The organism is Sinomonas atrocyanea (genome assembly GCF_030812675.1).
In the GTDB taxonomy this organism is placed as follows: Bacteria; Actinomycetota; Actinomycetes; order Actinomycetales; family Micrococcaceae; genus Sinomonas; species Sinomonas atrocyanea_B.
The window spans coordinates 114,538-170,306 of the sequence record NZ_JAUSTE010000001.1 but is presented as its reverse complement, the minus strand read 5'-3'; the positions used below and the strand labels follow the sequence as shown (position 1 = coordinate 170,306).

Annotated in this window: 52 protein-coding genes (2 of these 52 only partly in view); 30 read left to right on the top strand and 22 right to left on the bottom strand. The window is 72.4% G+C overall.

From position 1 onward, the window contains the following. Positions 1–160, top strand: the end of a protein-coding gene (gene murI / locus J2W20_RS00785; RefSeq protein WP_307003736.1) for a glutamate racemase. It extends 827 nt beyond the left edge of the window; the window shows 160 of its 987 coding nt (coding positions 828–987); the start codon falls outside the window, past its left edge; the stop codon is at positions 158–160. Continuing rightward, positions 157–954, top strand: a complete 798-nt coding sequence (locus J2W20_RS00780; RefSeq protein ID WP_307003734.1) for an MBL fold metallo-hydrolase — start codon at positions 157–159, stop codon at positions 952–954. The genes murI and J2W20_RS00780 overlap by 4 nt, the downstream gene beginning before the upstream one ends. Before the next feature lie 26 nt (positions 955–980). Here the strand turns inward: J2W20_RS00780 and J2W20_RS00775 are convergent, their stop codons facing one another. Further along, positions 981–1,835 carry an aldo/keto reductase gene (locus tag J2W20_RS00775; RefSeq protein ID WP_307003733.1) on the bottom strand — a complete coding sequence of 285 codons (855 nt, stop codon included), beginning with the start codon at positions 1,833–1,835 and terminating at the stop codon, positions 981–983. A gap of 24 nt (positions 1,836–1,859) precedes the next feature. Between J2W20_RS00775 and rph the strand changes: the two genes are divergently transcribed. After that, complete coding sequence (gene rph / locus J2W20_RS00770) at positions 1,860–2,624, top strand: ribonuclease PH (protein ID WP_307003730.1); 765 nt, start codon at positions 1,860–1,862, stop codon at positions 2,622–2,624. A gap of 50 nt (positions 2,625–2,674) precedes the next feature. Continuing rightward, positions 2,675–3,346 (top strand): RdgB/HAM1 family non-canonical purine NTP pyrophosphatase, encoded by a 672-nt coding sequence (gene rdgB / locus J2W20_RS00765; RefSeq protein WP_307004689.1) that lies wholly within the window; start codon positions 2,675–2,677, stop codon positions 3,344–3,346. 21 nt (positions 3,347–3,367) lie between these two features. Here the strand turns inward: rdgB and J2W20_RS00760 are convergent, their stop codons facing one another. Further along, a complete protein-coding gene (locus J2W20_RS00760; RefSeq protein WP_373457952.1) occupies positions 3,368–4,147 on the bottom strand; it encodes a VTT domain-containing protein in 780 nt (259 codons plus the stop codon). 124 nt (positions 4,148–4,271) lie between these two features. Between J2W20_RS00760 and J2W20_RS00755 the strand changes: the two genes are divergently transcribed. After that, on the top strand, positions 4,272–5,300 hold the full coding sequence (locus J2W20_RS00755; RefSeq protein WP_307003728.1) for an exonuclease domain-containing protein: 1,029 nt from the start codon (positions 4,272–4,274) through the stop codon (positions 5,298–5,300). 70 nt (positions 5,301–5,370) lie between these two features. Then, positions 5,371–5,961 (top strand): DUF4395 domain-containing protein, encoded by a 591-nt coding sequence (locus tag J2W20_RS00750; RefSeq protein ID WP_307003726.1) that lies wholly within the window; start codon positions 5,371–5,373, stop codon positions 5,959–5,961. Between the two features lie 81 nt (positions 5,962–6,042). Here J2W20_RS00750 and J2W20_RS00745 read toward each other — a convergent pair whose 3' ends face one another. Then, the gene (locus J2W20_RS00745; RefSeq protein ID WP_307003724.1) at positions 6,043–7,023 is read right to left on the bottom strand and encodes an ADP-ribosylglycohydrolase family protein; all 981 of its coding nucleotides are present in this window, start codon (positions 7,021–7,023) and stop codon (positions 6,043–6,045) included. Between the two features lie 127 nt (positions 7,024–7,150). Between J2W20_RS00745 and J2W20_RS00740 the strand changes: the two genes are divergently transcribed. Next, positions 7,151–8,404 (top strand): chloride channel protein, encoded by a 1,254-nt coding sequence (locus J2W20_RS00740; RefSeq protein ID WP_307003722.1) that lies wholly within the window; start codon positions 7,151–7,153, stop codon positions 8,402–8,404. A gap of 119 nt (positions 8,405–8,523) precedes the next feature. On the opposite strand, the gene J2W20_RS00735 is transcribed toward J2W20_RS00740, so the two are convergent. Further along, positions 8,524–8,994 (bottom strand): MarR family winged helix-turn-helix transcriptional regulator, encoded by a 471-nt coding sequence (locus J2W20_RS00735; RefSeq protein WP_307003720.1) that lies wholly within the window; start codon positions 8,992–8,994, stop codon positions 8,524–8,526. A gap of 171 nt (positions 8,995–9,165) precedes the next feature. On the opposite strand from J2W20_RS00735, the gene J2W20_RS00730 reads away from it, so the two are divergent. The 4 genes from J2W20_RS00730 to J2W20_RS00715 all read left to right on the top strand — a co-directional run bounded on the left by J2W20_RS00730 (position 9,166) and on the right by J2W20_RS00715 (position 16,018). Continuing rightward, positions 9,166–10,194 (top strand): aquaporin, encoded by a 1,029-nt coding sequence (locus J2W20_RS00730; RefSeq protein WP_307003718.1) that lies wholly within the window; start codon positions 9,166–9,168, stop codon positions 10,192–10,194. Positions 10,195–10,249: 55 nt separating this feature from the next. Beyond that, positions 10,250–11,413, top strand: coding sequence for an exonuclease SbcCD subunit D (locus J2W20_RS00725; RefSeq protein WP_307003717.1), 1,164 nt, complete (start codon positions 10,250–10,252; stop codon positions 11,411–11,413). Next, positions 11,410–14,667: an AAA family ATPase gene (locus tag J2W20_RS00720; RefSeq protein ID WP_307003716.1), complete on the top strand. Its 3,258-nt coding sequence runs from the start codon at positions 11,410–11,412 to the stop codon at positions 14,665–14,667. Before J2W20_RS00725 ends, J2W20_RS00720 begins: the two co-directional genes overlap by 4 nt. A gap of 67 nt (positions 14,668–14,734) precedes the next feature. Further along, on the top strand, positions 14,735–16,018 hold the full coding sequence (locus tag J2W20_RS00715; protein ID WP_307003714.1) for an MFS transporter: 1,284 nt from the start codon (positions 14,735–14,737) through the stop codon (positions 16,016–16,018). A 10-nt stretch (positions 16,019–16,028) separates the two neighbouring features. Here the strand turns inward: J2W20_RS00715 and J2W20_RS00710 are convergent, their stop codons facing one another. Continuing rightward, positions 16,029–16,739, bottom strand: a complete 711-nt coding sequence (locus J2W20_RS00710; RefSeq protein ID WP_307003713.1) for an IclR family transcriptional regulator — start codon at positions 16,737–16,739, stop codon at positions 16,029–16,031. Positions 16,740–17,075: 336 nt separating this feature from the next. Here J2W20_RS00710 and J2W20_RS00705 point away from each other — a divergent pair, with 336 nt between their 5' ends. From J2W20_RS00705 to J2W20_RS00695, 3 genes are all read left to right on the top strand, one after another. Next, positions 17,076–18,440 (top strand): MFS transporter, encoded by a 1,365-nt coding sequence (locus tag J2W20_RS00705; protein ID WP_307003711.1) that lies wholly within the window; start codon positions 17,076–17,078, stop codon positions 18,438–18,440. 190 nt (positions 18,441–18,630) lie between these two features. Continuing rightward, complete coding sequence (locus J2W20_RS00700) at positions 18,631–19,050, top strand: hypothetical protein (protein WP_307003709.1); 420 nt, start codon at positions 18,631–18,633, stop codon at positions 19,048–19,050. 53 nt (positions 19,051–19,103) lie between these two features. Continuing rightward, a complete protein-coding gene (locus tag J2W20_RS00695) occupies positions 19,104–19,892 on the top strand; it encodes an alpha/beta fold hydrolase (protein ID WP_307003708.1) in 789 nt (262 codons plus the stop codon). Between the two features lie 4 nt (positions 19,893–19,896). Here J2W20_RS00695 and J2W20_RS00690 read toward each other — a convergent pair whose 3' ends face one another. Beyond that, on the bottom strand, positions 19,897–20,544 hold the full coding sequence (locus J2W20_RS00690; RefSeq protein ID WP_307003707.1) for a TetR/AcrR family transcriptional regulator: 648 nt from the start codon (positions 20,542–20,544) through the stop codon (positions 19,897–19,899). A gap of 181 nt (positions 20,545–20,725) precedes the next feature. On the opposite strand from J2W20_RS00690, the gene J2W20_RS00685 reads away from it, so the two are divergent. The 7 genes from J2W20_RS00685 to J2W20_RS00655 all read left to right on the top strand — a co-directional run bounded on the left by J2W20_RS00685 (position 20,726) and on the right by J2W20_RS00655 (position 28,627). Beyond that, on the top strand, positions 20,726–22,444 hold the full coding sequence (locus J2W20_RS00685; RefSeq protein ID WP_307003705.1) for an amidohydrolase: 1,719 nt from the start codon (positions 20,726–20,728) through the stop codon (positions 22,442–22,444). Positions 22,445–22,527: 83 nt separating this feature from the next. Beyond that, positions 22,528–23,523, top strand: a complete 996-nt coding sequence (locus J2W20_RS00680) for an ABC transporter substrate-binding protein (protein WP_307003703.1) — start codon at positions 22,528–22,530, stop codon at positions 23,521–23,523. Positions 23,524–23,529: 6 nt separating this feature from the next. After that, positions 23,530–24,303, top strand: a complete 774-nt coding sequence (locus J2W20_RS00675; protein ID WP_307003702.1) for an ABC transporter permease — start codon at positions 23,530–23,532, stop codon at positions 24,301–24,303. Continuing rightward, positions 24,303–25,076 (top strand): ABC transporter permease, encoded by a 774-nt coding sequence (locus tag J2W20_RS00670; protein ID WP_307003700.1) that lies wholly within the window; start codon positions 24,303–24,305, stop codon positions 25,074–25,076. Before J2W20_RS00675 ends, J2W20_RS00670 begins: the two co-directional genes overlap by 1 nt. 47 nt (positions 25,077–25,123) lie before the next feature. Continuing rightward, the gene (locus J2W20_RS00665; RefSeq protein WP_307004685.1) at positions 25,124–25,939 is read left to right on the top strand and encodes an ABC transporter ATP-binding protein; all 816 of its coding nucleotides are present in this window, start codon (positions 25,124–25,126) and stop codon (positions 25,937–25,939) included. Further along, positions 25,936–27,540: a sulfatase family protein gene (locus J2W20_RS00660; RefSeq protein ID WP_307003698.1), complete on the top strand. Its 1,605-nt coding sequence runs from the start codon at positions 25,936–25,938 to the stop codon at positions 27,538–27,540. Before J2W20_RS00665 ends, J2W20_RS00660 begins: the two co-directional genes overlap by 4 nt. A 43-nt stretch (positions 27,541–27,583) precedes the next feature. After that, complete coding sequence (locus tag J2W20_RS00655; RefSeq protein WP_444965527.1) at positions 27,584–28,627, top strand: formylglycine-generating enzyme family protein; 1,044 nt, start codon at positions 27,584–27,586, stop codon at positions 28,625–28,627. A 282-nt stretch (positions 28,628–28,909) separates the two neighbouring features. On the opposite strand, the gene J2W20_RS00650 is transcribed toward J2W20_RS00655, so the two are convergent. Next, a complete protein-coding gene (locus J2W20_RS00650; RefSeq protein ID WP_307003696.1) occupies positions 28,910–29,905 on the bottom strand; it encodes an AraC-like ligand-binding domain-containing protein in 996 nt (331 codons plus the stop codon). Further along, on the bottom strand, positions 29,902–30,495 hold the full coding sequence (locus J2W20_RS00645) for a TetR/AcrR family transcriptional regulator (RefSeq protein ID WP_307003694.1): 594 nt from the start codon (positions 30,493–30,495) through the stop codon (positions 29,902–29,904). Before J2W20_RS00645 ends, J2W20_RS00650 begins: the two co-directional genes overlap by 4 nt. A 133-nt stretch (positions 30,496–30,628) precedes the next feature. Between J2W20_RS00645 and J2W20_RS00640 the strand changes: the two genes are divergently transcribed. The 3 genes from J2W20_RS00640 to J2W20_RS00630 all read left to right on the top strand — a co-directional run bounded on the left by J2W20_RS00640 (position 30,629) and on the right by J2W20_RS00630 (position 35,089). Continuing rightward, positions 30,629–32,641, top strand: a complete 2,013-nt coding sequence (locus J2W20_RS00640) for a primary-amine oxidase (RefSeq protein ID WP_307003691.1) — start codon at positions 30,629–30,631, stop codon at positions 32,639–32,641. Between the two features lie 140 nt (positions 32,642–32,781). Continuing rightward, the gene (locus J2W20_RS00635) at positions 32,782–34,308 is read left to right on the top strand and encodes an APC family permease (protein WP_307003689.1); all 1,527 of its coding nucleotides are present in this window, start codon (positions 32,782–32,784) and stop codon (positions 34,306–34,308) included. A gap of 169 nt (positions 34,309–34,477) precedes the next feature. Next, positions 34,478–35,089: a DnaJ family domain-containing protein gene (locus J2W20_RS00630; RefSeq protein WP_307003687.1), complete on the top strand. Its 612-nt coding sequence runs from the start codon at positions 34,478–34,480 to the stop codon at positions 35,087–35,089. A gap of 162 nt (positions 35,090–35,251) precedes the next feature. Here J2W20_RS00630 and J2W20_RS00625 read toward each other — a convergent pair whose 3' ends face one another. The 11 genes from J2W20_RS00625 to J2W20_RS00575 form a co-directional block, all read right to left on the bottom strand. Continuing rightward, entirely contained in the window at positions 35,252–36,085 is an 834-nt protein-coding gene (locus J2W20_RS00625; RefSeq protein WP_307003685.1) for an HpcH/HpaI aldolase family protein, read from the bottom strand. Beyond that, complete coding sequence (gene hpaH, locus J2W20_RS00620; RefSeq protein ID WP_307003683.1) at positions 36,070–36,855, bottom strand: 2-oxo-hept-4-ene-1,7-dioate hydratase; 786 nt, start codon at positions 36,853–36,855, stop codon at positions 36,070–36,072. The genes J2W20_RS00625 and hpaH overlap by 16 nt, the downstream gene beginning before the upstream one ends. A gap of 3 nt (positions 36,856–36,858) precedes the next feature. Beyond that, positions 36,859–38,025: a 3,4-dihydroxyphenylacetate 2,3-dioxygenase gene (gene hpaD, locus J2W20_RS00615; protein ID WP_307003681.1), complete on the bottom strand. Its 1,167-nt coding sequence runs from the start codon at positions 38,023–38,025 to the stop codon at positions 36,859–36,861. A 51-nt stretch (positions 38,026–38,076) separates the two neighbouring features. Beyond that, positions 38,077–39,627: a 5-carboxymethyl-2-hydroxymuconate semialdehyde dehydrogenase gene (gene hpaE / locus J2W20_RS00610; RefSeq protein WP_307003679.1), complete on the bottom strand. Its 1,551-nt coding sequence runs from the start codon at positions 39,625–39,627 to the stop codon at positions 38,077–38,079. 53 nt (positions 39,628–39,680) lie between these two features. Continuing rightward, positions 39,681–40,400 (bottom strand): GntR family transcriptional regulator, encoded by a 720-nt coding sequence (locus tag J2W20_RS00605; protein WP_307003677.1) that lies wholly within the window; start codon positions 40,398–40,400, stop codon positions 39,681–39,683. Beyond that, a complete protein-coding gene (locus J2W20_RS00600; RefSeq protein ID WP_373457938.1) occupies positions 40,397–42,040 on the bottom strand; it encodes a fumarylacetoacetate hydrolase family protein in 1,644 nt (547 codons plus the stop codon). Before J2W20_RS00600 ends, J2W20_RS00605 begins: the two co-directional genes overlap by 4 nt. A gap of 81 nt (positions 42,041–42,121) precedes the next feature. Beyond that, positions 42,122–42,940 (bottom strand): alpha/beta fold hydrolase, encoded by an 819-nt coding sequence (locus J2W20_RS00595; RefSeq protein WP_307004684.1) that lies wholly within the window; start codon positions 42,938–42,940, stop codon positions 42,122–42,124. Between the two features lie 74 nt (positions 42,941–43,014). Then, the gene (locus tag J2W20_RS00590; protein ID WP_307003673.1) at positions 43,015–43,344 is read right to left on the bottom strand and encodes a biotin/lipoyl-containing protein; all 330 of its coding nucleotides are present in this window, start codon (positions 43,342–43,344) and stop codon (positions 43,015–43,017) included. Then, positions 43,337–44,377, bottom strand: coding sequence for an alpha-ketoacid dehydrogenase subunit beta (locus tag J2W20_RS00585; RefSeq protein WP_307003671.1), 1,041 nt, complete (start codon positions 44,375–44,377; stop codon positions 43,337–43,339). Before J2W20_RS00585 ends, J2W20_RS00590 begins: the two co-directional genes overlap by 8 nt. Continuing rightward, entirely contained in the window at positions 44,370–45,326 is a 957-nt protein-coding gene (locus J2W20_RS00580; protein WP_307004682.1) for a thiamine pyrophosphate-dependent enzyme, read from the bottom strand. The genes J2W20_RS00585 and J2W20_RS00580 overlap by 8 nt, the downstream gene beginning before the upstream one ends. 319 nt (positions 45,327–45,645) lie before the next feature. Then, entirely contained in the window at positions 45,646–47,103 is a 1,458-nt protein-coding gene (locus tag J2W20_RS00575; RefSeq protein WP_307003668.1) for an amino acid permease, read from the bottom strand. A 262-nt stretch (positions 47,104–47,365) separates the two neighbouring features. Here J2W20_RS00575 and J2W20_RS00570 point away from each other — a divergent pair, with 262 nt between their 5' ends. The 6 genes from J2W20_RS00570 to J2W20_RS00545 all read left to right on the top strand — a co-directional run bounded on the left by J2W20_RS00570 (position 47,366) and on the right by J2W20_RS00545 (position 53,974). Further along, the gene (locus tag J2W20_RS00570; RefSeq protein ID WP_307003666.1) at positions 47,366–47,836 is read left to right on the top strand and encodes an Lrp/AsnC family transcriptional regulator; all 471 of its coding nucleotides are present in this window, start codon (positions 47,366–47,368) and stop codon (positions 47,834–47,836) included. Between the two features lie 128 nt (positions 47,837–47,964). Continuing rightward, positions 47,965–48,855, top strand: a complete 891-nt coding sequence (locus tag J2W20_RS00565) for an NUDIX hydrolase (RefSeq protein ID WP_307003664.1) — start codon at positions 47,965–47,967, stop codon at positions 48,853–48,855. Then, positions 48,852–50,147 (top strand): quinolinate synthase NadA, encoded by a 1,296-nt coding sequence (nadA, locus tag J2W20_RS00560; RefSeq protein ID WP_307003661.1) that lies wholly within the window; start codon positions 48,852–48,854, stop codon positions 50,145–50,147. The genes J2W20_RS00565 and nadA overlap by 4 nt, the downstream gene beginning before the upstream one ends. A gap of 11 nt (positions 50,148–50,158) precedes the next feature. Further along, positions 50,159–51,886 (top strand): L-aspartate oxidase, encoded by a 1,728-nt coding sequence (gene nadB / locus J2W20_RS00555; RefSeq protein ID WP_307003660.1) that lies wholly within the window; start codon positions 50,159–50,161, stop codon positions 51,884–51,886. Position 51,887: 1 nt separating this feature from the next. Then, positions 51,888–52,820 (top strand): carboxylating nicotinate-nucleotide diphosphorylase, encoded by a 933-nt coding sequence (gene nadC / locus J2W20_RS00550; RefSeq protein ID WP_307003658.1) that lies wholly within the window; start codon positions 51,888–51,890, stop codon positions 52,818–52,820. Beyond that, positions 52,817–53,974 (top strand): cysteine desulfurase family protein, encoded by a 1,158-nt coding sequence (locus J2W20_RS00545; RefSeq protein ID WP_307003656.1) that lies wholly within the window; start codon positions 52,817–52,819, stop codon positions 53,972–53,974. Before nadC ends, J2W20_RS00545 begins: the two co-directional genes overlap by 4 nt. Before the next feature lie 106 nt (positions 53,975–54,080). Here the strand turns inward: J2W20_RS00545 and J2W20_RS19170 are convergent, their stop codons facing one another. The 3 genes from J2W20_RS19170 to J2W20_RS00535 form a co-directional block, all read right to left on the bottom strand. Beyond that, the gene (locus J2W20_RS19170) at positions 54,081–54,563 is read right to left on the bottom strand and encodes an HNH endonuclease signature motif containing protein (RefSeq protein ID WP_373457937.1); all 483 of its coding nucleotides are present in this window, start codon (positions 54,561–54,563) and stop codon (positions 54,081–54,083) included. Positions 54,564–54,626: 63 nt separating this feature from the next. Then, positions 54,627–55,688 carry a DUF222 domain-containing protein gene (locus tag J2W20_RS00540; RefSeq protein WP_307003653.1) on the bottom strand — a complete coding sequence of 354 codons (1,062 nt, stop codon included), beginning with the start codon at positions 55,686–55,688 and terminating at the stop codon, positions 54,627–54,629. Between the two features lie 64 nt (positions 55,689–55,752). Next, positions 55,753–55,769, bottom strand: partial view of a GtrA family protein gene (locus J2W20_RS00535; protein ID WP_307003651.1) — the 3' portion only. 541 nt of this gene lie beyond the right edge of the window; only the last 17 of its 558 coding nucleotides appear in the window; its start codon lies beyond the right edge, outside the window — the gene reads right to left on this strand; it ends in the stop codon at positions 55,753–55,755.

Genomic DNA, 55,769 nt, shown 5'->3' with positions numbered 1-55,769 from the left:
GGTCCAGGGCGTGGAGCACGCGGACCACGTGGCCGCCCGCTACCCGACGGCGAGCCTGGCCACCATCACCCCGGCGATGCTCGAGGAGGCGCGGGCGCGCGGCGGGTCGGCCCGGATCTCCCACTTCGCCCGCCGCGACGCGGGCAGGATGGCACCGTGAAGCTCACCATCGTCGGCTGCTCGGGCTCGTTCCCCGGTCCGAGTTCGCCCGCCTCGTGCTATCTCGTCACGGCCAACGACGGCGAGCGGGACTGGCGGATCCTGCTCGACCTCGGCTCCGGCGCGCTCGGCGTGCTCCAGCGCTACCTCGACCTCAGCGACGTCGACGGCGTCCTCCTGAGCCACCTCCACCCAGACCACTGCATGGACCTCACCGGCCTGCACGTGGCCGTCCACTGGGACCCGAACGGCTGGGCGGCCGGCCGGATCCCGGTGTGGGGGCCCGCAGCGACGAAGAAGCGCATCACGACCGCGATCGACATGCAGCCGGAGATGGACCTCGACGAGGACTTCGAGTTCCACGACTGGGCCGCGGGGGAGCCGGTCGACTTCGGCCCCTTCCGCTTCACCGCGTTCCCGGCACGGCACCCCATCGACGAGGCGTACTCGCTGCGCATCGAGTGCACCGAGCCCGGCGGCGCAGGCGATGCCGAGCGGCGCGTCCTGACCTACTCGGGCGACACCGACGCGTGCGCCGGGCTCGTCGAGGCGGCGCGGGAGTGCGACCTCTTCCTCTGCGAGGCGGCCTACCACGAGGGCCGCGACGACGCGATCGACGGCGTCCACCTCACCGGCCTGCGCGCTGGGCAGGCCGCGCACGACGCCGACGCGAAGCGCCTGCTGCTGACCCACCTTCCGGTGTGGAACGACGCGAACCGCTCCGTGGCCGAAGCGCAGAAGGCGTACGGGGGCCCGATCGCCGTTGCGGTCGCGGGGGTCCACTACACCGTCTGAGCCCGGAGGGGTACCCGGACCCGGCGCTAGAGCATCTCCAGCGGGACGGGCCCGCGCGGGGGCGGGAACGCGGCGTCGAGCTCGGCGAGGTCCGTCTCGTCGAGCACCACCTCGAGGGCAGCCCGGTTGGAGAGCACGTGCTCGGCGGTGCCCGCCTTCGGGATCGCGATGACGCCCGGGACCCGCAGCACCCATGCGAGCGCGACGGCCGCCTCGTCGACGCCGTGCTTGCCCGCCACGGCGGCGAGGGCCGGATGGCCGAGCAGCCGGGCCTGCTCGATGGGGGAGTACGCCATGACCGGCACGCCCTCGCGCCGCAGCCGCGGCAGGAGGTCCGCCTCGATCCCGCGCCGGCCGAGGTTGTACAGGACCTGGTCGGTCTGGACGCCGGACGGGCCCGCTGCGCCGGGGAGGGCCGCGAGCTCGTCGAGGTCGTCCGGGTCGAGGTTGCTCACGCCCCACGCGAGGATCTTGCCGTCCTCCTGGAGCCGCTGGAGCGCCCCGATGCTCTCGGCCAGCGGAGCGCTCCCCCGCCAGTGGTAGAGGTAGAGGTCGAGCCGGTCGGTCCCGAGCCGGCGGAGGCTGCCCTCGAGCGCGGCGGCCGTGCCGCGGGCCGTCGCGTTCCACGGCAGCACCTTGCTCACGAGGAACACCTCGTCGCGCCGGCCGGCGATGGCCTCCCCGACGAGCTCCTCGGCCCGCCCGTCGCCGTACATCTCGGCCGTGTCGATGAGGCTCAGGCCCGCGTCGAGGCCAGAACGGAGGGCGCGGACCTCCTCGGCCCGGGCCGACGGGGAGCCCCCGAGGTACCACGTCCCCTGGCCGAGCACGGGGACTTCGGTTCCGTTGGGCAGGGCGAGGGTGGGGACTTCGGCGACCATGCGGCGAGTCTATAAGCTGGTCCCATGACCCCAAGCACCCCTGGAACTCCTTCCGTCGCGCGCGCCGACGGCCGCACGCCCGACCAGCTCCGGCCCATCTCGATTACCCGCGGCTGGTCGAAGCAGGCCGAGGGATCGGCCCTCATCGAGTTCGGCAGCACGCGCGTGCTGTGCACCGCCTCGTTCACCGAGGGTGTGCCGCGCTGGCTCAAGGGCGAGGGCAGGGGCTGGGTCACGGCCGAGTACGCGATGCTCCCGCGGGCCACCAACACCCGCTCGGACCGCGAGTCGGTCAAGGGCCGCATCGGCGGCCGCACGCACGAGATCTCCCGGCTGATCGGCCGGTCGCTGCGCTCGATCATCGACACGAAGGCGCTCGGGGAGAACACGATCGTCCTCGACTGCGACGTCCTCCAGGCCGACGGCGGCACCCGCACCGCCGCGATCACCGGCGCCTTCGTGGCGCTCGCCGAGGCGGTCCGCTGGGCGAAGGAGCAGGGCCTCGTGGAGCGCGGCGCCGAGCCGCTCGTGGACACGGTCTCCGCCGTGTCGGTGGGGATCATCGACGGCGTGCCGATGCTGGACCTGCCCTACGTCGAGGACGTGCGGGCGGAGACTGACATGAACGTCGTGGTCACCGGTTCGGGCAAGTTCGTCGAGGTCCAGGGCACCGCCGAGGGCGCCCCGTTCGACCGCGACGAGCTCAACAGCCTCCTGGACCTGGCCCTCCTGGGGACCGCCCAGCTGGCGGACATCCAGCGGGACACCCTGTCTGAGGCGTTGCGGTGAGCGCTGCCGGCATCGGCGGAGCCGGTGCGGAGGAGCAGGGAGGCGCTGCGGTGGGCGCTGCGCACGACGGCGACCGCTCGCCGTCGTCCGTCCCGGCGCCGCGGCTCGTGCTCGCCACCCACAACCAGGGCAAGCTCAAGGAGCTGCGCGACCTGCTGCGCGGCCAGGTCCCGGGCCTCGACGTGGACACCCAGGTGGTCGACGCGGGCGCGGTGAGCGGCCCCGACGTCGTCGAGGACGGCGTGACGTTCGCCGAGAACGCGCTGAAGAAGGCGCGCGCGGTGGCCGAGGCCACGGGGCTGCCCGCCATCGCTGACGACTCGGGCCTGGCCGTCGAGGTCCTCGGCGGGGCGCCCGGCATCTTCTCGGCGCGCTGGGCCGGCCGCCACGGCGACGACCGGGCGAACCTCGAACTGCTCCTGGCCCAGCTCGGCGACGTCCGCGACGAGCACCGGCAGGCGGCGTTCGTGTGCGCGGCGGCGCTCGCCGTGCCGGGGGAGGGCGGGACCCGCTACGAGACGGTCGAGCTGGGGGAGATGCCCGGCACGCTGCTGCGCGAGCCGCGCGGCGAGGGCGGCTTCGGCTACGACCCCATCCTGCTGCCTGCGGGCCTGGAGGTGAGCGTCGCGGAGCTGAGCCGTGAGCAGAAGAACGAGATCAGCCACCGCGGGCACGCGTTCCGGGCGCTGCTGCCGGCCATCGTCGAGGTGCTGCGCGGCTGAGCCGCGCAGCACCCTGGCGGGCTACTTCCAGTCGGGGTTGGTCTTGCGCTCCTCGACCGGCTCGTGCTCCTCGATGAACTCGTCCACGGGGTCGGTGCCGAACGCGGTCGCCTGACGCCCGGCGGAGCGGCCGCGGAGGAACTCGATGACGATCGGGAGCACTGAGACGAGCACGATCGCGACGAAGATGAGGTCGATGTTCTTGCCCACCCACGCGTACTGGCCGAGCCAGGCGCCCAAGAGGGTGACGCCGCCGCCCCAGAGCACGGCGCCGATCACGTTGTAGAGGAAGAACCGCGTGCGGCTCATGCCCGCCACGCCCACGATCACGGGCACGAACGTGCGGATGATCGGCACGAAGCGGGCGAGGATGAGCGCCTTGCCGCCGTGCTTGGCGAAGAAGGCATGGGCCTTGTCGACATTCTCCCGCTTGAAGAGGCGGGAGTCTGGACGGTTGAAGATGGCGGGGCCGGCCTTGGCGCCGATGAGGTAGCCGCACTGGTTGCCGATGATCGCCGCGACGACCACGAGCAGGGCCAGGAGCCACAGGTTGAACCGGATCGCGCCGGTGGCGACGAGCAGGCCCGCGGTGAAGAGCATCGAGTCGCCGGGGAGGAAGAACCCGATGAGCAGGCCCGTCTCGGCGAAGATGATCCCGCACACCACGAGCACCACCCAGGGTCCGAGCGGCGAGTCGCGCAGGAACACATCCGGGTTGAGCCAGTCAGGCAGGAACGAGGCGGTCTTGGGCTGGACGGCGAGCGTCAGGACGGAGGCGGCATCGGCCAGGGCAGCAGGGATCACCCTCCAAGGGTACCGGCCGGGGCGCACCGCGGCGGGGGAGTGGGGCAGCCCACAGGGGCCGGCACGCCTCCGGCGCGTGGCGGTCGCCGGAGCGCGGCGAGCGCCCGGCTAAGCTCTCTGCGTGGCCCTGGACTTCACCGCGATCGACTTCGAGACCGCCAACGGGTTCCGGGGGTCCCCGTGCTCCGTCGGCCTCATCCGGGTCCGCGGCGGGCGGGTGACGGAGCGGGCCTCGTGGCTGATGCGTCCCCCGGCCGGCCACGATGCGTTCGACCCCCGCAACGTCGCCATCCACGGCATCACCCCAGAGATGGTCGCGGGGGCCCCGCGGTTCGGTGACCTCTTCGCCGAGATCGGCGGGTTCATCGGCGACGACGTCCTCGTGGCCCACAACGCGGCCTTCGACCTCGGCGTGATCCGCTCGGCCCTCGAGGTCAGCGGCCTCCGGGCCCCGGCCTACGACTACGCCTGCACCGTGGTCCTCTCGCGCAAGACCTACCGGCTCGTCTCCCATTCGCTGCCGTTCGCCGCGAGGGAAGCCGGAGTGCCGCTCGAGCACCACCACGACGCCACCGAGGATGCCGCGGCCTGCGCCGGCATCCTCATCGACATCGCCGGCCGGCACGGAGCCGACACCGTGGCCGGCGTCTACGGCGCCGTGGGCCTCGCCCTCCCGCGCCAGGCCGCGTACGTTCCCGGCGACCCCTACTCCCCGGCCACGGCCCGCGCCCTCGAGGGCCTCGCGTCAGGGGCGGGGCGCACGACGGCGGGAGGCGGCCCCCGCGCGGGCCGCACCTGGGCGCCGTGGCCGCAGGAGGGGGCGAACCCGCCCGCGAACGCCGCAGCAGACCCGCACCACCCGCTCTTCGGGCACCGCATCGTCTTCACCGGGGCGCTGGGGATGCCGCGCAGCGAGGCGAAGTCGCGGGCCGCCGAGCTCGGGGCGCAGCCGGCCAGCTCCGTGACGAGGGCGACCACGCTCCTCGTGGTGGGCGACGGGTTCGTGGCCTCCGACCTCGCCTCCGGCCGCGTGACGACCAAGGCCAGACGCGCCCTTCAGCTGCAGGAGAGGGGGCAGCGGGTCGAGGTGCTCTCCGAGGGCGAGTTCCTCCAGATGCTCGGAGGCCACTGGCCCGCGGCGAGCGCCTGAGCCTAGCGGCTCCGTCATCCGGGGCAACATTCCTTCGCGGGCTGGCGCCGGAGTTCCTAGCATGATCCGCATGGCTGCACCCACGTCCCCCGCTGCCCCGTCTGTCTTCGATGCGCCGCAGGGCGGCCAGTTCGTCGCACCTGTGCAGGCCCGTCCGTCGCTCCTGGCCCGGGCGTTTGCCTTCCCGAACCCGGTGAACGAGTATGCCGCGAGGTCCACCGCGGGCATCATCGTGGTGCTGAGCACGGCGGTGCTCGCCACGGGGCTCGTCACCGGGGCCGGATGGGGACTGTGGGTCATCGCCGCCGGATTCTGGCTAAGGGTGGCCGGCGGCCCGCGGTACTCGCCGGCCGGCCGCCTTGCGGTGCACGTCATCGCGCCGCGCCTCGGTTCCGCCCGGCTGGTCGCAGGCCCGCCCAAGCGCTTCGCCCAGGGCATCGGGGCCGCGGTCTCGACCGCCGCGGCGGTGCTGTTCGCGTGCGGGCTGGCGGGCGCAGCCTGGGCGGCCCTCGGTGTCCTGATCGTCGCGGCCTCCCTCGAGGCATTCGCGGGGTTCTGCCTCGGCTGCTGGCTCTTCGGCCGCCTCCAGCTGGCAGGACTCGTCCCCGCCTCGGCGTGCGAGGCCTGCAGCGACATCGCGCTGCGGCGCCGCAAGTCCTGAGGCAGGAGCCGCGGCGGAGTCCCGCGCGGGCTGAGTCGCGCCCAGCCTGACCGGGTCGCCCGTCAGGTCCGGGTTGTCCCGTCAGGCCCCTGTGGCATTGGCGAACCGGGCCGCGAGGCCCTCGGCCGCGCCCATGCCGGCCGTCCGCTCCGCCCATGGGGCCGGAATCGCGTCGGCGCCCCAGCGGGTGCCCAGCAGGGCCCCCGCGATCGCGGCCGCGTCGACTCCGCCGACCGCCGCGAGCTCGGTGGCGGCGGCGAACGCCGCCTGCTCGGAGTCGCCGGCCTCGGCGGCGCTCTCGGCCGCGAGGACCGCGCTGAGCGCAGCCCTGAGGGCCGCGGCGGCGTCCGCTCCGCCGCCCTCCGCGGCGGGAGCACCGGCGTCGAACGCGTGCAGCACGCCCGCATCGGGGGTGGGCAGCGAGGCGATCTGCGCCCGCGCGGACCCGGCCGCGGTCGCCGCGTCCGCGCCCAGGGACAGGAAGTGCGTCATGGACGCCACCGCGACGGCGGCCTGCACCGCCCGGGGCGTGCCATGCGTCAGGAAGGCGCCGTCTGCGCTCATCTTCACCACGGCGGCCGCCGGGATGTGGGGGACGAGACCGAAGGGGGCCGCATGGGCGGCGGCGCCGGCGTCGTCGAACGCCGGGCCCACAGGGCGCGAGGAGGTCCCCATCTGCCCGTCGGCGAGCGAGCCGATCCAGTCCGGCCGCACGGCGGCGGGGACCCGGACGCCGTCCTGCCCGTCGAGCCAGCGGGGCTGGGCGAGGGGCGCGGTGGGCGAGAGCGGGACTCCTTGGACAGCCGCCCAGCGCAGGGAGGCGAGCCACACGCACGCGGCCTCGTCCGCGGCCACGCCGTCGTTGGCCCACTCGATCGCCTCCAGCAGCGCGTCGGCGGTGAAGAGGGTGAGCTGGCCGGCCGGTCCGAGCGGCAGCGTGGTGCCCCGATCGGGGGACGCGGCGCCCCTCTCGGGCCCGAATCCGGCGAGGGCTGCCGCCTCGGCCGTGGCCGTGCCCGCGAGACAGCCGAGGATGCGGGAGGCGGGGGAGGGGACGTCCATGCTGACAGCGTAGTGGGCGCCGATCCCGCCCGCAGCGCGGCCAGGGATGCGGAGGACGCTGGCCCCGCCTAGAATAGTTCTATGACAGAACTTCTTTGGGTCCGCGGCGGCCGCTGATGGGGCCGCCGTGAGCGTCGACGGGGTCCGGCAGGAGGGGCGCCGGCTGCTGCGCCTGGCCGCGGTCGTCGTCGCCGTGGGCGTCGGCGCGGGGCTGGTGGGCATCGGCGTCGACCTCGCCCTACAGGCGCTCGAGCACCTCGCCTTCGGCTATTCGCGCGGGTCCCTCCTCGACGGCGCGACCCAGGCGCCTCCCTGGCGGCGGCTGGCGGCGCTCGTCTCTGCGGGCATGGTCGGAGCCGTGGGCTGGTGGGCGCTGCGGACCTGGGCGAGGCGCGTCGTCTCGGTCGAGGACGCCGCGAAGGGCACGCCGATGCCGTGGTTCACGACCGTGGCCAACGCCGCGCTGCAGGTGGTGATCGTGGGACTCGGCGCCTCGATCGGCCGCGAGGCCGCACCGCGTGAGCTCGGTGCGCTGCTCGCGGAGAAGGTCTCGCGTGCCGCGGGCCTCTCGGCCCGGGAGGTGCGGATCCTCGTGGCCTGCGGGGCCGGCGCCGGGCTCGCGGCGGTCTACAACGTTCCCTTCGGCGGGGCGCTCTTCGCCGTGGAGGTGCTCCTCGCCGAGGTGAGCTTCGCGGTCCTGCTGCCCGCGTTCGCGACCTCTGCGATCGCCGCGACCGTGGCCCGGTTGGTGGTCCCCACCGATCCGATGTACGCGCTGCCGCCGGTGGAGCTCACCCCGACGCTCGTCGGCTGGTCCTTCGCAGCGGGGCCGCTGATCGGGCTCGGCGCCGCCGGCTTCACCTGGCTCACCCGCTACGCTTCCGGCACGCGCCCCCGCGGCCGGTCGATCCTGTGGACCATGCCCCTGCTGTTCGCCGCCGTGGGCGCCGTGGCGATGGTGCTTCCGGAGGTGGTGGGGAACGGCAAGGCCGCGGCCCAGACCGCGTTCTCGGCGATGGCGCCGCTCGCGCTCGTCGGGATCCTCCTCGTGGCGAAGACGGGAACCACGCTCGCCACCATCAGGGCCGGCGCGGCGGGCGGCACGCTCACTCCGTCGGTCGCGGTCGGCGCGATGCTGGGGATCGTGCTCGGAAGCGTCGTGAACGCGTTCGCGCCCGGGACCTCCGTTGCCGCGTTCGCGTTCGTCGGCGCGGCGGCCTTCCTCGCGAGCACCATGAGGGCGCCGATGACCGGACTGATCCTCGCGTCCGAGTTCACCGGCATGAGCCCCGAGATGCTCGTCCCCGCCATGCTGGCGACGGCCGGGGCGCTCGCGGTGGTCTACTTCCTCGAGCGCACGCGCCTCTCCGACATCGCCTGAGCGGGGTGTCCGGTGGGGCGGGGTGCCCGGCGGGGCGGGGTGCCCGCCTGAGCGGGGTGCCCGGCGGGGCGGGGCTACTCGGCGAGCGCGCGACGCCGCCCGGGGGGGGCAACCCGTTGCTAGGCCTCCCCGGCGGCCTCTGCCTCCATGCGGGATGCAAGGGCCCGCAGCGCCGGGAGCGCGCGGTTGATCGTGTCCTGGTCCTCGGCGGCGAGCGAGGCGAGGGCGCGGCGGATGCGCCTCTCGTTGGCCTGCTGCCAGTGCCCCAGGCGGCTGTGGCCGTCGTCCGTGAGGCTCAGCACCACAGCCCTGCGGTCCGCCTCGCTGGGCCGGCGCTCGAGCAGCCCCGAGGAGGCCATCTGGGCCACGAGGTTGCTGACCGTGTTCTTCGCAAGGTTCTGCCGCTGCGCGAGCTCGCTCACCCCGAGTCCGGGCTCGTCGGCGAGCCGCTGGAGGAGCTCCACCTGCGCCATCGGCAGGGCCTCCCAGGGCAGCTCGTCCCGCACGCCCGCCCGGAGCGTGCGGCGCAGCCGGGTGATCACGTCGGTGAGGCCCCACGCCTCGCCGGGGCCGGTGTCCAGGGAATCCATGGGACCAGAGTAAGTTCGCCGCCCCCGATGGCCCGCGCGGGGCGCCGGGGGCGGGGCCGCTTTTCGGGGCACCCCGTCCGAGGCGATAGTCTGCTGGAGGCCTGCCCCCGGGGCTGGCGGCCCGCTCAGGCACCCACGTGAGCACTTCCACACTCCACGAAAGAGGACCTCATGACCACAGACGTGGCTGCGCCCACGCCCGTGAAGGCGCCGGCCGAGTTCAGCGTCGTCGCCAAGCTCGTCGCCGAGGCGTTCGGCACCTTCCTGCTCGCGTACGCAGGGCTCGGCGTGGCGCTGTTCAGCAGCCCCTCGTCGGCGCCGATCCCGACGCCCTTCGCCGTCGGCCTGAGCATCGCCGTGGGCATCGCCGCCGTGGGGCACATCTCGGGCGGCCACTTCAACCCGGCGGTGACCCTCGGGCTCGCGGTGGCCGGCCGCACCAACTGGCGGCTGGTGCCGGGCTACATCGCCTCCCAGCTCGTGGGCGGCCTGGTCGGCACGCTCATCCTCTGGGTGACCATCCGCACGCTCCCGAGCCTGAGCAGCGGCAACAGTTCCCAGACCATCTTCACCCAGCTCTCGAACGGGTTCGACGACCTCTCGCCGAGCAAGTTCCCGATGGCTGCCGGCCTCCTCGCCGAGGTCGTCGCGACCGCCGTGTTCGTGGCCATCATCCTCTTCGTGACCAGCAAGCGCGCCGTCAAGGGCATGGCGCCCTGGGCGATCGGCCTGGGCCTGTCGATCCTCGTGCAGGCAATCGCCCCGATCACCAACGCCTCCCTCAACCCGGCGCGCTCGACCGCGACCGCCGTGTTCGCCCAGGGCAACGCGTTCGGCCAGCTGTGGCTCTTCTGGGTCGCCCCCGTCCTCGGTGCGGTCCTCACGGGCCTCATCTTCCGGGGCTTCGGCTCCTCCGACGAACTGCACGGCGCGACGGCCGGCGGCGTCGGGGACCTGACCGCCGAGGCGACGCGCGACGACGGCACCCGGGTCTCCGAGACCTCCGTGGCCCCGGCGGAGGCCGGGCGAGGCGATGCCCGCGACGCCGGGGTGCGGGAGCCCGGGAGCGCACCGGCGGCTGAGGCCGAACCAGCACCGGCGGCTGACCCCGCGACGGCTGAGCCCGCGCCGGAGACCGAGCGGGCGCCGGAGCGCACCGCCGACGACGACGCACGCGACTTCTTCGACAAGGACCGCTGAGTGCGAGGCGGTGGCATCGCGAAAAGTGTCGGTGCCACCGTCTAGCGTTTCGACCATGAAGATCCTCCACACCTCGGACTGGCACCTGGGCCGGTCCTTCCACGGCGTCGGGATGCTCGGCGCGCAGCGCGAGTGGCTCGATGCGCTCGTGGCCCACGTGGAGTCCGAGGACGTCGCAGCGGTGCTCGTCGCCGGGGACGTCTACGACCGGGCCCTGCCCGCCGTCGACGTCGTCGAGCTCCTCGACGAGACGCTCGTGCGGCTCACGGCCGCCGGCGCGCAGGTGGTCGTCACCAGCGGAAACCACGACTCCGCGGTGCGGCTCGGCTTCGGCTCCCGGCTCCTCGAGCGCGGGGGCGTGCACCTGCGCACCCGCCTGGACCAGATCGGGGACCCCGTGCTGCTTCCGCTCGGGGACGGCGCCCAGCTCGCCGTCTATGGGCTCCCGTACCTCGAGCCCCGCCTGGTCGCAGAGTTCCTCGGCGCGTCCGCGCCCGGCCATGCCTCCGTCACCGCGGCGGCGCTCGGGAGGGCAAGGGCAGACCTGGAGGCCCGGCGGGCCGCGGGCACCGTGCATTCGATCGTCATGGCCCACACGTTCGCCGGCGGCGGGGTGCCGAGCGAGAGCGAGCGCGCGCTCTCGGTGGGGGGCCTCGACGTCGTGCCGCTGGGGGTCTTCGAGGGTTTCGACTACGCCGCCCTGGGCCACCTGCACGGGCGGCAGGAGCTCGCCCCGACAATCCGCTACTCGGGGTCCCCGCTCGCCTACTCGTTCTCGGAATGGCGGCAGGCCAAGGGGGCGTGGATGCTCGACGTCGGGCCGGACGGGATCGCGTCGATCGAACCTGTCGACTGGGTGAGCCGGCACCGGCTCGCGGTCCTGCGCGGACCGCTCGAGGACCTCCTGTCCGACCCGTCCCATGCGGACGCCGAGACCGCGTACTGCCACGTCACCCTCACCGACCCGGAGCGTCCGCGCGCCGCCATGGAGCGGCTGCGCGCGCGCTTCCCCCTCACCGTCGCGCTCGCCTTCGAACCCGCAGGCCGCGACGAGGCGGCCACGGCAACCTACAGCGAGCGGCTCGCCGCCGCGCGCAGCGACCTGGACCTGTGCTGCGGATTCCTCGAGCACGTCCGCGGCCGCGGTGCCGACGCCAGTGAACGGGCAGCCCTGGAGGGGGCGCTCGACTCGGTGCGGCTCACGGAGGTGGGCGCGTGAGGCTCCACCGGCTCGAGATCAGCGCGTTCGGACCGTTCGCCGGTGACGAGGCCATCGACTTCGACTCCCTTGCCGAGCATGGGCTCTTCCTCCTGAACGGGCCCACCGGAGCGGGCAAGACGAGCATCCTCGACGCGGTCTGCTTCGCGCTCTACGGCAGCCTCCCCGGAGCCCGCCAGGGGACGCGCTCGCTCAAGAGCCACCACGCGCCCGGTGACGCTGAGCCCGCGGTGGTACTCGAGTTCACGGCCCAGGGCCGGCGCTTCGAGGTCCGCCGGACCCCGGAATGGTCGCGCCCGAGCGCGCGGTCCGCGGCCGGGTGGGTCCAGCAGAAGGCCGCGACGCATGTCCGCGAGCTCGTGGACGGAGCGTGGCGGCCCCTCACCTCGCGCAACGACGAGGCAGGCGCCCTCCTGGGCGGCGTGCTCGGGATGGCCCGCGAACAGTTCACCCGGGTAGTGCTCCTGCCCCAGGGCGAGTTCGCGTCGTTCCTGCGGGCCAAGGCCTCCGAACGCACCGAGCTCCTCGAGAAGCTCTTCGGCACCCGCCGCTTCGCCGAGGTGGAGAACCAGCTTGCCTCCCTCGCCCAGGCTGCGCGGACCGAGACCGAGGCCGCCGAACGCGCCGCGGCCCGGCCGGTCGCCAGCCTGGAGGCGGAGCTTGCCGCCCTCGCCGAGGAACTGCCGGACGAGCTGGCCCGCCGAGTCGCCGGCCGCGAGGGCTCCGAGGGTCAACGCGAGGACCCCGAGGCCGGCCGTGAGGAGTCCGTCGCCGGGCGCGAGGGCTCCGTGGGCCGACGTGAGGACCCGGCGGACGGGCACGAACAGGGCCGGGAGCAGCGGCCGGGCCGGGTCCTGGACCCAGACCAGCCTCTGGACCCCGAGTGCGCCGCTGACCTGTTCGCATGGTCCGAGGCGACCCTCAGCGCGCTCAGGGACCGCGCGGCGTCGGACTGCGAGGCCGCCCGCGCGGCGCTCGCGGACAGCCGCCGCGCGGTCACCGAGGCCACACGCGCCTTCGAGGACGCCCGGGAACTCGCTGCCGCCCGGGCACGCCGAGGGGACTGGGAGGCGGCAGCCGCCACGCAGTCCCACCGGCTCGAGGCCATCGCCTCGCACCGCGCGGCCGCCCTCCTCAGCCGGCCCCTCACCGACGCCGAACGCGCGTCGGAGGCGGCAGCACGGGCGCGCGCCGACGCTGCGGCCCTCGCGGAAGCCACCGCTGCCACGGGGTGGTCGCCTTCGCGCACCGATTCGCGCAGCGGGCTGCCCGACGCGGAGGAGGTGAGGGCAGCGGCATCGTCCGAGGAGGCGGAGGCGGCCGTGCTCGCGGAGCGCATCGCCGCCGAGCGCGAACTCGCCGACCTCGAGCGCCAGCTTGCGGACGCCGCCACGGCCCTCGGGGCGCACCGGGCCGCCGCAGAGCGCGCGGACGCGGACGCGGAACGGCTCAGCCGGGAACTCGCCGCGCTCGAGGAGGAGCGGGCGCGGATCGCGGTCGACGCCGCAGCCCTCGGCGCCGCCACCATCGAGGCGGACGCCGCGGAGGACATCGTGAAGGCCGTCGAGGACCGCGCGCTGGCCCTCCGGACGCTCAGCGACGCCACGCGGGAGCACGAGGAACGCCGCACCCAGGCCCTCGATGCCAAGGAGTCCTGGCTGGGCCTGCGCGAACGGCGGCTCGGCCAGGCCGCCGCCGAGCTGGCCGCGCACCTCGACCCGGATGTCCCGTGCCCCGTGTGCGGCTCCGCCGACCACCCCGCTCCCGCAGAGGGCGCCGAGGATCCGCTCCTGCTCGTCGACGCGGAGCGCGCCGCGGCCAGGTCCTCGGAGGCAGCGGCAGCACGCGAGCGCGCCGCCCTCGAGGCGGTGGCGGAGGCGCGCGCGCAGCTCGCGGCCGTGGAGGCCCGCGGGGGAGCGACAGACCCGGACAAGGCCGTCCGGGTGCGCGAGGAGAAGCTCGCGGCCGTCCGCCATGCCCGTGAGGCCGAGGCCCGGCTCACGTCCGTCTTCGCGCAGCTGCGCACGCTCTCCGATCGCCGCCAGTCCGCCCTCGCTGCCCGCGAGGAGGCCACGGGCCTGAGGATCCGTGCCGAGGAGACACTCCGGAGCCGGGGTGAGGAGCGGGACCGCCGGCAGGCCGACGTCGTGCTCTGGCGCGGCGGCTTCCCCAGCGTCTCCGCCCGGCAGTCCGACGTCGCGGCGCGGGCCCGCACCCTCGCCGCGCTCGGAGACTCCCTCGGGGCCTGCCGCGCGGCCCAGGACGCACTGTCCCAGGCGGACGCGGCCCTTTCGGCGGCCCTCGAGGCCTCCCCGTTCGCCGACGCGCCGACGGCGCGCGCGGCACTCCTGAGTCCCGCCCAGGCGGCACGGCTCGAGGCCGAGGCGGCGGCCCACGAGGCAGAAGGACAGCAGCTGAGCGGCCTGTTCGCCTCGGCGGCGGTCCAGCGGGCCCTCGACGCCGAGCACGGAAGCGCAGCTGCGGACGGGAGCGCCCTGGAGGCAGCGCGGACCGCCGAGTCCGCGGCCGAGCTCCGGGCGAGGACAGGCGAGTTCGCCGCCCAGCGGACTGCCGCCGCCTGCGGGCGCCTGGCGACCCTGCGGGCAGCGTTCGAGGGCTCCCGGCCCCTGCTCGAGCAGACCCGCGGCCGCGCCAGCACGCTCGCCGAGCTGGCCAGGACAGCGCGGGGCCAGGGCGAGAACGCGCGCCGCATGTCGCTGCACAGCTATGTGCTCGCTGCCCGGCTCGAGCAGGTCGCCGTCGCCGCGTCCGAGCGGCTCCTGGCGATGAGCGACGGACGGTTCAGCCTCGAGCATACCGATGCGCTCGCCGCCCGAGGGGCCGCCTCGGGCCTCGGGCTCGACGTCGTGGACGGGTGGACGGGCCAGCGGCGCGACCCGTCCACCCTCTCGGGCGGAGAGACGTTCATGGCCTCCCTCGCCCTGGCGCTCGGTCTGGCGGACGTGGTCCAGCACGAGGCCGGCGGCATCGACATCGAGACGCTGTTCGTCGACGAAGGGTTCGGCAGCCTCGATGAACAGGCCCTCGAGCAGGTCATGGACGCGATCGAGGGCCTGCGGGCTGGCGGCCGCGTAGTGGGCCTCGTGAGCCACGTCTCGGAGCTCAAGCAGCGCATCCCGGCCCAGATCCGGGTGAGCAAGGGCCGCGACGGATCCCGCATCGCCTCGGTGGGGCTCGTCCCCCCGACGGCCCACGCCTCCCAGAGGGCCCAGGCCTCCCAGACCGCCCAGTAGGATGTGAGGGCTACCGGGTCCTGCACGGCGGGTGGCAGGGACGCCGTGCCTGTCCTCGAGGTATCCCGTGGCCGTCCGCGTCTCCCTCCTTGCCCGCTACTCCGCGCTCCCGTCCCTCGCGGGGGCGGGCTTCATCCCCATCGCCCTCGTGGCCCGGCTCCCGTTGGCGATGCTGACCATCGGCACCCTGGCCCTCGCGTCGGTCGCCTCCGGCTCGTACGCGCTCGGCGGCCTCGCTGCAGGGGCTGTGGGCGTGGGCTCGGCGCTCGGCGCGCCAGCCCTCGGCTGGCTCGCCGACCGGTACGGGCAGCGCAGCACAGTCCTCGTCGCGGGACTCCTCAACGCGGCCGCGACGGTGGCGGTCATCGTCGCGAGCTACCCGGCCGGCGGCCTCCACGAGTCTGCGCCGCTGCCGCTCATGACCGCCTCGCTCCTGGCGGGGCTGACCCTTCCGCAGGTCGGTCCGCTCGCCCGCGCACGGTGGATGGCCCTCACCGCCCGGCGTCCGCTGCGCGAGCTCGAGCGCGATGCGGCCTTCTCCTACGAGAGCACGGCCGACGAGCTGACGTTCGTCCTCGGCCCCGCCCTGGTCGGAGCCCTCGGGGCGGCCCTCGCACCTTGGCTCCCGCTGGCCCTGGCCGCCGCCCTCACGGCCGTGTTCGTGACCGCGTTCGCGCTGCACCCCACCGCGAGCGCCGTGCACCCGGCCACGCGGGCTGCCCACCCGGCCAGTGAGAGGACGCCGGCCAGCGACCAGGCGCCGGCCGGGGCACGGACTGTCGGGGGCTGGGGCCCCGTCGCGCTGCCGGTCGGGGGAATGCTCGCGATGGGCGCCTTCTTCGGCAGTACGCAGACCGCACTGACCGCCTTCGCCGGCGAGCGCGGCGCGGCGGAGATCGCCGGGCTCCTCTACGCGGCGCTGGGCCTGACCTCCGCCGTCGCGGCACTCAGCGTTGCCGCCTGGCCTGCGGGGTTCACCCTCGCCGCGCGCTGGGCGGCCTGCGCTGGGGCCCTGACGGCACTGGCGTTCCTCATGCTCGTGCCCCACTCCCTCGGGGCGATGGCGGCCGTGATGCTCCTGATCGGCCTGCCCGTCGGCCCCATCATGGTCACGGTCTACGGCCTCGGCGGCCGGTTGGCGCCCCCCGGCCGCATGGGCACGGCCATGACTGCGCTCGCCAGCGGCCTCGTCGCAGGCGTCGCCCTGGGAGCAGGCACCGCCGGGGCCCTTGCGGAGGGCGGCGGTGCGGCCGCGGCGTTCGCCGCGCCCCTCGCCTCGGCCGGCGCACTCATGCTGCTCGGCACGGCGGCCCTGCTCCTGCCGCGCGGGCGCGCCCGGGCCGCGGCCTGAGCCGGCGGCGCTAGCCGACGGCGTGCGCGATGCGGCCGGCTGCGGCGAGGAGGGCGGCGCCGATGGGCGCCGGCTCGACGGCGGTCCCGAGGTAGACCACGGCAAGCGCCGCGGGCCGGTGGTGCGGCAGGATCAGGGGGACGGCCACGGAGGACAGACCGGGGATCACCTCGTCGTGGCTGAGCGCGTAGCCGCGTTCCCGGGACTCGTCCGACTCCGCGCGGTAGGGCACGTCGGGCACCCGCTGCTGCCACTCCTCCCGCCCGAGGGCGGACTGGATGGCGATACCGGGGCCGCCCCGGTCCAGGGGGTGCCTGGTCCCCGGGTGCTGGGCGAGGGTCGCGCCGTTGTGCTGGGGCTCGACCGTGGCGAGGGTGATGCAGTCGGTGCGGTCCCAGACGGCCACGAAGGCGGTCATGTGCAGCTCGGCCGCGAGCCGGCCGAGCTCCGGCAGGGCCGCCGCCTGGAGGTCCCGAGAGACCGAGCGGGCGAGCACAGCGAGGCCCGCTCCGGGCTGCAGCCGGCCCGAGTCGTCGCGCGTCACGAGCGCGTGGTCCTCGAGCGTGCGCACGATCCGGTAGGCGATCGAGCGGTGCACGTCGAGCGCCGAGGAGAGCTCGGCAATGGTCAGGGGGCTGCGCGCCTCCGCGAGGAGCTCGAGGGCGCGGATGCCCCGGGAGAGCGTCTGGGAGTGGGGGCCGGTCTCGGCGGTGCGTGGCATGGGATCCTCTGCAGCTGGCTGGGTCGCGGCGTTCCGCGCTCGGCGCTGTCCGATATCAGCAACCTCTGTTCCATTATCGAACGTCTTGGCCCAGTATCGGGCACATCGGGCTGGTGCGGCAACGCAGGGCGCCGTTCGGCGCGCCGCAGGTGCCGCTCGCCGCACCGCGCCACGTCGGGCCCCGGACCGCCTGTGTGCCATCTCACAGTCATGTATTCTGCCTTTGTTGACCGACCAATCGGTTGGTAAATCGAGCGGTCGGGACGCCCACCGGCGTCCGCCGTCAACGGTTCGCCCCTCCGCGGGGCATTCGCACCCTAGAACCACGGAGTCCCAATGACCCAGGCAGTCAACGCCTCCCAGCCCACCTCCGCGATGTCGCGCGAGGAGCGTCGGGTCCTGGCTGGCACCCTCGTCGGCACCACCATCGAGTGGTACGACTTCTTCATCTACGCCCAGGCGGCCGGCGTCGTGCTCGGTCCGCTCTTCCTCGCCCCCGTAGCGAAGGAGAACCCGGGCCTGTCCCAGGTGATCGCCTTCGCGACGATCGGCATCTCGTTCCTCTTCCGCCCCCTCGGCGCGATCGTGGCCGGCCATCTCGGCGACCGGCTCGGCCGCAAGAAGATGCTCGTGTTCACGCTCATCATGATGGGCCTGTCCACCTCGCTCATCGGCGTCCTGCCCACCTACGCCCAGGTCGGCGCGCTCGCACCGCTCCTGCTCATCCTCCTGCGGGTGCTCCAGGGCTTCTCCGCCGGTGGCGAATGGGGCGGCGCCGCCCTCATGTCGGTCGAGCACGCGCCCAAGGGCCGCCGCGGCTACTTCGGCGCCTACCCGCAGATCGGCGTCCCGATCGGCATGATCCTCGCGACCTTCACGCTGTGGATCCTCACCACCATGATGGGGCCGGCGTTCGTCCAGTGGGGGTGGCGCCTGCCGTTCCTGTTCTCAATCGTCCTCATCGCCGTCGGCTACCTGATCCGCCGCGCCGTCGAGGAGAGCCCGGTCTTCCTGCAGCTCCAGGAGCGCCGCAAGGAGTCCTCGGCGCCCCTCGGGCAGCTCTTCCGCCACAACTGGAAGGAAGTCGCCCTCACCGCGGTCATCTTCATCGCCAACAACGCCGCCGGCTACCTGTTGATCGCCTACTTCGCCACCTACGCGGTGAAGAACCTCAAGATGGACCAGCCCACGGTGCTGCTGGCGACGACGCTCGCCTCGTTCGGCTGGCTCATTTTCACCCTCTGGGGCGGCGTGGTCTCCGACAGGCTCGGCCGCATCCGCACGTTCCAGATCGGCTACGCCTTCCTCGCCCTGTGGGCGGTGCCGATGTGGTTCCTCATCGACACGAAGAACATCGTCTGGTACTTCGTGGCGCTCTTCGTGATGACGTTCGGACTCGGCCTCTCCTACGGTCCCCAGTCCGCGCTCTACGCCGAGATGTTCCCGGCGAAGGTGCGGTACTCGGGCGTCTCGATCGGCTACGCCCTCGGCGCGATCCTGGGCGGCGCCTTCGCCCCGATGATCGCCGAGATGCTCATGAACCAGTTCAAGATGTCCTGGACGATCGGCGCCTACATCGCCGTCGCCGCCGTGATCTCCCTCGTGGGCGTCTCGCTCGTGAAGGAGACCAAGGGGGTCGACCTCCATGTCGCCGACGCGCACGAGGACTACGTCCGCGAGCACCCCGAGGCCGCGCACTGACCGTGCGCCCTCGCTGACCCCGGCGCCTCGCTGACCCCTGCCGCTCGCTCGCACCGGGCGCTGCTGGCACTGGCGCACGACGGCGGGCCCTCCCACGCGGGAGGGCCCGCCGTCGCGCTGTGCGCGGGTGGTCAAGGTCGGTGCGCTGTGGCCGAAGCCCCTAGCTCACTCAGCCTGTGATGCTCGTGGCATGGACATGAGGACGGTGCCCGAACGGCGTTCCGGCCGCTGGGCTGCCGCGGCGGCCGCAGCCGCCGGGGCAGCCCACCTCGCCATGGTTCCCGGCGGCGGATGGATGGCAGCGCTCGGGGCGGCCATGGCCGCGGCCTGCCTGCCCTGCGCGTGGCACCTCTGGCGCCGGCCGAGCCTGGGCGCCGCCCGCACCGTGATCGGGATGTCGCTGGCCATGGTGCTCGTGCACGGTGCGCTCCTGCTCTCCGGCGGCCCCGGGGGCGGCCACGCGCACGCCCACCACCCGTCCGCGGGGACGGTGGATGCCCATGCAGGGGCCATGCTCGCCATCATCGCGGTCGAGCTCGGCACCGCCCTCCTCGCCGCCGCCTGGGTGCGCCGGCAGCGGACGTCGCGCGCCGCCGTCGTGCCCCGCTGAGGGGTGCGCCACATCGGAGCCGCCCCCGCGCCGTGCGGCGGTAGGGTGTGCCGGTGAGCACGACCGCGAACCCCGCCGATGGCACCGAGATCTCCTACGACGCCGTCGGCGAGGGGCCCGCCGTCGTCCTCCTCCACGGCTCCGCCCTGTCGAAGGCGATCTGGCGCGGACTCGGCTACGTGAAGGCGCTGGAGGGCTTCAGGGTGGTGCGGATCGACCTCCGCGGCCACGGGCGCAGCGGCACGCCGGCCGCCCCCGAGGCGTACCGGATGGCGCTGCACACCGGCGACGTCCTCGCCGTCCTCGACGCCGAGAGAATCGGCCGGGCCCATCTGGTGGGGTACTCACTCGGCGCACGGGTCGCGTTCTCCCTCGCCGCCGGGGCCCCCGCGCGTGCGGCCTCGCTCACGGCGCTGGGCGGCACGTACCGGCCCCAGCGCGGCGAGGTGGCCAAGGTCTTCTTCCCCGGCTACCTCGGGGCCCTGCGCTCGGGCGGCATGCACGCCTTCGTCGAGGGGCTCGAGGCCAGCGGGAAGGCGGTGGACCCGGCCACGCGCCAGGCGTTCCTCGCGAACGACGCCGGGGCGCTCGCCGCGTGCTTCACCGGAACCGAGGAGGACCCCGGGCTGCCCGAGGCCGTGCTCGCCCAGCTCGCGCTGCCTGCCCTCCTCATGGCGGGCACCCGGGACCCCCAGCGGCTCGAGGACTCGCGCCGCGCGGCCGAGATCATGCCGGACGCCCGGTTCGTCGAGCTTCCCGGGCGGGCGCACGCCGGGACGCTCGCACCGGCGGGCCCGATCCTGGAGGTGCTCGTGCCGTTCCTGTCCGGAAGCTCTCGCTGACCCCTCAGGTCCCGCTGGCGGCAGAGTCCGAAGCGGCAGCGTCCGACCGTGCGAGGAGTTCCACGAGCGAATCCGCGAGGAGTGCAATCAGCGCTTGCGATCGCTCCGTGTCGGGATCGGCGATGTGCTGCATGCTGATGCCGTCGATGCCGGAGATGAACAGCCGCGCGACGAGGTCGAGGTGGAGCGGCACGTCCTGTCCCGAGGCTCTGCACGCCGATGCAAACAGCTCCGCGGTCGAGGTGACCCATCCCTCGTACATCGAGCGGTTCTGGGCCCGCGCCACCGGCTCTGATTCGGGAGGTTCGCGGAAGCGGCGGAGAAGGAGCTCGAAAGTGGTCACCTGTTCGTGGGGGCGCTCGAGCATGCGGTCCCAGATCCGTTGGGCATGCTGCCGGATCACGCGGGGGAGGCCGGCACCGAGGTCCTCGATGGGGGTCAGGCTCTTCGCGTAGTCACGGCTCAGGAAGTTGTAGACCTCTTCGAGGAGCGCGTCCTTATTCCGGAAGCAGTAGTGGAGCGCGGCCAGCGGCGCATCGGCCTCGGCCGCAATGCGCCTCGTCGTCGCAGCAGGCAGGCCCTCCGCGGCGATCACCCGCGCGGCAGCCTCGACGAACTGCATCCTCCGCTCCTCGGCGGGAATCCTGGGCATTGGTCCCTCCCCCTGTCATCAGCGTCCATCCTAGGCGCGGGCCGACTTGCCGCCGTGGCGCGACGGACTCAGGACAAGCCTACAACTGAACTTGGTCACTTGACCTAGTCAAACGATCCAGTCATGGTGCATGATGTTGTCCGGATCACATTCGTACCCGCTAGACGACGAGGAGATGACAGTGGCGCGATATACCGACACGACGCCCCTCGCAGACATGGCGATCGTCAACGCCCAAGTCCTGCCTATGGATCCCGCGGGCCGGGGGAGCAGCGCGGACGGACCCGTCGCGGATGCGCTCGCGGTCCGTGAAGGCCGCATCCTCGCCGTCGGCACCGCGGATGTCGCCGCCGTCATCGGCCCTCGCACCACGGTGGTGGACGCGAAGGGCGGGGCGGTGCTGCCGGGGATCAACGACTCCCACCTGCACTTCACCGGCGCCGCCATGTCGACCTTCGGCTACCTCGACATCTCCGCGGCAGTGGCACCCAGCTGGGACGGCATTGTGGACCTCCTACGCCGCGCGGAGCCGGGAGCCGACGGGTGGATTCGCGCCCGAGGCTGGGACGACGTGCTCATTGGCGACGCGGCCGGCCAGATCCTCGACGTCCGCTCCGACACGCCGATCGTCGCCTTCGACCAGACCGGCCACCAGCTCGTGGCCAACCGGGAGGCGCTGCGCAGGGCGGGACTCACGGCGGCGGCCCACGACCCGGCGGGCGGCGTCATCGGTCGCGACGGGCTCGGCGAGCTGAATGGCCTGTTCCAGGACGCCGCAATGGAGCTCCTCAACCGCGCACTCCCTCCCGTCCCGCGCACAGCGCTCAGGGACGCGATGCTCGCGATGCAGCGCCGGATGCACGCCCAGGGAATCACCTCCTTCACCGAGCCGGGCCTCGGACCCGCCTGCGCAGGGCTCCTCGACGGGTCCGGCTCGACCGAGGCGATCCATCTCCTCGGCGACCTCGCACAATCGGGTGAGCTCACCCTGCGCGCGACGGTGCTGATGCTGTTCGCCGGCACGGGGGGTGCGGACAGCACGGCCATCATGGCCGGCCTCGCGAGCGGGCTGGGCCACGCGTACACCGACCGCGGGATCGACCCCGAGCGGCTCCGAATCGCAGGCGTCAAGGTCTTCGCGGACGGCATCCCGCGCAGCGGCACGGCCTGGATGAACGAGCCCTACGGCGACCACTGCACCCACGGCAGCCTCGTCATCGCTGGTGCCACCGATGCGGACCGACTCGAGGAGCTGGGCCAGATCTTGGCTGCGATCGATGGGGCAGGGCTGCAGGCCGGCATCCACGCGACGGGAGATGCGGCCACGGAGGCCGCTGTCGCAGCCCTCATCGCGCGGACGGATGCACGGGTCAATCGCCACTACATCATCCACGGCGCTTTCAGCGGCCAGGAGACCCTCGACGGCATGGCGCGGCACGGGATCGGCTACAGCACCAATCCGCTCATCCGCCATGGCGCCGGCGACGCGATGCGCCGTATCCTCGGCGACAAACGGTTCGCCCGACACCAGCCCCTCCGCACGGCCTCCCAGACAGGAGTTCGCTTCACGCTGGCCTCGGACGCGCCCGTGGCCAGCACTGACTGGCGCGAGACAATCGTCGCGGCCGTCCGGCGCGGAACGCGAACCTCGCCCGGAACGCCCGGTGATCCCGAGAGCATCCATGGAACCGAGGCCCTTGCCGCCATGACGGCGCAAGCCTCATGGCAGGACCACATGGAGCACGTCAAGGGCGTGCTCTCTCCGGGCATGGCAGCGGATGTGTGCGTTCTCTCCGCTCCATGGCCCGATGACGCGAACATTGAGGATCTCCTCGCCATGGAGGTGGTCCTCACCCTCGCGGCGGGCATCCCCGTCCACGCAGAGGCCCTGCTGGATTGACACCTACAGTGCTCGCCTGCCGCCCTTCATGTTCGCCTGACACCCGTTTCCACGCCACCCTTCAACCTCTCGAGGAGAGAACCATGCGACGTAGCATCCCCGCGGCCCTGGCCGCAATCCTCGCCCTGACGCTGTCCGCCTGCGGCGGCGCTGCATCATCGAGCACGGCCTCCGGCGGCAACGATGGCATCACAACTCTCAAAGTCGGCACGATCGGCATCGGGAGCGATGCGGCCATCAAGCTCGCTGTCGACAAGGGCTTCTTCAAGGAGCAGGGCCTCGACGTCAAGACATCAGTCGTTGCGAATCCGCCAGCGGGCATCGCCGCCGCGCAGAGCGGCCAACTCGACCTGACCTATACCCCTTCGATTCCCCTTCTGAATGCGCTCGGAAACAACGTCCCCCTCACCGTCGTGGCGGCTGCCGACGGATACTCCGACCAGGCGATGGCGAGCAAGGACATGACCAAGGTCGACGACACGGGCCTCCTCGTCGCGAAGGACTCGCCCATTCAGCGTCCCAAGGACCTCGAGGGCAAATCGGTGTCGGTGCCGGCACGCAAGGCGCAGCTCGAGGTCACAGTGAGCAAGCTCGTCAAGGACGACGGCGGGGACCCATCCAGGGTCAACTGGATGGTCCTCGATCCCTCCTCGGCCCTCCAGTCCCTCAACTCCGGACGAGTCGACGCGGCCTCGCTCGTGGCGCCATTCGTATCCAAAGCCATCTCGGAGGGCGACCGCCTCCTGGCCTCACCCGGAGTGGCCTTCTTCAAAGCGGGCGCGGTGGGCATCTGGGTCACTGGCAAGAGCGCGCTGGCCAAGGAGAAAAAAGCCATCGAGGGATTCCGAACTGCGATCTACAAGGCCAACGCCTACGCAAATGCTCACATCGATGAGGCCCAGCAGCTCAGCGCCCAGATCACCAACAACCCGGTCGACGTCATCAAGGCCGGCGCGGTGAACTACTGGCCCGACAAGGTCACCATCGACGATATCCAGCGCGTTGATGACGCGATGGCGAGTCTCGGCTACCTCAAGGAGCCCGTCAAGCTCCCCGCTGACCTCATCCTGGGAAGCTGACCGCCCGTGAGAACGTCCCTCAAGCCCACAGCGGTCGGCGCCGCCGGCATCGCGTCAGCGCTGCTGATCTGGCAGCTCGCTGCACTCTCCCGAGCGGCGGGGGGCTCGCTTCCGCAGCTCGGCCGGGTGATCGGTGAGCTCGGATCGCTCGTCGGCAGTCCCGACTTCTGGTCTGCGGCCGGCGCTACGATCGGCATCGCACTCCTCGGCCTGGCCGCGGCCGGGGTGTGCGGGGTGACCGTCGGCATCCTCGTGGGAAGCTTCGAACCGGTGCGCTACGCGACCCGGGTCGTCCTCGAGTTCCTCAAGCCCGTCCCGCCCATCGTGATCCTGCCACTCGTGGTGCTGGTCCTCGGGCCCACCGGAGAAATGTCGTGGTTCCTCGTGTTCCTCGGCTGCCTGCTCCCGATCACCATGCAGACGGTTGACGGCGTCCACAGCACCGACCCCGTCGCGCGGGACACCGCGCGTTCCTACGGCATGCCGCCTGCGGAGATCCTCTCCCGAATCGTGCTGCCGAGCGCCCTTCCGTACATCGGGACCGCAGTCCGGGTCACCGCCCCGGCTTCCCTCATCATCACGGTGGTGGCCGGGCTGCTCGGCGGCGGCCCCGGGCTCGGACAGAGCCTGTACCTCGCTCAGGCAGGAGGGGACTACGCCACCATGTACGCGCTGGTGGTGATCCTCGGCGTCCTAGGGCTGCTGTTCCAGGCGGCGACGCGGGCCGCTGAACGTCGGCTGCTCCATTGGCATGAGTCCTACCGAGAGGCGGTGCACTGATGAAACGCATCATCCTGTGGATCCTGGGCGCGGGGACACCGGCCGCTCTATTCGCGGCATGGTGGATCGCCTCGGCGGGTTCGACCGACACATTCTTCCCTCCGCTCGCAGACATCCTTGATCGCTTCCGCGCGCTGTGGCTCTTCGACCACTTCGGCTCGGACGTTCTCGTGAGCCTCCGCAATCTCGCCGTCGGCTACATCCTCGCGGGCGTCGCCGCCGTCCTCGTCGGGTTTGTGACGGCGCTCGCCTCGCCCATCCGCTGGGCGATTGACCCAGTCATCCATTTCCTGCGGGGCATCCCGCCGGTCGCGCTCGTGCCAATCTTCATCTCCCTCATGGGCTTCGGCCCTGAGATGCGGATCACGAGCATCGCGCTCGCGGCGTTCTTCCCCACGTTCATCGCGACCGTCGACGGACTGCGGGCTGTGGACCGCGGTCTCATCGACGTCACCCGCGTCTACCGTCTCCGTCCGGGGGAACGCGTCTTCTCGGTGCTCCTTCCGGCGGCAGGACCGCAGATCTTCTCGGGCCTCCAGGTGAGCCTGCAGACGGCGTTCGTCGTGATGATCGCCTCGGAGATGCTCGGCCCGTCCCAGGGGATCGGCGCCATGACGCTCCTCGCCCAGCAGAGTTTCATGATCCCGGACATGTGGTCCGGCATCCTCCTACTCGGCGTGATCGGGTTCGCAGCAAACCTCATCTTCGACCTGGTCCGACGGAAGGTCCTGGCCTGGTACATCGGCTCCCGCAGATTGGCTCGTACATCATGACTCCCACCACCTTCAGCCCCCTGACCACCTCCCAGACAGGCCATGCCATGGAAACCAACGCCGTGACGACGTCCGCAGAGCGAGAGAGCACGAGGCAGGCGCGCCTCGAGGTCAGGCATCTCCGCAAGGCCTACGGGACGGGCTCGTCGGCCAAGACGATCATCGAGGACCTCACGTTCAGCGTCGACGCCGGCGAGGTGGTGTGCATCGTCGGCCCTTCCGGCGTCGGCAAGACGACGCTCCTCAAATGTCTGGCCGGCCTCCATCCGGCCACATCGGGCGAGATGCGGATCGATGGCCGCGTCATCAGCGGTCCGCCGCCTGAGATGGCACTCGTGTTCCAGGACTACAGCCGCTCGCTCATGCCATGGCTCACCGTCCGCAAGAACATGATCCTGCCGCTGCGTCACCTGCGGCTGCCCCGTGCTGAACTCAAGGCCCGGTGCGACGAGGCGCTCGAGGCGGTGGGCCTTTCCCACGCCGAGCACCAGTACCCGTGGCAGCTCTCCGGCGGCATGCAGCAGCGGGTCGCGATCGCCCGCGCGCTCGCCTACAGGCCGGAGGTCCTCATCATGGACGAGCCCTTCGCTTCGGTCGACGCCCAGACCCGGTTCGACCTAGAGGACCTCTGCCTGAAGATCCGTGAGGACTTTGGCATGACGATCCTCGTGGTCACCCATGACATTGACGAGGCTGTCTATCTCGCTGACCGCGTGGTGGTGCTCGGGTCGAAGCCGGCACGTGTGCTGAAGATCGCCGACGTCGACCTCCCCGCGCCGCGCGACCAGATCGGCACCCGCTCCCTGCCCCAATTCGCGGCGCAGCGCACCGAGGTCCTCTCCCTCATCAAGAGGCCGGCATGACGCGGCGCCCGAACGTCTTGGTCATCGTCGCCGACCAGCTGCGTGCGGACCATCTGGGCTTCGGGGGCAATACCGTGGTGAAGACGCAGAATCTCGATGCCCTTGCTGATCGGGGAATGGTGTTCGAGAACGCGACCGTGGCCAACCCAACGTGCATGCCCAATCGGGCTTCACTCGTGACGGGACGGTGGCCCTCAGCCCACGGCACGCGATGCAACGGCATCCCGCTGGATCCTGCGTCGCGGACGCTCATGCGCTCGCTGGCCGATACCGGGTACCGCACCTTGGCCGTCGGCAAGCTGCACCACCAGAACATGGGCTGGGAATTCGAGCCCGAGCAACAGGCCGAGATCCGTGCGACGGCGCCGCTCCTTCTGAACACGACTGCCGAGGACGCTCGCCCGCGCAGCGGGCCGGCCGGATGGGACCACTGGGAGGACCGCGCTCGGCACGAGCAGGCGTTCGTGCCGCTCCCGACGGACTACTACGGGTACTCGCACGTCGACCTCATCGTCGGCCACGGGGACCACCCCGGCGGCCACTACCTGCACTGGGCACGGGAGCGAGGGCTCGACCCCGATGCGGTCGGCGGCCCCGACGGATCTGAAGCGGTCTACCCGGGGTGGGATCAGGTCTACCGCACTGCCATCCCGGCGGACCTCCACCCGAGCGCATACATCGGGGAGAAAGCGGTCGAGCATCTCAAAGACGCGGCGGGCCACGACGCGCCGTTCTTCCTGTTCGTCTCGTTTCCCGACCCACACCATCCGTTCTCGCCCCCCGCCGGGTACGACACGCTGTACGATCCGGACAGCATCCCGCTTCCCCTCGGGTTCGACCAGGATCACTCGCGTTCGCCTCGACACATCCGCCACATGGTGTCGCGCCGCGGCGAGCCTGGGACGGATCCGACAATGACATGGGCGGCCACGGCCGAACAGTACAGGCATGCCGCGGCCGCGCAGTACGGACTCATCACGCTCATGGACGAGCAGATCGGGCGGATCCTCGCGGAGCTCGACGCGCAGGGGCTCTCCGAGGACACGATCGTCGTGTTCACCGCAGACCACGGCGACCTGTTCGGTGACCACGGTCTGATGCTCAAGCACTTCTGCCACTACAGGGCCGTGACCAACGTGCCGCTCGTCGTCGCGCTTCCCGGTGCGAGTGCTGGTCCGCGGTCCGCGGCAGGCCGAAGCCGCTCCCTCGTGGCGAGCCCCGACCTCGTGCCAACCCTCATGGAGCTCACCGGAGCGGGACAGTTCCGGGGGATCCAGGGAATCTCGTTCGCGTCGATCCTGCACGGGGGCGAGGACGTGCACCGGCCGGCTCTCCTGATCGAGGAGGATCAGCCGTTCGGGCTGCCCGGGCTGCCGGGGCCAGTGCGCATGCGCACAGTCGTGACCGCTGAGGGGCGCCTCACGCGCTACTTTGGCGCGGGCGAGGTCGAGCTGTACGACCACGCCCTGGACCCGTGGGAGTTGCACAATGTGGCAGGCCAACCTGAGTACGCTGCCCTCGAGCGCCGGCTCACAGAGGCCCTCGTCACCCAGATGGCGAGCCTGGCCGATGAGGGTACAGCCCCCACCGCCGCCGCGTAGCCACAGAGCATAGGCAATCCCGCGAAAGGAAAGGAAGCAGCCGATGACCGGGCACTATCCGGCTTCCTGCAGCCCCGTAGGGGAGTCACCTGAGGAACAGATACCGCGGTGCTGTGCGCCGTCGTCTGCAGCCCTTTCGGCCGATGCCTCCGCACCGGGTGAACCCGGCACCGCCTCGGTGGTCGCGGCCGCCTCGCCGGACCTCGTTGTGACCCGGCGGCCCCGCCCCTCGGCGGTCGGGCACGACGACGTGTGGATCCCCGGCGGTACGTTCCACATGGGCGACGCGTTCGACGAGGGATCTCCCGCCGACGGTGAGCAGCCCGTCCACCGCGTGGCCCTCGAGGGATTCCGCATCGACTCCGCCCCGGTGACGAACGCCCAGTTCGCCGCCTTTGTCGAGGCCACCGGATTCCGGACGGACGCCGAGCACTTCGGCGTCTCGGCCGTGTTCCACCTGCTTGTGGAGGCGCCGCCACCCGCAGTCCTCGGCCCCGTGGCCGGGACGCCATGGTGGTTTACGGTACGGGGGGCGGACTGGGCCCACCCGGGCGGGACACGGTCATCCTGGCGCGACGTCGCCGACCATCCCGTGGTGCACGTCTCGCATCGGGATGCGCTCGTGTATGCCCGGTGGGCCGGCCGCCGCCTGCCCACCGAGGCGGAGTGGGAGTATGCCGCGCGCGGCGGCCTTACGGGCGCCCGCTACCCGTGGGGCGACGAGCTCCTGCCGGGCGGAGAACATCGCTGCAATATCTGGCAGGGCGTCTTCCCGACGGTCAATACGGCCGACGACGGCTGGATCGGGACCTCGCCCGTGCGCACCTACTCTCCGAACGGGTACGGGTTATGGGACACGAGCGGCAATGTCTGGGAATGGTGCGCCGACTGGTTTTCGGCCCGCTACTACCATGTGTCCCCGGAGTCGTCCCCGAAGGGCCCGGCGAGCGGCACGGCCCGTGTGATGCGCGGGGGCTCGTACCTGTGCCATGACTCCTACTGCAACCGCTACCGTGTGGCGGCGCGCAGCTCCAACACTGCCGACTCCTCGAGCGGCAACTGCGGGTTCCGCACCGTCGCCCGTTGACGGACCTCAGTCCCGCTCGGGCCGGCTCGGATCGTATCTTTCTGGGTGCATGGTCCAGCTGGCCCTGGGCACCGAACGTGAAGTGCACCGTGCCCTCGCCGGACGCGGGCGGGAGGGCCTTCGGCCGACCCTTGGGCAGTGGCGTGCGCCCCGCCCCGTGCATTCCAGCATCGCCTCGATGTCCCTGCTGAAGACTGCCAGATCTCGCGCGGGGCGAACGCGGGCTCCCAGCCTGCGCCTCGCTTCCGATTCCCCGGGCGCGGGGCGGCCGGCGGCTGCCGGCTAGCCCTCTCCCGCGCGGTAGGCGGTCGGCGGCAGCCCGTAGGCGGCGCGGAAGATGCGGGAGAAGTGGGCCGAGTCCGTCAGGCCCCAGCGGGAGGCGATCGCGGTCACGGGCCGGTCGGCGAGCACCGGGTCCCGCAGGTCTCGGCGGCACCGCTCGAGGCGACGCTCGCGGATCGACGCCGACACGGTCGTGCCGAGCTCGCGGAAGAGGTCGTGGAGGTGGCGGGTCGAGATGAAGTGCGCGGCCGCGATGGATCCGGGGGAGAGGTCCGGATCGGGCAGGTGCGCCTCGATGTAGTCGTGGATCCGGGCGAGGAGCATCTGGTGCGGGTCGCGGGAGGCCGCCGACCGGGCGTCGAGCTCCCCGTTGAACAGGGTCGTGACGAGGTCCAGTGCGTTGCCCACGAGGCGTGAGCCGTTCGGGCCGGCCACCGCGCCCAGGTTCTCCGAGAGCCGGATGAGGAACGGCGCGACGAGGGCGCCGAGCCCCTCCGAGCCGCTGATGGCGGATGCCGTCACCTGTGCCATGGCGTCGGCGGGCAGGTCCAGCGCGGCGTGCGGGAACATCAGCACGAGCGAGCGGAAGTCGCCGTCGAACGCGAGGGTGTACGGGCGGTCCGTCGAGTAGATCGCGAGACTGCCGGGCGTGAGCACGGCCTCCCGGCCGTCCTGCAGGAGCAGGCCCGTGCCGGCGAGCTGGACGCCGAGCTTGAAGTACTTCCGGTCCGCCGCGGCGATGAGCTCGGGTGTGCGCATGACGGCGTGGCTGCTCGCAGCGATCTCGATCATGCTCGTCTGCTGGGCCGCGAGGTGGCGGCCGCGCATGCTGCCCGTGAAGGCGGAGTGCCGGTCCGCCTCGACGGCCAGGGGGACGAACGAGGCGGAGACGGCACGCCGCCAGGAGTCGAAGTCGTGGGCGACGGTCACCTCGAGCCCGGCCGTCCGGTCTGCCGCCGCGGGGGAGGGCGCCACGGGGGAGAGTGCCACGCTCATGACCGCTCCTCGGGCAGGAGCGCGTCGAGCAGGAGGTCGAGCTGGGCGACGAGCTGGCCGGCACCGTGGTGGGCGGGGGAGAGCGTGGCCGTGATCTGGGCGCCGAGCACGAGGTCCATGACGGCGCCGACCGCCGGCTCGAGGTCCTGTGGTCCGCCGGAGAAGCCCGCCTCGCGCAGGAGGCCTGCGAGCGCTGCCCGCCACTGGTCCATGGAGCGCTCGTGCAGGGCCGCCTTGTCCCGGTCCCTGACTGCCTTGCTCCAGAACGCGATCGCGACCCGCGCCTCGGCGACCCGGTCGTCGTCGAGCGGCAGGATCTCGTGGCAGTAGGCCCGCAGGGCGGCGCGCCCGGAGAGGCCGGCGGTCGCGGCCGCCATCCGGAGGTTGGTCCGGGCGAAGACGTGCTCGAACGCGAAGTCCAGCAGGCCGTCCTTCGAGGTGAAGTACGGCTTGAGCGCGCCGTTGGCGAACCCGGCGGCGGAGGCGATCTCGCGCATCGTGGCGGCGTCGAGGCCCCGCTCGGCAATGACCCGCCACGTCGCATCGACGAGTTCGAGCCGGCGCTGGTCGTGGTCGACGATCTTCGGCATCTGCCCCTCGCAGTCTTCGCCCGTCGGGCCCGGCGGCCCGCGGTCTTTTTTCTACAACCGTTGTGATTCAGCTTACAGGCGGTTATTCTCTACGTCCATAGAAAAAAACTCCGCCGACCCCCTGGAGGATCCGATGAGCATCGACACCACGGCCCACGAGCACCCGGCCCCCGAGCAGCACGCCTGCCACGAGCAGGCCTCCCCGGCGGACGGCGCGGCCGGGCAGTACGCGCTGGCCACGGCCGCCGAGATCGGGGCTGCCCGCGGCATCCTCGAGAGCACGGGCCTCTGGCGGGAGACCACCCGCATCGCCTACCTCGGCCTCGTCGACCCGCCGCGGGGGAGCGGCGCGCCCGGACCGGACGCGCCCGCCGACCGCCGGTTCCGCATCTTCCTGCACGACGTCGGCGGGTCCCGCCCGCGCGATGTCACCCTCTCGGTGACGCGGGGCGAGATCGATTCCGAGACCGAGCTCGACACCTCCGCGACCGGCGAGCTTCCCGTGCTCGAGGAAGAGTTCGAGGTGGTCGAGGAGATCCTTTGTCGTGACGGTCGCTGGCTCGAGGCCCTCGCCGCGCGCGGGCTCGACCCCGCAACGGTCCGCGTCGCCCCGCTCTCCGCGGGCGTCTTCGAGTATCCAGAGGAGAAGGGCCGCAGGATCCTGCGCGGCCTGGCGTTCGTCCAGGAGCACGGCTCCGACAGCCCGTGGGCCCACCCCGTCGACGGCCTCGTGGCCTATGTCGACGTCGTCAGCCGCAGCGTCGACCAGGTCCTCGACTTCGGCGCGGTCCCCGTCCCGGCCGAGCACGGCAACTTCACCGACCCCGAGCTGACCGGGCCGGTGCGGACCACCCAGAAGCCGATCGAGATCACCCAGCCCGAGGGGCCGAGCTTCACGGTCACGGGCGGCAACCACGTCGAGTGGGAGCGCTGGAGCCTCGACGTCGGCTTCGACGTGCGCGAGGGCCTCGTGCTGCACAACATCGCCTTCGACGACGCCGCGGCCGGCAACCCCGGCGACAGGAAGCCGACGCGCCGCCGCCGCATCCTGGACCGTGCCTCGATCGCGGAGATGGTGGTCCCGTACGGCGACCCGTCCCCGGTGCGCTCGTGGCAGAACTACTTCGACACCGGCGAGTACCTCGTGGGCCAGTTCGCCAACTCCCTCGAACTCGGCTGCGACTGCCTGGGCGAGATCACCTACCTCAGCCCCGTGGTGGCCGACGCATTCGGCAACCCGCGCACCATCTCGAACGGGATCTGCATGCACGAGGAGGACGCCTCGATCCTGGCCAAGCACTCGGACCTGTGGAGCGGGGTCAGCTACGTGCGCCGCAACCGCCGCCTCGTCATCAGCTTCTTCACCACGATCGGCAACTACGACTACGGCTTCTACTGGTACCTCTACCTGGACGGCACGATCGAGTTCGAGGCCAAGGCCACCGGCGTCGTGTTCACGTCCGCCCAGCCCTCGGCGGACTACCCGTACTCGTCCGAGATGGCCCCCGGCCTGGGCGCGCCGTTCCACCAGCACCTCTTCAGCGCCCGCCTCGACTTCGCCCTCGACGGCGGCCCGAACCGCGTCGAGGAGGAGGACGCCGTGCGCGTGCCGCTGGGCCCGGGCAACGAGCGCGGCAACGCCTTCACCCGCAGGCGCACCCTCCTGGCCCGCGAGTCCGAGGCGGCGCGCGAGAACGACATGGCGGCCGGCCGCTCCTGGGTCGTCTCCAACCCCACCTCGCTCAACCGCCTCGGCGAGCCCGTGGGCTACAAGATCCACCCGCAGGGCCACCCGACCCTCCTGGCCGACCCGGCGTCGTCGGTCGCGGCCCGGGCCGCCTTCGCGACGAAGGCTCTGTGGGTCACCCGCTACGACGAGGCGGAGCGCTACCCGACCGGCGACTTCGTCAACCAGCACGCCGGGGGCGCCGGCCTGCCGGCGTACCAGGCCCAGGACCGCGACCTCGATGGGACGGACCTCGTCGTGTGGCACACGTTCGGCCTGACCCACTTCCCCCGCCCCGAGGACTGGCCCATCATGCCGGTGGACCACGTGGGCTTCAAGATCCGCCCCGAGGGCTTCTTCGACCGCAGCCCCGTCCTCGACGTCCCCGCCCCGGCGGCCGGCGGCCACTGCCACCGGTAGGGCCGCCGAGGAGCGCCGCCCAGGTAGCGCTCAGGCAGACAAGAGGCGTTCACTGTGGGACAAGTCACGCAGAGGGCGTCCATCGCACGATGGTGGGGCGGCCGCACCGGCCGCCCCACCTCATTGACCTTGGAGGACCCATGAGCATCCCGACGAGCTCCCCGCGTCGGACCAAGGAGGCCACCGTGGCGCAGGCCGCAGCCTCACCGCGTCCGCGCCGCCTCGGAGTCGCCTCCGTGACCCTCATGATCATCGCGGCGTCCGCGCCGCTGACCGTCCTGGCCGGCGGCGTGACGACGACGTTCGCCGTGACCGGCCTGCTGGGCGTCCCGCTGTCCTTCCTCATCCTCGGCGCCATCCTCACGGTCTTCGCGGTCGGCTACGCGGCCATGAGCCGCCACGTGACCAACGCGGGCGCGTTCTACGCCTACGTCTCGCAGGGCATCTCCCGGCCCGCGGGGGTGGGCGCCTCCCTCACGGCCCTCATGTCCTACAACCTCATGCAGGTGGGCATCTACGGCATCTTCGGCTTCACCGTCTCCTCGTTCATCGCGGAGCGGTTCGGCGTGGACGTGCCGTGGTGGGTCCCCATCCTCCTGTGCATCGCGGTCGTCGCGGCGCTCGGCGTCAACCGGGTGGACCTCTCGGCGAAGGTGCTCGGCGCCCTCGTGGCCCTCGAGTTCCTCGTTGTGATCGTGTACGACATCGCCTCGTTCACCGTCGCGCCCGAGGGCGTGACCGCGGCGCCGCTCGCGCCGTCGAGCCTCTTCGTGCCCGGCATCGGCGCCGTGCTCTCCTTCGGCGTCGCGGCCTTCATGGGCTTCGAGTCCGCCGCGATCTACGGCGAGGAAGCCAAGGAGCCCCACCGCACCATCCCGCGCGCCACCTACACCGCGGTCGGCATCATCGCCGTCTTCTACGCCGTCTCCTCGTGGGCCATGGCCGTGGGCACCGGGCCGTCCCAGCTCTTCGACGCCGCGGGCAAGCAGGGCCCGGACCTCGTCTTCTCCTTCCTCGGCGCCCACGTGGGCCAGATCGCCGCGGACGTCGCGCAGGTCCTGTTTATCACGAGCCTCTTCGCGGCGCTGGTGAGCTTCCACAACGCCGTGGCGCGTTACTTCTTCTCGCTCGGCCGCGAGCGGGTCCTGCCGGGCTGGCTTGAGGCCACGAGCCGCCACGGCGCGCCGAAGGCGGGCTCGATCGTGCAGACCGGCATCGCCGTGATCGTGACCATCGCCTTCGCGATGGCGGGCAGCGGCTCCGAGCTCGGCCCGCTGTACCCGGTCCTGACCATGTTCACCTGGCTCACCAACGCCGGCGCGATGGGCCTCGTGCTGCTCATGGCGATCGTCTCGGTGGCCGTGATCGGCTTCTTCCGGCGGCGCCCCGCCCTCCGCGCCGGTGTCTGGACCGCCGTGATCGCCCCGACGCTCGGGGCCGTGGCCCTCGCGGCCGTGTTCTGCCTCATCGTGGCGAACTTCGACGTGCTGCTCGGCCTCACCGAGCCCAGCGCCCTGAGCTGGGTGCTCCCCGCGATCGTGGTCGTCCCCGGCCTGGTCGGCATCCTCTGGGCCCTCCGGCTCCGCCGCGCGGACCCCGCGCTGTACGCGAGGATCGGCCACGGCGAGGAAGGCCGCGCGCACCACCTCGGCGACGAGGAGGACTGATCCGCGGCCTCCCTCCGGGAGCCGCCGTGACTGCAGTGCCGTCACGTCCTACCGTGGACGTGGCGGCACTGTGCTGTGGTGTGCCGTGCAATGCGGCGCCATGTGCGGCGCCCTGCGCCACGGGGCCGGGCGTCGGAACGGCCCCAGGACGAGCCGATCGGGAGGTGGCATGGGAGGCCGAGGCGAGGAGGAGCTGCGGCGCCGGATGGAGCGCGCCGCAGAACTGCGGGCGGGCCGGATCGCCCACACGCCCGAGGAAGCCGAGGAGATCGAGCGGGAGGACGAGCTCAACCGCAGACGCCGGGAGGTCGATCCCGCGCGCCGGGCCGACTACCTCCTCCGCGACGCGATCGCCCGGGGCGAGTTCGACCACCTCAAGTACGCGGGGAAGCCGATCCCTAACCTGGACAACGTCAACGACCCCGACTGGTGGCTCAAGGGCCTCATCCAGCGTGAGCAGCTCACCGGCCTCGGGCCCGAGGCACTCGTCCTGCGCGTCGAGGACGCGCGGCTGGAGTCCACCCTCGACGCGCTCTACACGGAGCAGCAGGTAAGGGACAGCCTTGAGGCGTTCAACCGGCGCATCATCGAGGCCCGCCGCCAGCTCCTGGGCGGCCCGCCCGTCATCACGAAGACCCGCGACGTCGACCGCGAGGTCGCCCTCTGGCACGAGCGCCGCGCGGCCGAGGCCGCCGCACACGCCGCGGAGGAGGCGGACGACGCCGGCAACCGCCCGCCGCCGTTCTGGCGCCGCTGGTTCGGCCGCGGCAGGGGAGGCTGAGCGCAGCCGGGCATATCGCCATCATTGAGGTCAGCTTCCGTGCGAAAGCGCCCCGGATCGCGCGAGTTGCGTCGGCATGCCCGCACCGGAGCGGAAGCGGAGCCGGAACCCGAAGGTTCCGACTCCGCGTGGCGTTCCGGTGATCAGCCTGCGTGGCGGGGTTCAGTAGCTCGCCGGCCGCGCGCCGTCGTCCGCCGTGTCTGAAGCCGCGGCGAACCGGGAGGCGAGCTCCTCGCTCGAGCGGGCGAGGATCGCCACATCGGCGCCCACGAGCACGAACCGCGCGCCGCGCTCGATGTAGTGCCGCGCGGTGGCCTCCACGAACGCGTTGACGCCGGCGGGCTTCCCGGCCACCCGGGCTGCGTCGAGGCAGTGCTCGACCGCGGCGCGCACCTCGGGGTGCTCCTGCTGGCCGAGGACGCCCATGGACGCGGCCAGGTCGGACGGGCCGATGAAGATCCCGTCCACGCCGTCCACCGCCAGGATCTCCTCGACATTGGCCACGGCCTCGCCCGTCTCGATCTGGACGGTGAGGGAGATGGTCTCGTCCGCGCGGGCCAGGTAGTCCGGGATGCGGTTCCACCGGGCAGCGCGGGCGAGGGCCGAGCCGACGCCCCGCACGCCGTGCGGCGGGTACCGCACGGCGGCCACGGCGGCCCTGGCCTGTTCGGCGTCGTTGACCATGGGGATCAGGAGGTTCTGGGCCCCGAGGTCGAGGTACTGCTTGATGAGCACCACGTCGTTCCACGGCAGGCGCACCATCGGCAGCACGTCATAGCCGTGCACGGCGTGGAGCTGGGCGAGCACCGACTCGAGCGAGTTGGGGCTGTGCTCGGTGTCGATCAGCAGCCACTGCGCCCCCGAGCCGGCCATGATCTCCGCGACCAGGGGGCTGCCGGAGCAGACCCACAGGCCGATCTGCGCCCCGCTGCCGGCCTCGGCCGCCGCGGCCAGGGCGTGCCGGAACGTCCTCTCGGGCTCTAGACGAAACGGCATGTCACCGTCCCCAGGGGCCCGTAGTCCGCGTACACCGTGTCGCCTTCGTAGACCCACATGGGCCGGGTGAACGAGCCCGCGAGGATGAGGTCGCCCGCGCGCAGGTCCTGGCCGTGCTGGGCGACCTTGTCCGCGAGCCACGCGACGCCCGTCGCCGGATGGTTGAGGACGCCGGCGGCGACGCCCGTCTCCACGATCTCCTGGTTGCGGTAGAGGAGGGAGGACACCCAGCGCAGGTCCACGTCGTGCGGGCGCACGGGGCGCCCGCCCACCACCATGGCGCCCAGCGCTGCGTTGTCCGAGATGGTGTCCACGATGGTGCGCCCCTCCATCTCGATCCGCGAGTCGAGGATCTCGAGGGCGGGGACCACGTAGTCCGTCGCGTCGAGCACGTCGAACAGCGTCACCCCCGGCCCCTTGAGGTCGCGGCCCAAGCGGAACGCGAGCTCGACCTCGATGCGCGGGTGCGTGTAGCGCTTCCACTCGACGACGGCGCCGTTCTCGAGGACCTGGTCGTCGAAGATGACGCCGTAGTCCGGCTCGGTGATGCCGGTGGCCGCCTGCATTGCCTTGGACGTCAGGCCGATCTTGCGGCCGGCCACCCGCCGCCCCTCCGCCTCGAGGCGGCTGGCCCACAGCTTCTGCACGGCGTACGAGTCCTCGACGTCCATGCCCTCGTAGCGGGTGTGGAGGAGGGGCACCGGCGTGCGCGTGCGCCCTGCCTCCACGAGCTCGTCGGCAATTGCCGCAATCGTCTCTTCGCTCAGCATGGCTTAGAGCTGGTTGCCGATCTTGAAGCCCTTCGAGGCCTGGCCGTGGTACGAGCCGGACTCGTCGTCGGCCCGGGTGTAGGAGAAGCCGTCGGCGCCGATGGTCACCTCCATCTCGGAGGAGTCCGTGCGCTCGATGACCGGCTGCGGGTTGCCGTCGAGGTCGAGGACGAGCGAGGCCTCCGTGTACCAGCTCGGCACGACCGGGTTGCCCCACCAGTCGCGGCGCTGGTTGTCGTGCACGTCCCACGTGACCACCGGGTTGTCCGGGTCGCCGGTGTAGTAGTCCTGCGTGTAGATCTCCACGCGGTGGCCGTCCGGATCGAGGATGTAGAGGTAGAACGCGTTCGAGACGCCGTGGCGGCCCGGGCCGCGCTCGATGTGGTCCGACATGCGCAGGGCACCGAGCTTGTCGCAGATCGCGAGGATGTTGTGCTTCTCGTGCGTCGCGAAGGCCACGTGGTGCATGCGGGGGCCGTTGCCGCCGGTCATCGCGGTGTCGTGGACGGTCGGCTTGCGGCGCATCCACGCGGCGTACACCGTGCCGTCCTCGTCCTGGATGTCCTCCGTGACGCGGAAGCCGAGGTCCTGCATGAACTTCGTGGCGCGCGGGACGTCCGGGGTGACCTGGTTGAAGTGGTCGAGGCGGACGAGCGAGCCCGGCGTGTGCAGGTCGTAGCGCCACGCGAGGCGCTCGACGTGCTCGACGTCGTGGAAGAACTCGTAGGGGAACCCGAGCGGGTCCTCCACACGCACTGAGTCGCCGATGCCCTTGGTGAAGCCCTCCGCGCGGCGCTCGACGCGGCAGCCGAGCTCGGTGTAGAAGGCGACCGCCTTGTCGAGGTCCCCCGGGGTGCGGACGCGGTAGGAGAAGGCGGCCACGGCGGCCACCGGGCCCTTGCGCAGCACGAGGTTGTGGTGGATGAACTCCTCGAGCGAGCGGAGGTAGACGGCGTTCTCGTCCTCCTCGGTGACCGTGAGTCCGAGGACGTCGACGTAGAAGTTGCGCGAGCGCTCCAGGTCCGTCACCACGAGTTCCATGTAGGCGCAGCGCAGGATGTCCGGCGCGGGCACCGACGGGGTGGGGACGGGGTTGGCGCAGGAGATCGGGGCCTCCTGGGAGACGTAGAAGCCCGACGAGGTCAGGGTCATGTCGTCGCGGTGGGTCATGGCAGCGTCCTTGCTTTCAGTGAGATGGGGTGTGGTTGCGGGGCCGCCGGCTCAGCGGGGATCCGGGTCGTCGAGGTCGGTGGCGGTGTGCGTCTCCGCAGGCGCCTCCTGCTTGCCGAAGGTCGGGTTGTGCACCTTGCCCAGCGTGATGTGGACCGCCTGCTGGTCGGTGTAGAAGTCGATCGAGCGGTAGCCGCCCTCGTGGCCGAGGCCGGAGGCCTTCACGCCGCCGAAGGGGGTGCGGAGGTCGCGGACGTTGTTCGAGTTGAGCCAGACCATGCCGGCCTCGACGGACTGCGCGAAGTTGTGGGCCCGCTTGAGGTCGTTGGTCCACACGTAGGCGGCCAGGCCGTACTTGGTGTTGTTGGCGAGCTCGAGGGCCTCTGCATCGGTGTCGAACGGCGTGATCGCGACGACGGGGCCGAAGATCTCCTCCTGGAAGATCCGGGCGTCCGGCTTGACGTCGGCGAACACCGTGGGAGCCACGAAGTTGCCGAACTCGAAGCCCTCGGGCTGGCCGCCTCCGGCGACGAGGCGGCCCTCCTCCTTGCCGAGCTCGACGTAGCCCATGACCTTCTCGAAGTGCTCGGGGTGCACGAGGGAGCCGACCTCGGTGGCGGGATCGTGCGGGTAGCCGACCTTGACCCGCTTGGCCTGCGCCGCGTAGCGCTCCACGAACTCGTCGTAGATGCCGCGCTGGACGAGGATGCGGGAGCCGGCGGTGCAGCGCTCGCCGTTGAGGGAGAAGACGCCGAAGATCGTGGCGTCCACGGCCGCGTCGAGGTCGGCGTCGGCGAAGACGACCGCCGGGCTCTTGCCGCCGAGCTCCATGGAGAGGCCCTTGAGGTACGGGGCGGCGTTGGCGAAGATGATCTGGCCCGTGCGGCTCTCGCCCGTGAAGGAGATGAGCGGCACGTCGGGGTGCTTCACGAGCGCATCGCCCGCATCCTCGCCCAGGCCGTTGACGAGGTTGAACACACCCTTCGGCAGGCCCGCCTCCTCGAAGATCCCGGCCCACAGCGACGCCGAGAGCGGGGTGAACTCGGCCGGCTTGAGCACCACGGTGTTGCCCGTGGCCAGCGCCGGTCCGAGCTTCCAGGACTCGAGCATGAATGGGGTGTTCCACGGCGTGATGAGGCCCGCGACGCCGATCGGCTTGCGGTTGACGTAGTTGATCTGGCGGCCGGGGACCTTGAAGGTGTCGTCGGCCTGGGCCACGATCAGGTCCGCGAAGAAGCGGAAGTTCTCCGCCGCACGGCGGGCCTGGCCGAGGGCCTGGGTGATGGGCAGGCCCGAGTCGAAGGACTCGAGCTCGGCCAGGCGGGCGTCGCGGGACTCGACGATGTCCGCGATGCGGTGCAGGACCCGCGAGCGCTCGCGCGGGAGCATCTTGGGCCAGGGGCCCTCCTCGAAGGCGCGCTTCGCCGCGGCGACGGCGCGCTCGATGTCCGCCTTCTTGCCGGCGGCGGCCTTGACGTAGACCTCGTTCGTGACGGGCTCGAGGACGTCGAACGTGTCGCCGTCGGCCGAGTCGACGAACTCGCCGTCGATGTAGTGCTGGATGCGCTCGGGCAGGTTCTCCGGAACGGAATGGGTGGTCATCAGTGATCCTCCGATGGGTGGACGTGTGGACGCGCTGCGCCCGGGATGAGGGACTAGAGGGTCGGGAAGCCGGGGTTTTCGCCCGTGTGGGCGAGGTAGGCGTCGAGGGTCGCCGAGCGGTGCCGCCGGGCCGCGAGCTCGATCTCCGCGGTCGGCGCTCCGCGCTCGATCAGCGCAAGGAGCGCCTCGTGCTCCTCGATGGACTGGCTCGCGCGCTCCGGCACGTAGCTGAACGTCGAGCCGCGCAGGGCCTTGAGCCTGTTCCAGCCGCGGTGGACGAGGTCCAGGATGTGCGGGTTCGGGCAGCGCTCGAACAGGACGGAGTGGAACTCGCGATTGAGCGCCGTGAAGGCCACGGAGTCGAAGTGCAGCGGATCCGGGGCGAGGAACTCGCGCATGCGCTCGTTGACCGCCCGCGCCGCCGCGAGGTCCTCGGCCGTCACCGCCGGCGCCGAGAGCGCCGTTGCGGCACCCTCCACCAGGCTGAGCGTCTGCATCGTGTACAGGTACTCGGTCGGGTCGATGCCGGCCACGGTGGCGCCGACGTTCCGCTCGAACGTCACGAGACCCTCGGCCTCGAGCCGGCGCACCGCCTCGCGGACCGGGACCACCGAGACGTCCAGCTTCTCGGCCACCTGGGACAGCACGAGCCGGGCCCCGGGCGCCAAGCCGCCGCTGACGATCTGCTCGTGCAGCCACTCGTAGGCGAGCTCGGACTTGCTCGCCGCGCGCTCGCCGGGCGGGGCCGGCGCTCCGTGGGCGGGGGCGGTCACTGCTGCTCCCCGGTGCCCCGCTGCTGGGCGAGGTACGCCTCGTACTTCGCCTTCCACTCGGCGTTCATCGGGAACAGGCCGTCCACGGGGTGGCCCTCGGCGACGCGGTCCGCGACCCAGGCCTCCATGCGCTCCTGGACCACGGCGTCCTCGGCCACCTCGGCCACGAGCGCGGGCGGGATGACCACGAGGCCGTCCTCGTCGCCCACGATCACGTCGCCCGGGACCACGGCGGCGCCGCCGCACGCGACTGTGTCGTCGACGCTCCACGGCACGTGCCGGCGCCCGAGGACGGCCGGGTGGGCGTTCGCGCCCCAGGCGGGGATCTCCATCGCGGAGACCGGACCGAAGTCGCGGATGCCGCCGTCGGTGATGACGGCCTCGGCGCCGAGGACCTGGGCGCGCAGCGCGAGGACGTCGCCGAGGGTGCCCGTGCCCTTCTCGCCCCGTGCGTCCATGACGAGGATGTCGCCGGGCCGCAGCGAGTCCACGGCACGCTTCTGCGCGTTGTACCCGCCGCCGAACTCCTTGAAGAGGTCTTCCCGGGCCGGGATGTAGCGCAGGGTGCGGGCCGTGCCCACGACCTTGGCGCCGGGGTGGGTCGCGGTCAGACCCTCGATGTGGCAGTTCTGCATGCCGCGCTTGCGCAGCTGCACGCTCAGGGTCGCGGTCCCGACGGACCGCAGCTTCTCGGTGAGCTCCGGGGTCAGGACGCTCGCCGGCCGCGTGTCCGGGGCGGACGCGGACGACGCCGGCTGGTTGGCGTCCGCCGCAGGCGCGCCGTCCGCGGGGCCGCCGTCAGCTGAGAGCCCCGCGGCCTCGGCCGAGCCCCAGGCGTCGATGCGGTCGGCGTCGGTGAGCTTGGGGAGCGCGCCGTAGGGCTCGAGGACGAGGCCGGAGTCGACCACCGTATTGGTGAGCCGCCCGGTGGTGAGGGTCGCGCCGTCGGACGCCACGCCGTCGACCTCCACCTCGACGACGTCGCCGGGCCGCGCGACGGTGGCCCCGGCCGGGGTCCCGGTGAGGATGATGTCGCCGGGCTCGAGGGTCATGAGGCGCGAGAGGTCGGCGACGAGCTGCGCGAACGGGAACAGGAGGGTCGCCGTCGAGTCGTCCTGGACGAGGGAGCCGTTGATCCACATCCGCACCCGCAGGCCAGCGGGGTCGAGCTCCTGGGCCGGCAGGAGGGCCGGGCCGATCGGGGCGATGCCGTCGGCGCCCTTCGAGCGGAGGTTCGAGCCCTTGTCCGGCCAGCGCAGGTCGGCGAGGCCGGCGTCGTTCGCGGCGGTCACCGACTCCACGTGGGACCAGGCGTCCTCGGGGGAGACGTTGCGGGTGCGGGCCCCGATGACGAGGGCGACCTCGCCCTCGACCGTGAGGAGCTCGACGCCGCGCGGTCGTGCCAGCTCGGCGCCGTCGAGCGCGAGCGAGGTCGCGGGCTTGAGGAAGTAGGAGGGCACCGCGGGGGTGCGTCCCCGCTGCGCTGCGCGGCTGGGGTAGTTCAGGTGGACGGCGATCACCTTGCCGGCGCCCGTGATGGTGTCCTGGCGCAGCTGCTCGCGCTGTTCTGCTCGCTCCACGTGTCCCTCTCCCTTGAGTCGACAGCTCCCGGAAACGGGAACTGGATCGTATACGATCATCGTATACGATCCAGTGTGCCGTGGAACACGCGGCCCGTCAACCCCCGCTGAGGGGCGAGGAGAAAGTGGCCTCCCGGGACGCTAGTCCTGGGCGAGGAACTCGAGGGCCGCCTGCTTGAACGCGCGCGCCGTCACGACGTTGACGTGGTTCCGCCCGGGGACCACTACGGTCGTCGCGGTGGGCGCGAGCGCGGCGAGGACCTCGAGGGCCCCGACGCGCTCGTCCTTCTCGCCCGAGACCAGCAGGAGGGGCTGCTGGGGCACGGCCTCGGCGGCGTCGAACGGCTCCTCCTTGATCCCCTCGACGAGGGAGAGCAGGGCGTACATGTCCGACCCCGGCGAGGCGAGGGCCATCGTGACCAGGCGCGCGGTCGAGGCGTCCTCGATCGGCGTGCCGTCGGCGAGGAAGCGCTGGGCGGCGGCGAGGTCGAACTCCGCGAGCGGATCGCGGCTGTTCGGTCCGCCGAGCACCATCCGCCGCACGAGCGCGGGCTGGGTCGCCCCGAATTCCCACGCGAGCCGTGACCCGAGCGAGTACCCGACTACGTCGAGGCCGCTCTCGGGCTGCCCGGCGGCGAGGGGCCGGGCGCCGCAGTCGGTGACGATCTGCAGCAGGTCGGCCCGGATGCGCCCCGGGGTGTAGGAGTCGACGTCCTCGGGTGCCTGGCTCGAGCCGTGCCCGGGGAGGTCGACGGCGATCACGCGCCGCCCCGCGCCGGTCAGCGCCCCGACCCAGCCGCTCTGCTCCCAGTTGAGGGCCACTGACGAGGCGAAGCCGTGGATGAGGAGGACGGGCGGCAGCGCCGCGGGGTCCTCGGGCTCTGCGACGACCACGTGCAGGCCGGGGTCGGTGCCCTCGACCGTGTGGTGCGCCGCCTGCCCGGCGTGCTGGCCTGACATCATGTGCGCCATCCTCTCCTCGTCCGCGATCGCGGCGGCTGTCCCCCTCGGGGCTGCCGGTGCCGCTCCTGTGCTCAATCCTCGTCGAGGTTCGCGCTCAGCCGCACGCGGCGCTTCGGCGCGCCCTCGGACGGCACGGTGCCGACGATGCCCGCAGTGTCGTCCGCGACCTCGAAGACGATGAGCGGCTCGCCCACCTTGATGACCTCGCCGGGCGCTCCGTGGGTCTTCTTGACGACGCCGGCCTGCGGGCTCGGCAGCTCGAGGGCCGACTTCGTCGTCTCGACCTCGACCATCGGCTGGTTGCGCTCGACCTGGTCGCCCTCGGCGACGAGCCACTCGAGGACGGTGGCCTCGATGAGGCCCTCGCCGAGGTCGGGAAGGGGGAAGGAGATCTCAGCCACGCTTGTACTCCAATACTCGCTGGATGCCGAACAGGATGCGGTCGATATTCGGGATGTACTCGTCCTCCAGGTCCCCCGACGGATACGGTACGTCGAAGCCCGTGATGCGCTCAACGGGTGCCCTGAGGGTGCCGAAGCAGCGCTCCGTGATGCGCTGGGCCACCTCCGCGCCGAGGCCTGCGGTGAGCGGGGCCTCGTGGACGACGACGGCGCGCCGCGTCTTCGCCACGGACCTCGCCAGCGTCTCGGTGTCGATCGGCTTGAGCCAGCGCAGGTCGACGACCTCGATGTCGATCCCGTCCTCCGCGGCGAGCTCGGCGACCTGCAGGCACCGGGCCACCATGGCTCCCCAGGCGACGAGCGTGAGGTGGCGGCCCTCGCGGGCGATCCGCGCGCCGGTGACGTCGGAGTGCCCGTCCTCCGTGACGACCTCGCCCTTCTGCCAGTAGCGGGACTTGGGCTCCATGAAGATCACGGGGTCGTCCATGCGGACCGCCGCCTTGAGCAGCGAGTACCCCTGCTGCGGGTCCGCGGGGGAGACGACCTTGAGGCCCGGCACGTGCGCGAACACGGACTCGAGGCTCTCGCCGTGGTGCTCGGGGGCGCGGATCCCGCCGAAGCTCGGCACCCGCAGCGTGACGGGTACGCGGAGGGCGCCGCGGGAGCGGTAGTGGATCCGTCCCAGCTGGGTGACGATCTGGTTCATGGCCGGGTAGGCGAAGCCGTCGAACTGGACCTCGGGCACCGGCCGGAAGCCCGCCATCGCGAGGCCGATCGACATGCCGAGGATGCCCGACTCCGCGAGCGGTGTGTCGAAGACGCGCTCGGCCCCGTGGGCGGCGGCGAGCCCACTGGTGACGCGGAAGACGCCGCCGAGGGTGCCGACGTCCTCGCCGAGGACGAGGACCTTCGGGTCCTCCGCGAGGAGCTCGTCGAGGGCGAGGTTGAGGGCGCCCTGCAGTGAGAGCGTGCGGGACCCGGGCCGGGAGGCCGAGGCGTCGGGTGCGCCGGTGGTGGACAGGGTCTCAGGCATGCTCGGACTCCTCGCGCCACGCAGCCTTCTGCTGCAGCAGCTCGTCGGTGGGTTCGGTGAAGACGAAGTCGAACATCTCGGCACCCGGGCGCGGGCCCAGTGCCAGGACGCCCTCGCGCACCGCCTCGGCCTCGGCGGCTCCCGCGGCGTCGGCGGCGTCGAGCGCTGCCTCGTCCGCGATGCCCTCGCCCGTCAGGCGCTCGCGCAGCCGGACCAGCGGGTCGGCGCCGCCGTCGGCGCGCTCCTGGTCCAGCGTGCGGTAGCGGCCGGGGTCGTCGCTCGTGGCGTGCGGGCCGCGCCGGTACGTCATCGCCTCGATGATCACGGGCCCGTGGCCCGCACGGGCGTGGGCGACAGCGCGGCGGGTCGCCTCGAGCACGGCGGCGGCGTCGTTCCCGTCGACCTGGAGGGCCGGGATGCCGTAGCCGGCGCCGCGCGCGGCGACGCTGCCGCCCGCGACCTGCCGCTCGGTCGGCACCGAGATGGCCCAGCCGTTGTTCTGCACGAAGAAGACGACCGGTGCCCTGAAGACTCCGGCGAAGTTCATGGCCTCGTGCACGTCGCCCTGGCTCGAGGCTCCGTCGCCGAGGTAGGTGATGGCGACGCCGGGTTCCCCCGCGAGGGTCTGGCCGTGCGCCCACCCCACCGCGTGCAGGACCGAGCCCGCGACGACGGCCTGGATCGGCGCGACGTGCGTCGCGGCAGCGTCCCAGAGCCCGCCGTGCCACGTGGCCAGATGGGTGGACATGTACTCGACCATGTCCACCCCTGCCGCGCGGGCGACGCCCAGCTCCCGGTAGGTGGGGAACGCGAAGTCCCGCGAGAGGTCCAGGGCGAGCGCCGAGGCGACCTGGGCGGCCTCCTGCCCGAGCTCGGGCGCGTAGGCGGGGAGGATGCCCTGGCGCTGCCACGCGACGGCGGCGAGGTCGAGCTGCCGGACCGCCGTCATGAGCCGGTAGAGCTCGAGGAGGTCTGCGTCGGTCACGGGGGCCGCCGCGGGGAGCTCCGGCAACGGGTCCGGGTGCGCCCCGGCGAGGCCCGCACGGCCGGTCGAGGCCTGTGCTGTCGGTGAAGTCTGCATAGCAGGACCGTACGCGGGGCGCACAGTGTGTGCAATCGTTCTGATGTCAAGCTTGCAATCTGTATAGCGAACGCCTGCTGTGGCCTAGATCACTGCACAATGTGCTACCGCTCTCAGGACAGAGACGGCCGCGGGCCCGGACCACGCTGGGTGCGTGGTCCGGGCCCGCGGCGGCGAGGGGGCTGGATCAGCGGCCAGCGTCTCCCGTGCCTGCCAGATCCCGCGGACCGGGCTCGTCTTCCGTGCTGACCCCGGCGGGCTGTCCCGCCACCGCGCGGCGTCGCAGCCAGGCGCCGGCGGCGATGGCGGCGACGAGGACGAACGTGCTCAGCAGCTGGGCGCGGCTGTCCGCTCCGATGAGGCCTACCGTGAAGATCGCGGCGAGGAGCACGACGCCGAAGGCGGACAGCCACGGGAAGCCTGCCATGCGCAGGGGCAGCGCGGTGCCCGCGGCATCGGCGCGGCGGCGCAGCACGATCTGCGAGACGAGCGCCGAACCCCAGACGATCAGGCACGTGGACCCGACGAAGTTCAGCAGCAGCGGCAGGACATGGTCGGGGAACAGGAGCTCGAGCACCGTGGCGATGAAGCCGAAGGCGACCGACGCCGCGACGGCGAGGGCCGGGACCCTGGTCTTGGTCAGCGACGTGAGGGCGCGCGGCGCCTCCCGGCGCTCGGCCAGGGAGAAGATCATCCGCGAGGCGCCGTAGAGGTTGGCGTTGAGCGCGGACAGGAGTGCGACGACCGCCACGAGGGTGATCACCGTGGCGGCGCCGGGCAGGCCCGCGAGGTCGAGGACGCCGGCGAACGGGCTCTTGAGTTCGGGGGAGTTCCACGGGATCACGGCGGCGATGACGAAGATGGAGCCGATGTAGAACACGAGGATGCGCCACACCACCGTGCGGACGGCCCGGGCCACGCTGCGCGCGGGATCGCGCGTCTCGGCCGCGGCGACGGAGACGATCTCCGTGCCGCCGAAGGCGAATGCGACGACGAACAGGCCGGTCGCGATGCCGCCCATGCCGTGGGGCGCGAATCCGCCGTCGGCCATGAAGTGGGACAGCCCCGGCGACGCCGCGTGGGGGAGCCAGCCGAACAGGAGGGCGGCGCCCACGAGCAGGAAGATGACGATCGCGGCGACCTTGAGCAGCGCGAACCAGAACTCGAACTCGCCGAAGTTGCGCACGCCGGTGAGGTTCACGGCCGTGAAGGCGCCCATGAAGACCAGCGCCATGAGCCACACGGGCAGCGCCGGGAAGACCGTGGCGAGCAGGCCGGCGGCGCCGAGGGCCTCTGCGGCGATCACGACGACGAGCTGGCACCACCACAGCCATCCGACGGTGGCGCCGGCGACGCCGCCGAGGGCCTTGCCGGTGTAGACCGAGAACGCGCCGCTGTTGGGGTTGGCGGCCGCCATCTCGCCCAGGGCCCACATCACGATGATGATGAGGGTGCCGGCCACGAGGTAGGAGATGAGGACCGCCGGGCCGGCGGCCTGGATGCCCGCTCCCGAGCCGATGAACAGGCCGGCCCCGATGGCACTGCCGAGGCCCATCATGGTGAGCTGCCGCGGCGACATCGAGGGCCCGAGCCGCGGAGGCTGCGTCGTCGTTGACGCGGTCCCGAGGCCGTCTGACGTTTGCATAGCTGTCATTTCCGTCTTTCGGAGGATCGGTGGCCGCCGTCGCAGGATGGGCGCCGTCGGCCAGAGGACCCACTGACCATAGCGCCTTTGGCGGAGGGCCGTGTGGTGCACCTCACGCCCCTACGCAGGATGTGCAGGAAGAGCCCGCCGGGCGGCGCGGAAGTTGACACAATGCGCAGTGCATGCGCGCCGGATCATCAATCTGTAGCATTCGATCTGATCCGCAGACCCCTTTCGCTCCGACCCTGATCTGGAGGCCCGCATGAAGGTCGACGAGCTCGACGCCAGGATTGTCCGGCTGTTCACCGACGAGCACCGCATGAACGTGCTCGAGGCGTCGCGGATCCTCAAGGTGGCCCGTGCCACGGTCCAGGCCCGGCTCGACCGGATGGTGGCGAGCGGTGTCATCGGGCAGTGGGCTCCGCATCCGGAGCCGCGCGCCTTCGGGTTCCCCGTCGTGGCCTTCTGCTCGCTGACGATCAACCAGGACTCCGGACACGACGCCGTCGCGGTGGCCCTCGCCGAGATCCCGGAGGTGCTCGAGGTCCACACCGTGTCGGGGGACAGCGACCTCATGGCGCGGGTCGCCGCCCGCTCCAACTCCGACCTCCAGCGCGTGCTCGACGCCGTCACCGCCACGCGCGCGGTGGTCCGTTCCTCCTCGGTGATCGTGCTCAACACCCACTTCGAGGGGCGCACGCTGCCCCTGCTCGAGGCCGCCGCGAGGAGCTGAGGGCGGCGGGCTCCGGCCGTCACCTTTTGGTGCCGAGGCCAGCGGCGGCGTATCATGAGTTAAAGTCACTTTGACTCTAACTAGTGCGGGCCCCTGGGCCGCCCTGACCTCGACGGCTGGAGGTGCGCATGAGCGGGATCTTCCCGTCCTCCGCCGCGCCGGCCGCCGTGGGCCCGCACGCCGCCGTGGGCGCCAACGTCTCGGAGCGGGCCCAGCTGCCGCCGTCACTCGCGATCTCCACGGTGATCTTCGCCCTGACCCCGGAGTCGGCCCGGAGTGAGTCAGGCGGCGGCCCCACCCTGTGGATCCCGCTCGTCCGGCGCGTCAAGGAGCCGTTCAAGGGCCGCTGGGCGCTCCCCGGCGGGCCCCTCGCACCGACGGAGTCCCTCGAGGACGCGGCGCGCCGGAACCTCCAGCAGACCACCGGACTCGAGCCCGAGTACCTCGAGCAGCTCTACGCGTTCGGCGGCCTCAACCGATCGAGCCGGCCCGAGCGCGGCAGCCAGCGGGTGGTCTCCATCGTCTACTGGGCGCTGGTCCGCGCCACGGAGGCCGAACTCCTCGGCGAGGAGGACGAGAACGTCGCCTGGCACCGGGCCGACACCGCCGGCGAGCGGGACGGCGGGCTCGCGTTCGACCACCGGGAGATCGTGGACTACGCGCTCTGGCGCCTGCGCAGCAAGATCGAGTACGCCCAGATCGCCTACCACTTCCTCGGGGAGAAGTTCACCCTCGCCCAGCTGCGCGAGGTCTACGAGGCCGTGCTCGGCCGCCCGCTCGACCCCGCCAACTTCCGCCGCCAGCTCAAGGGCATGGCCGAGATCGAGCCCACCGACGAGGTCCTCGAAGGAGGGCGGCACCGTCCTCCGAGGCTCTACCGCTACACCGGGGCGCGCGGGCGGATCGACGCCACGACCGCCCCGCCGCCCCAGACGGCACCCAGCCCAGCGGCCCCCTCACCGGCCGACCCGTCCCAGACCGCACCAGCCCCAGCAGCATCCACCAGGAGCACGCCATGACATCTGTCGCCACCGCCATCAGCCTCGTCACCCGTGCGGAGGCCGAGGCCGCCGCCGCGGGCACCTGCAGCGCCGACCTCGCGAAGGGCCCGTGGGAGTTCGACGCCGCGGAGGCGCTGCGCGGCATGCCCGCGTACGGGCCCGGTGCATCGGCCGCAGACCGTGCCCCCGCGTCGACCCCGCGCCAGGGCCAGCTGCCCGAGGAGTACAAGCAGGCGACCGAGGCGGAGCTGCACGCACGGATCACGGCCGCCAAGGAGGAGCTCGGCGACCGGGTCGTGGTCCTCGGCCACTTCTACCAGCGAGACGAGGTCGTCGAGCACGCCGACTTCGTGGGCGACTCCTTCCAGCTCGCCAACGCCGCCCTCACCCGGCCCGACGCCGAGGCGATCGTGTTCTGCGGCGTCCACTTCATGGCCGAGACCGCGGACATCCTCTCCCGCCCGGATCAGGCCGTCATCCTCCCGAACCTCGCCGCGGGCTGCTCGATGGCGGACATGGCGGACATCGACTCGGTGGAGCAGGCCTGGGCGCAGCTCGAGGAGCTCTTCGGGACGGAGCCGGACGCGGAGGGCCGCGTGCCCGTCATTCCCGTGACCTACATGAACTCGTCCGCCGCCCTCAAGGGCTTCTGCGGCGAGCACGGGGGGATCGTGTGCACGTCCTCCAACGCCGCCACGGTGCTCGAGTGGGCGTTCGAGCGTGGGCAGCGCGTGCTCTTCTTCCCGGACCAGCATCTGGGCCGCAACACCGCCAAGGCCATGGGCGTCCCGCTGGAGCAGATGCCGATGTGGAGCCCGCGCAAGCCCCTGGGCGGCAACGACGCGGCCACCCTCCAGGACTCCCGCGTGATCCTCTGGCACGGCTTCTGCTCCGTCCACAAGCGCTTCTCCGTCGCCCAGATCGAGAAGGCCCGCGCGGAGTACCCGGGCGTGCGGGTGATCGTGCACCCCGAATGCCCCATGGAGGTCGTCGACGCGGCCGACGAGTACGGGTCGACCGACTACATCCGCAAGGCGATCGCGGGGGCCACCGAGCCCACCGTGTTCGCGATCGGCACCGAGGTCAACCTCGTGAACCGGCTCGCCGCCGAGTACCCCCAGCACACGGTCTTCTGCCTCGACCCGGTGATCTGCCCCTGCTCGACCATGTACCGGATCCATCCCGGCTACCTCGCCTGGGTCCTGGAGGGCCTCGTCGAGGGCGAGGTGCGCAACCGCATCGAGGTCCCGGCCGAGGTCGCCTCGACCGCGCGCGTGGCCCTCGAGCGCATGCTGGCGGCGCGGCCGTGACACCGCGGGGCGTGGGCGCGGCGACACCCGACGGGCTCCGGCAGCTCGTCGTGGTGGGCAGCGGCGCCGCCGGCCTCACCGCGGCGGTATCGGCCGCCGAGGCGGGGGCCGACGTCGTGCTCCTGACCAAGGCGCGCCTCGCGGACAGCAACAGCATGCTGGCCCAGGGCGGCTACGCCGCGGTCCTGCCCGAGGGGCAGCGCGCCCCCGGGGACACCGTCGCCAGCCACGTGGCGGACACCATCGCCGCCGGTGCCGGGATCGGCTCGCGCCCGGCCGTCGAACTGATGTGCAGGTCCGCCGCGGGCTCCGTCACGGATCTCGCCGGCCGGGGCGTCGCATTCGATCTCGGCCCCGACGGGCGTCCCCTGCTCGGTCTCGAGGCAGCCCACTCGTTCCCCCGCATCCTGCACGCCGGCGGGGACGCGAGCGGCGCGGGGATCACCCGCGCCCTGATACGCCGCCTGCGCGCTCTCGAGGCCGAGGGACGCGTCGCCGTGCACGAGGACGCCAGAGCCACAGGGATCCTCCTCGACAGCGGTGCCGTCGCCGGGGTCGCCTTCACCCGCGATGCGGACCGCAGCGCCGAGCGCGTCCGGGCCGACGCCGTGGTACTCGCCACCGGGGGAGCGGGCCAGCTGTTCGCCCAGACCACCAACCCAGCGGTCGCGACCGGCGACGGCATCGCCCTCGCCTTCCTGGCCGGCGCCGCGCTCCGCGACCTCGAGTTCTACCAGTTCCACCCCACGGCGCTCCAGGTCGCAGGCCCCGACGGCGCGCTGCGCTCGTCGCTCATCTCGGAGGCGGTGCGCGGAGAGGGCGCGGTGATCCGCGACGCGTCGGGGCGCCGCTTCGTCGCCGACTACCATCCGCTCGGCGAGCTCGCCCCGCGGGACGTGGTCTCCCGCGCCCTCGCGCTGCACGCCCGCGCGGGCGGCGGCCACGCGTACCTGGATGCCACCGCGCTCGAGGGCCTCCACGGCGACGGCTTCCTCGCGGGCCGCTTCCCGGGCCTCGACGCGATGACCCGCGCCGCCGGGTTCGACTGGCGCCGGGAGCCCCTGCCCATCGGCCCCGCCGCGCACTATTGGATGGGCGGCGTCGCGACCGACCTCCACGGCGCCACGAGCGTCCCCGGCCTCTATGCCGTCGGGGAGGCCGCCTGCACCGGCGTCCACGGAGCCAACCGCCTCGCCTCGAACTCCCTGCTCGAGGGGGTCGTCTTCGCCGGGCGCGCCGTGCGGCACGCACTCTCGGCCGGTCGCTCCGGCTCCTCTGCCCGCGGATGGGGCGGTCCGGACGTTGCCGACGCGCACGTCGTGGACGCCTTCCCGGCCGAGGACGCCCGGACGCTCCCGGAGGAGGCGGGGCGGGCGCTCGTCGCCGATGCGATGCAGGCGGACGGCGGGGTGATCCGGGACGGCAGCGGCCTCGCGCGCCTCACCCGTACGCTCCGCGGATGGACCGCCGACGATTCGGAGACCGCCCACCTGCTCCTCCTCGGACGTCTCCTCGCCGCCGCGGCGGAGGCCCGGGAGGAGTCCGTCGGAGCGCACTTCCGGCTCGACTTCCCCGACCGGCGCCTGCCCGCCCCGCTCAACAGCACGGCGCGCGAGGGAAGCTCGGCGCGCGGGGCCGCGGCGCACGGGACGCCGCGTCCCGCCGTCGTGCGCCACCCGGGCAGCGCCGCCACCGAGTCGGCCGCCTCCCAGCACGCACTCCTCGGAAGGACCGCCTGACATGACCCACACCGCAGAGGCCACCAGCACTGCCCGCAGCGTCGCGCCGACCGGGACAGCGCTCCCGCCCATCCCGCTGGCTCCGGGCGCTGTGCGGCGGGTGCTCGAGGCGGCGTACGCCGAGGACACCCCGAGCGGCGACCTCACCTCCCTCCTGCTGATCCCCGCCGAAGCGACGGCTACTGCCGAGCTGCGGGCCCGGGTACCCGGCGTCTTCTCGGGCGGTCCCATCGTCGAGGCCGGTTTCCGCTTCCACGACGCCGACGCGGCCGTCGAGCTCCTCGCCAGCGACGGTGAGGCCTTCACAGCCGGCGCCGTCCTGGCCCGGGTCACCGGCAGGGCGCAGGCGATCCTCACCGCCGAACGCGTGGTGCTCAACCTCGTGCAGCGCATGAGCGCCATCGCGGCCCTCACTGCCGAGTACGTCGCGCGGACCGCCGGGACCCGGGCGCGGATCGTCGACACCCGCAAGACGACGCCGGGGCTGCGCGAGCTCGAACGGTACGCCGTGCGGTGCGGCGGCGGCCGCAACCACCGGTTCAGCCTCTCCGACGCCGTCATGGCCAAGGACAACCACCTCGCCGTGCTCACCGGCGGCGACCCCGCCAGGCTCACCGAGGCCCTCCAGGGCGTCCGCGCCCGGCTCGGGCACACGACCCACGTCGAGGTCGAGGTCGACCGCATCGACCAGATCGGGCCCGTCCTCGCCGCCGGTGTGGACACGGTCATGCTGGACAACTTCAGCCTCGAGGACCTGCGCGCGGGCGTCGAGCTCATCGGGGGCCGGGCGATCGTCGAAGCCAGCGGCGGCGTCACCCTCGACACGGTCGCCGCCATCGCGGCCACCGGGGTCGACGTCATCTCGGTCGGGGCGCTCACCCACTCGGTGGTCAACCTCGACCTCGGCCTCGACGTGGTCATCGGCACGCCATGATCTACCTCGATGCTGCCGCCACCACCCCGGTGCGCCGCGATGTCCTCGAGGCCATGTGGCCCTTCCTCACCGGCGACTTCGGCAACGCCTCGAGCCACCACGAGCTCGGGGCCCGCGCGCGCGACGCGCTCGAGGCGGCGCGCGACGAGGTGGCGGGCCTGCTCGGATGCAGGGGAGCCGAGATCACGTTCACCTCGGGCGGCACCGAGGCCGACAACCTCGCGGTGAAGGGGATTGCCTTGGCCCGCCGGGCCGCGGACCCGAGGCGGTCGCGCGTCGTCGTCAGCGCCGTCGAGCACCCGGCGGTCCTCGAGTCGGCGCGGGCCCTTGCCAGGCTGCACGGGTTCTCCGTCGACGTGCTGGCGGTCGATGCTGCGGGGCGCGTCGCGCCGGAGGCGCTCGCCGCCGTCGTGGGCCCCGAGACGGCGGTCGCGTCGGTCATGTTCGCCAACAACGAGGTGGGAACGGTGCAGCCCGTTGCCGAGCTCGGTGCCGTGGCCCGCGGCGCCGCGGTGCCGTTCCACACCGACGCGGTGCAGGCTGCCGGCTGGCTGCCGCTGGATGTGCGCGCGCTCGGCGTGGACGCGCTGAGCATCTCCGGGCACAAGCTCGGGGCGCCCAAGGGCGTCGGCGCGCTCTACGCCGCCGGCCGCCTCGCCCTCGAGCCCGTCCTCGATGGCGGCGGCCAGGAGCGGGGCCGGCGCTCTGGCACCGAGAACGTCGCCGGCGCCGTGGCCCTCGCCACCGCGCTGCGCCTCGCCGAGGCCGAGCGCACGACGGCGTCGGCGCGCCTCTCGTCCCTGCGCGACGCCTTCGTCGCCCGCGTCCTGGAGCTCGTCCCGGATGCGATCCTGACCGGACACCCCTCCGAGCGGCTGCCAGGGAGTGCCTCGTTCTGCTTCCCCCGGGTCAGCGGCGAGTCGGTGCTGCTCGAGCTCGAGCGCCGCGGTGTGGTGTGCTCGTCCGGGTCGGCGTGCGCTGCCGGGTCAAGCGAGCCCTCGTCGGTGCTGCTCGCCATGGGCATCGATCCCGAGGTCGCGCTGACGGCAGTGCGCTTCACCCTGCCCGGCACCATCGAGGCCCAGAACCTCGCGCGGGCCGCGGAGGCGGTGGGGGAGGCCTACGCCGCGGTGGTCGGCATCGCCCACCGCTAGCAGGTCAGGGAATGACGGTAGTCGCGCCGGGAATGACGGTAGCCGATGGCGGAGCTGTGCGGCGTGAGGTTGTGGTCTGAACGACGTCCTCAGGGCGAACTCTGCGTCAGGACTGCGCCGTCAGGATGTGCGCCGCCAGCCGTTGCGCAGTCAGGACCGCGCCCGTCAGAACGGCGGCGGAGGGTCCGGTTCGGGGTAGCTGAGGTGTCTCTGCCCTGTCGGCGAGGTCCACTCGAGGATCCCTGACCGGGCGGCCGCCGAAGGCGAACGTGCGGCAGCCGGCATTGCGGGAGGGGATCCCGTGGGGGCGGACGAGGCGACGCGATGCCCTGGCTCGGCCGCCGTGCCGCGGTCTCGCGCCGCACCGGCGCGGGGAGGGCCCGTGCCCCGACGGGCCGAGCTGCCGGACCCTCCAGTAGCCGAGAGATTTGAGACGGTGGTGCTCGCGGCAGAGCAGGGCCAGGTTGGCCAGGTCCGTTGCGCCGCCGGCGGCCCATTCGTCGGTATGGTCCGCCTCGGCGGCGGCCGCCGGGACATCGCACCCGGGGAAGCGGCAGGCGGCGTCGCGTGCTCCGAGCTGCCGGCGCATGGCGAGGGTCGGCGTATAGCGCCGCCGGCCCACCGCCACCGGGGCCCCGTCGGCAGGATCGACCTACATCCGGCTCCACGTCGCGGCCTCGGCGGCCATGAGCCGCACCGCATCGGCGTCGATCGGACCGTACCCGATGATCTCCCCAGAGGCCTCCGAGTCGCCACGCAGCGTCCGGGCCCGGACCGTGACAATGAGTTCGGTGCGGATCCCGCCCGGCGTGCCGATGGGGACATCAGCCTTTGTGCCCCCGGTGCTCGGGGTTCCCGGCCCATTCACCGTGGCCCGGACGCAGTCGGCGCCCATGAGCAGGTCAGCGAAGACGTCCAGGCGGAGCTGGCCGATGCCTCGGGGCTCCGTGGGCGACTGCAGCGACCGGGCGAGCGCCTCGAGCCTCGTGTCGATCGCCGCGCCGACCTCGAGCGGCAGGTACGCGGCGAGCCAGCACATGCCATCGGGCGCCGGTTCCACGTCGACGCGCCGGCGCGCGGCCGCTTCGCGCCTGCGGATGGCCAGCGGCTCCGTGGCGTAGTCCTCCACGAGCCGGCGCAGCCTCCGGCCCAGCGCCCCCAGCGACGGGATGCGTTCCGGATCCGGTGGGCAGGCCTGCACGAGGGCGGCGGCAGCGAAGGCGGCACGCCGTTCGGCGGGCACGGGGAGCGCTGCCGCCATGATCGCCAGGGCGCGCCAGCGCGGAAGGCGTCCCCTCTCCATGGCCCCGAGGACGCCGCTCCAGTCCTCCGCAGTGAGCTCGAGGGCCTCGGCGACCTGTGCCCGGGCGGTCCGCTGGGAGATCTTCAGGGCTGCGGCTACCTCCGAAGCCGCGATACTGGGGGCGTCGGCCCGGCGGACCGGGTCCAACGAATCCCCGCCCACCGAGGCCGTCAGGGCCGCGAGGATCCGGGCCCGCTCGGCGGCGAGCCGGGCCTCCTCAGCATCGAGCTCCTTGAGCGCGTCCGCCAGCCGGTCGGCCTGGTCGAGCCGCGCCGCCGTGCGCGCGGACGGTGCCAGCGCCGGCGCGAGCCGCTCCCGTTCCTCCCAGGCCGCCAGAAGCCAGGGAGGAGGCGCGGGAGGTTCGCCGACCGGTTCGTCGGCGAAGCAGTCGAAGCTGTCTTCCCATGCCATGGCCTCACTCTAGAAGAGGGGTCCGACAGTTCTCGCAGCGGCACTCGGGCCCGGCCGCCGGGCCTCAGGCGTTGCGGGCGC

Excerpts from the sequence above, each read along its gene's own strand:
- J2W20_RS00600 (WP_373457938.1), bottom strand. The coding sequence starts at position 42,040 with ATGATCGTATACGATCCAGTTCCCGTTTCCGGGAGCTGTCGACTCAAG.
- J2W20_RS00645 (WP_307003694.1), bottom strand. The coding sequence starts at position 30,495 with ATGCCGAAGATCGTCGACCACGACCAGCGCCGGCTCGAACTCGTCGAT.
- hpaD (WP_307003681.1), bottom strand. The coding sequence starts at position 38,025 with ATGACCCACCGCGACGACATGACCCTGACCTCGTCGGGCTTCTACGTC.
- J2W20_RS00650 (WP_307003696.1), bottom strand. The coding sequence starts at position 29,905 with ATGAGCGTGGCACTCTCCCCCGTGGCGCCCTCCCCCGCGGCGGCAGAC.
- J2W20_RS00625 (WP_307003685.1), bottom strand. The coding sequence starts at position 36,085 with ATGCCGTTTCGTCTAGAGCCCGAGAGGACGTTCCGGCACGCCCTGGCC.
- nadC (WP_307003658.1), top strand. The coding sequence starts at position 51,888 with ATGACCCACACCGCAGAGGCCACCAGCACTGCCCGCAGCGTCGCGCCG.
- J2W20_RS00595 (WP_307004684.1), bottom strand. The coding sequence starts at position 42,940 with ATGTCAGGCCAGCACGCCGGGCAGGCGGCGCACCACACGGTCGAGGGC.
- J2W20_RS00775 (WP_307003733.1), bottom strand. The coding sequence starts at position 1,835 with ATGGTCGCCGAAGTCCCCACCCTCGCCCTGCCCAACGGAACCGAAGTC.
- nadA (WP_307003661.1), top strand. The coding sequence starts at position 48,852 with ATGACATCTGTCGCCACCGCCATCAGCCTCGTCACCCGTGCGGAGGCC.
- J2W20_RS00565 (WP_307003664.1), top strand. The coding sequence starts at position 47,965 with ATGAGCGGGATCTTCCCGTCCTCCGCCGCGCCGGCCGCCGTGGGCCCG.
- J2W20_RS00635 (WP_307003689.1), top strand. The coding sequence starts at position 32,782 with ATGAGCATCCCGACGAGCTCCCCGCGTCGGACCAAGGAGGCCACCGTG.
- J2W20_RS00735 (WP_307003720.1), bottom strand. The coding sequence starts at position 8,994 with ATGGATTCCCTGGACACCGGCCCCGGCGAGGCGTGGGGCCTCACCGAC.
- J2W20_RS00575 (WP_307003668.1), bottom strand. The coding sequence starts at position 47,103 with ATGCAAACGTCAGACGGCCTCGGGACCGCGTCAACGACGACGCAGCCT.
- J2W20_RS00660 (WP_307003698.1), top strand. The coding sequence starts at position 25,936 with ATGACGCGGCGCCCGAACGTCTTGGTCATCGTCGCCGACCAGCTGCGT.
- J2W20_RS00540 (WP_307003653.1), bottom strand. The coding sequence starts at position 55,688 with ATGGCATGGGAAGACAGCTTCGACTGCTTCGCCGACGAACCGGTCGGC.
- J2W20_RS00630 (WP_307003687.1), top strand. The coding sequence starts at position 34,478 with ATGGGAGGCCGAGGCGAGGAGGAGCTGCGGCGCCGGATGGAGCGCGCC.
- hpaH (WP_307003683.1), bottom strand. The coding sequence starts at position 36,855 with ATGCTGAGCGAAGAGACGATTGCGGCAATTGCCGACGAGCTCGTGGAG.
- J2W20_RS00670 (WP_307003700.1), top strand. The coding sequence starts at position 24,303 with ATGAAACGCATCATCCTGTGGATCCTGGGCGCGGGGACACCGGCCGCT.
- J2W20_RS00725 (WP_307003717.1), top strand. The coding sequence starts at position 10,250 with ATGAAGATCCTCCACACCTCGGACTGGCACCTGGGCCGGTCCTTCCAC.
- J2W20_RS00665 (WP_307004685.1), top strand. The coding sequence starts at position 25,124 with ATGGAAACCAACGCCGTGACGACGTCCGCAGAGCGAGAGAGCACGAGG.
- J2W20_RS00705 (WP_307003711.1), top strand. The coding sequence starts at position 17,076 with ATGACCCAGGCAGTCAACGCCTCCCAGCCCACCTCCGCGATGTCGCGC.
- J2W20_RS00580 (WP_307004682.1), bottom strand. The coding sequence starts at position 45,326 with ATGACGGCGGTCCGGCAGCTCGACCTCGCCGCCGTCGCGTGGCAGCGC.
- J2W20_RS00655 (WP_444965527.1), top strand. The coding sequence starts at position 27,584 with ATGACCGGGCACTATCCGGCTTCCTGCAGCCCCGTAGGGGAGTCACCT.
- J2W20_RS00710 (WP_307003713.1), bottom strand. The coding sequence starts at position 16,739 with ATGCCACGCACCGCCGAGACCGGCCCCCACTCCCAGACGCTCTCCCGG.
- hpaE (WP_307003679.1), bottom strand. The coding sequence starts at position 39,627 with ATGACCACCCATTCCGTTCCGGAGAACCTGCCCGAGCGCATCCAGCAC.
- J2W20_RS00570 (WP_307003666.1), top strand. The coding sequence starts at position 47,366 with ATGAAGGTCGACGAGCTCGACGCCAGGATTGTCCGGCTGTTCACCGAC.
- J2W20_RS19170 (WP_373457937.1), bottom strand. The coding sequence starts at position 54,563 with ATGCGCCGGCAGCTCGGAGCACGCGACGCCGCCTGCCGCTTCCCCGGG.
- J2W20_RS00730 (WP_307003718.1), top strand. The coding sequence starts at position 9,166 with ATGACCACAGACGTGGCTGCGCCCACGCCCGTGAAGGCGCCGGCCGAG.
- rph (WP_307003730.1), top strand. The coding sequence starts at position 1,860 with ATGACCCCAAGCACCCCTGGAACTCCTTCCGTCGCGCGCGCCGACGGC.
- J2W20_RS00680 (WP_307003703.1), top strand. The coding sequence starts at position 22,528 with ATGCGACGTAGCATCCCCGCGGCCCTGGCCGCAATCCTCGCCCTGACG.
- J2W20_RS00700 (WP_307003709.1), top strand. The coding sequence starts at position 18,631 with ATGGACATGAGGACGGTGCCCGAACGGCGTTCCGGCCGCTGGGCTGCC.
- J2W20_RS00690 (WP_307003707.1), bottom strand. The coding sequence starts at position 20,544 with ATGCCCAGGATTCCCGCCGAGGAGCGGAGGATGCAGTTCGTCGAGGCT.
- J2W20_RS00640 (WP_307003691.1), top strand. The coding sequence starts at position 30,629 with ATGAGCATCGACACCACGGCCCACGAGCACCCGGCCCCCGAGCAGCAC.
- J2W20_RS00745 (WP_307003724.1), bottom strand. The coding sequence starts at position 7,023 with ATGGACGTCCCCTCCCCCGCCTCCCGCATCCTCGGCTGTCTCGCGGGC.
- J2W20_RS00545 (WP_307003656.1), top strand. The coding sequence starts at position 52,817 with ATGATCTACCTCGATGCTGCCGCCACCACCCCGGTGCGCCGCGATGTC.
- J2W20_RS00750 (WP_307003726.1), top strand. The coding sequence starts at position 5,371 with ATGGCTGCACCCACGTCCCCCGCTGCCCCGTCTGTCTTCGATGCGCCG.
- J2W20_RS00585 (WP_307003671.1), bottom strand. The coding sequence starts at position 44,377 with ATGCCTGAGACCCTGTCCACCACCGGCGCACCCGACGCCTCGGCCTCC.